Here is a 57,671-nt window from a genome sequence, read left to right on the forward strand (position 1 = left end):
CGATCCTTTTGTCGGGCGGGTTTTTCTGCGCGGCGGCGGTGGTGGTTCAGCAGCTTTCGCAATCAGCGCCACCATGCGCTCGCGCGCATCCTGACGGTTGCGTTCCTGTGTACGAAAGCGATTTGCTTCAATCAGAATCTCGCCGTCTTTGGTTGCCCGCTGACCAGCCAGCGCGATAAGCCTTGCCAGAACTTCCTCCGGCAAACCTGCTTTCACAGCATAGAAGCGCAGTTGAACGGCGGTGGAGACCTTATTGACATTCTGCCCACCGGGACCTGCCGAGCGAATAAAATTCTCTTCCAGATCGCTCTCGTCGATCCAGATTCGGTTGTTGATCTTTATGCGGCTACGGCTTTCTTCCATGACAAATTGGTAGCCTAAACTTTGATTCTCTGGAAGAACCATAAAAAAGCCCCGCATGGTGAGCGGGGCCTTCAAATATGGGACCGCTACCCTTACTCCGCTGCAACCGGCGTGTGTGGGGCAGCGGCTTTAATATCGCTGTCTACATGGCTTTCGAACTTGTCGAAGTTACGGATGAACATGGCGACAAGTTTGTTCGCTTGCGCATCATAACCCGCCTTGTCTGCCCATGTTGAGCGCGGATCGAGGATCGCATTGTCAACGCCATTTACAGAAACAGGCACCGCAAAACCAAAATTCGGGTCTGTACGGAATTCAGCGCTTTTTAGTGAGCCGTCTAGAGCGGCGGACAAAAGTGCGCGCGTTGCTTTGATCGGCATGCGCTTGCCAACGCCATAGGCACCGCCTGTCCAACCGGTATTTACCAGCCAACAATCAACATTGTGGTCAGCGATCAGTTGACGGAGCAAATTGCCATATTCCGAAGGATGCCGAGGCATGAATGGCGCACCGAAGCAGGTAGAGAATGTCGCCTCCGGCTCGGTAACGCCACGCTCGGTGCCCGCAACCTTGGCGGTGTATCCGGAAAGGAAATGATACATTGCCTGGGCGGGTGTCAGCTTGGCAATTGGCGGCATGACGCCAAAAGCATCGGCTGTAAGCATGATGATATTCTTTGGATGGCTCGCCTTGCCGGTTTTCGATGCATTGGGAATGAAATCGAGCGGATAGGCGCAGCGCGTGTTCTCCGTCAACGAACCATCATTGAAGTCGGGCTGACGCTTGTTGTCCAGAACGACATTTTCCAGAACAGTGCCAAAACGCTGTGTCGTTGCGAAAATTTCCGGTTCGGCTTCCGCGGAGAGGCGAATGGTCTTGGCGTAGCAGCCACCTTCGAAGTTGAAAACGCCGTGCTCACCCCAGCCGTGCTCGTCATCGCCAATCAGGGTGCGGGTGGGGTCAGCCGAAAGTGTTGTCTTGCCGGTGCCGGAAAGGCCAAAGAATACGGCGGTGTCGCCATCAGGACCTTCATTGGCAGAGCAATGCATAGGCATGACGCCTTTACCCGGTAGAATATAGTTGAGCGCCGTGAAGACTGACTTTTTCATTTCACCGGCATAGGCCGAGCCGCCGATCAGAACGATAAGTCGATTGAGGTCGACGGCGATGACCGTCTCTGTCCGCGTGCCATGCCGCGCCGGGTCAGCGCGGAAAGAGGGCAGATCAATAATGGTCATTTGCGGAACAAAATCGGCCAAAGCCTCGCGTTCCGGACGAATGAGAAGATTGCGGATAAACAGGGAGTGCCAAGCAAACTCGGTGATCACGCGCGTATTAAGCTTGTAATCTTCGTCAGCGCCGCCGACGAGATCCTGAACAAAGAGTTCCTTGCCCTTTGCCTGCTCCATGAAGTCCGCATAAAGCAATTCGAACGCCTCAGGCGACATTGCCGAATTGTTGTCCCACCAGACATTACCCTCCGTGGAGGCATCGCGAACGACGAATTTGTCCTTGGGAGAGCGGCCCGTATGCTGGCCGGTGCGGGCGACGAGTGCGCCTTGCGCCGTCAAGACAGCTTCGCCGCGGCGCAATGTTTCCTCATAGAGTTCAGCAGTTCCAAGATTATAATAGGCCGCCGAAACGCCCTTTAAACCTGAGTTGCCGAGCGCGATTGCCGCGTTGTGGATGCCGATCTCTCTAATCATCTGTCCGCCATTGTTTAAGAAGGTGCATGGGTCAAACTTTTGGTTAATCTCACTCTACATGTTCAATGTAAAATGCGACATGAATTGGTCAAAAGCAGAAAAATCAAATAGTTTCAAACGTTTAATCGATTTAAAGATTTTAATTTTTTTTAAATCGGTTTAGTTGCGAAGGAGAACGCCCGCCTTATTTACCTGCAAAAAACACCTGTAAAAGTGATTGGATGACAAGGTTTGCGATCTGTGCCACATTTTGTACCTAATTTGTCCGGCACAAGCGCACAGGTTTGTAGCACACAGGAAGGCAGGGCATGAGGGAAGTACCCGCAATGCAGACTATTGCGCTCGTTGATGACGATCGCAACATTCTGACATCCGTATCCATCGCACTGGAGTCGGAAGGCTATCGCGTAGAGACCTATACAGATGGTGCTTCGGCATTGGATGGCCTGACTGCACGTCCACCCAACCTCGCGATCTTCGATATCAAGATGCCGCGCATGGATGGCATGGAACTTTTGCGCCGCCTTCGTCAGAAATCGGATCTGCCCGTTATCTTTCTCACATCGAAAGACGATGAGATCGATGAGCTGTTCGGTTTGAAGATGGGCGCGGATGATTTTATCACCAAGCCGTTTTCACAACGCCTGCTCGTCGAGCGTGTGAAGGCAGTTTTGCGCCGGGTCGCCGCACGTGAAAATACCGCCAAGCCAGGCAGCGTACAGGCCAAGTCGCTTGAGCGTGGCCAATTGGTCATGGATCAGGAGCGCCATACCTGCACATGGATGGGTGAGCCGGTAACCCTGACAGTCACCGAATTCCTCATTCTGCATTCCTTGGCGCAGCGCCCCGGCGTTGTAAAAAGCCGCGATGCTTTGATGGATGCTGCTTATGATGAGCAGGTCTATGTTGACGACCGTACAATCGATAGTCACATCAAGCGCCTGCGCAAGAAGTTCAAGGTCGTTGACGACGACTTCGATATGATTGAAACGCTTTATGGCGTTGGTTATCGCTTCCGCGAAACCTGATTTGCGGGCAAGCCTGCTTTCAAAGCCGACCAATCGGCTGTAAAATTCGGTTGTCTCAACGTGATATGAGTGCGATGAGACAACCCGTTCCTGATGTTTTGAGGCAAAGATGGTAGCCGAACTGCGAGGCGGCAATATTACGCGCAAGAGCGCCGTCATGCGCCGGAAGCGCTCGGTTGCCTTGCGTCGGCTGTTCAAGCCGCTCAATCGCGTCTTTGGAAATTATCTCTTCTCAAGTCTGACACGGCGCATTCTTTTCCTGAATCTCGCAGGTTTGGCCGTGCTGCTCTCCGGCATCATGTATCTCAATCAATTTCGCGACGGGTTGATTGATGCACGCGTCGAAAGCTTGATGACGCAGGGCGAGATCATCGCTGGTGCAATTGCCTCATCGGCCACTGTGGATACAAATTCCATTGCGATTGATCCGGAAAAACTGCTGGAGCTCCAGGCAGGGCAAAGCATCACGCCTTCCCCTGACGTTCTCGATAATCTCGATTTTCCCATCAATCCCGAACGCGTGGCTCCTGTCCTGCGCCGGCTGATTTCTCCCACACGCACCCGTGCTCGCATTTATGACCGGGATTCGAATCTCCTGCTCGATTCTCGTCATCTTTATTCACGCGGGCAGGTGCTCCGTTATGACCTCCCACCCATTGATGGGGAAGAGCCCAGTTTTTTCGAGCGTCTTACCAATCGCATGACACGGCTTTTGCGTCGAAGCGATTTGCCGATCTACCAGGAATTGCCCGGCGGTAATGGCTCGTCCTATCCGGAAATCGTTAAAGCCCTGACGGGACAACCGGCAACTGTCGTGCGCATGACGGAAAAAGGCGAGCAGATCGTATCGGTTGCCGTACCGATCCAGCGTTTTCGTGCTGTGCTCGGTGTTTTGCTCCTGTCGACCGAAGGCGGTGACATTGATAAGATCGTCCAAGGTGAACGCTATGCAATTATCCGTGTATTCACGGTTGCAGCGCTGGTCATGGCCATTCTTTCCCTGTTTCTGGCTTCGACAATTGCCAATCCGTTGCGTCGGCTTGCTGCGGCCGCGGATCGCGTTCGCCATGGTGTGAAAAATCGCGAGGAAATCCCGGATTTTTCCGAAAGACAGGATGAAATCGGGCATCTTTCGACCTCAATTCGTGACATGACAAATGCGCTCTACGCGCGAATTGAATCCATCGAAAGCTTTGCTGCCGATGTCAGCCACGAGTTGAAGAATCCGCTCACATCCCTGCGTAGTGCTGTTGAAACCTTGCCATTGGCCAAGAATGATGATTCCCGCAAACGGTTGATGGATGTCATTCAGCACGACGTGCGCCGTCTTGATCGCTTGATCACGGACATTTCCGATGCATCACGGCTTGATGCAGAACTTGCCCGTGAAGATTCCGAGCATGTGGATCTCAAATTCCTGTTGGGCAATCTGGTGGTAGCCGCGCGCGAGGTTCGGCGGAACAAGAAAGATACACGTATCGAGTTCGTCGTGGACAAGCTGCCAAATAACCGAAAAGGGTTTTTTGTCGTTGGCCATGATTTGCGGCTTGGGCAGGTGGTCTCAAATCTTATTGAAAATGCCCGCTCGTTTGTTCCCATTGAAAATGGCGTCATCACAGTCACGCTCCAGCATTTGGGCGACCGAATCCGCATCCTGGTTGAAGACAATGGCCCCGGTATTCGCGTCGAGCAGATAGACCGCATTTTTGAGCGCTTCTATACGGATCGACCAGCGGGTGAGGCCTTTGGACAAAACTCAGGACTTGGTCTTTCGATCAGCCGCCAGATCATCGAAGCCCATGGCGGCACGTTGAATGCCGAAAATATCATTGATCCGAAAAATCCGGAAAATTACCTTGGCGCACGGTTCATAGCCATTTTGCCGGTCGAGGCATAATCGGATGTCCGAACTGATTCATGCCACTGCTGTCGTGATTGGTGATCGGGGTATCATAATTATCGGGGCTTCGGGTTCCGGCAAATCGTCTCTCGCCCATGCTCTTTTGCAAAGAGCCTTTGCCGAGGGCCGCTATGCAACATTGGTCAGTGATGATCAATGTCTGGTGCGAGCCGTTTCCGGACGATTGATTTGCTCGCCTCCCGATACGCTACGCGGTGGAATGGAAGTGCGCGGCTCAGGACTGCACGCATTTGCCTATGAACCGCACGCGGTGATTCACCTTATGGTACGTCTGGTCGAGCCCGCGCAGGTTGTGCGATTACATGAAAACACCCATATACAACTGCAAGGTGTCGCAATTGCGGATTTGGACCTACCTGCGGGTGAAGTTGAATCCGCCTGCCGTTCGGTTGAAGCATGGTTATTCAAGCCAGAGTGGAAAAATAAGCTGGTGGATTCAGCGGGTTAACGAGTTATCCTGCGATAAAGTGACTGACTGCCATGTGGATGACATTTTCTGCTTGCCTTCGTGATTCGTCCTGCCAGAATGCGACACCTGCCAAACGGGGCATTTTAGAGCGCAGAAAAAGCCTACTCTTGAACGGGCTGGCGCGACAGGAGCAGTTTCAGAATGATCGGACTCGTGCTTGTGACGCACGGAAGACTGGCCGAAGAGTTTCATCATGCGGTTGAGCATGTGGTCGGGCAGCAGGAATATCTGGAGACCGTCTCGATCGGTGCAGATGATGATATGGAGCAGCGCCGGCGGGACATCGTTGATGCTGTCGCTCGCGCTGACAATGGCTCAGGCGTCATTATCCTCACCGACATGTTTGGCGGAACACCTTCCAATCTTGCAATTTCGGTAATGGAAGCTGGACGTGTGGAAGTTATCGCCGGCGTTAATCTTCCAATGCTGATCAAGCTTTCCAGTGTTCGGCTTACCAACGACATGGCTGCCTCCTTGAAGGAAAGTCAGGATGCCGGACGCAAGTACATTAATGTTGCCAGCCAAGTGCTGACAGCCAAATAGAGGTAGTAAATGCGTCTGACTGCCGAAACGACTGGCACATTTAATGCGGAAAACGCGCTCGTTGAATTGTTCGAGATCGTCAACAGGCGTGGCTTGCATGCGCGTGCTTCTGCGAAGTTCGTCCAACTGGTTGACGGATATGATGCTCATGTGCGTGTCGAAAAAGATGGAATGACCGTCGGCGGCACCTCAATCATGGGATTGATGATGCTGGCAGCTTCGCCCGGTTGCTGCATCAAAGTCAGCGCCTCTGGTCGCCAGGCTTCCGAAGTCATGAAAGCGCTTGGCGTTTTGATTGCGGATAAATTTGGTGAAGAAGCCTGAGCCTCGATCGCTGAGAGATCACTTTTCCTGATTCCCAAGCCCGATACGAGGTTTCGATGCGTCTGCGCGATTGCTATAATTTCCATGATTTCAGAGCCTTGGCCAAGCGGCGTCTGCCCGGCCCCATCTTCGACTATATCGATGGAGCGGCTGATGATGAGGTTACGCTGCGCCGCAACGCTGCAAGTTTTGAAAATTGCGACCTTCTCCCAAGCGTTCTTCGCGGCGTTGAATCCGTCGATATGTCGGTAACGATTATGGGACAGAAATTGGCCCTGCCATTCTATTTGTCTCCAACAGCCTTGCAGCGTCTCTTCCATCATCGCGGCGAACATGCCGTGGCCAATGTCGCTTCCAAATATGGCACAATGTTTGGTGTTTCCTCGCTTGGAACTGTCGATCTTGAGCAGTTGCGCAAGCAGCATAGCGGCCCGCAGGTCTATCAATTCTATTTTCACAAGGATCGCGGGCTCAACCACGCCATGATGGAGCGCGCCAAGGGTGCGGGCGTTGAAGTGATGATGCTGACCGTCGATAGTATTACCGGCGGAAACCGCGAACGTGACAAGCGGACCGGTTTTTCCATTCCTTTCAAACTCAATCTGGCAGGAATGCTGCAATTCGCCATCAAGCCGATGTGGGCGTTGAACTATCTTTCACATGAAAAGTTCAGGCTGCCGCAGCTTGAAGGGCATGTGCAGATGGAAAGCGGAGCCATGTCGATCAGCAAATATTTCACGGAGATGCTCGATCCGTCCTTGGATTGGGATGATGTGGAAAAAATGGTCAAGCTCTGGTCGGGGCAGTTTTGTCTTAAGGGCATCATGTCGGTGGCCGATGCAAAAAGAGCAGTTGATATCGGCTGCACGGGTATCATCCTTTCAAATCACGGTGGCCGCCAGCTGGATGGATCGCGCGCTGCCTTTGATCAGCTGGCCGAAATTGTCGATGCTGTCGGCGACAAGATTGACGTGATCATGGATGGCGGCGTTCAGCGGGGAACGCATGTCTTGAAGGCGCTTTCCCTAGGCGCAAAGGCGGTGGGTGTCGGCCGGTATTATTTGTTTCCGCTCGCTGCCGCTGGACAGGAAGGGGTCGATCGCGCTGTCGATCTCTTGAGAATAGAGGTTGAAAGAGGCATGAAGCTTATGGGCTGCACCTCCATTGATCAGCTTTCCCGCGAGAACCTGCGCTTCCGGTAAAATCAAAATCATCAACAGAAATGGCGCAGTTGCTTGATGCCGCATATGCACGCATAAGGATTTCTTTATATCCCATTGTGTGCGGATGGCATATCTGCTAGTCAAGCGCATCTCCGGCGGTCTGAAAAACTGGGCCTTGCCGATCCAAATAACAAAGACGGAGCTGAAAAAAGATGGCCGATAAGCAGGATTACGTAGTCAAGGACCTTGAGCTGGCCGCGTGGGGCCGCAAGGAAATGGACATTGCTGAAACCGAAATGCCAGGTCTGATGGCCAGCCGTGAAGAATTCGGCAAGTCGCAGCCGCTCAAAGGCGCGCGCATCACCGGCTCACTGCACATGACCATTCAGACAGCGGTTCTGATCGAGACTTTGCAGGAGCTGGGTGCAAAAGTACGCTGGGCATCATGCAATATTTTCTCTACCCAGGACCATGCTGCAGCAGCCATTGCCGCAACCGGCACGCCGGTATTTGCGATTAAAGGCGAGTCGCTCGAAGAATATTGGACCTATACGGATCAGATTTTCCAGTGGCCGGATGGTCAGCCGTCCAACATGATTCTCGATGATGGCGGCGACGCCACAATGTATATTCTAATCGGCGCGCGCGCCGAAGCTGGCGAAGATGTTCTTTCGAAGCCGGAAAGCGAAGAAGAGGAAATCCTCTTCGCGCAGATCAAGAAGCGCATGAAGGAAACTCCGGGCTTCTTCACCAAGCAGCGCGATGCGATCAAGGGTGTTACCGAAGAAACCACAACGGGCGTTAACCGTCTCTATCAGTTGCAAAAGAAGGGCCTGCTGCCTTTCCCCGCAATCAACGTCAATGACAGTGTTACCAAGTCGAAATTCGACAATAAATATGGCTGCAAGGAATCGCTGGTTGACGGTATTCGCCGCGCAACCGACGTCATGATGGCCGGTAAGGTCGCTGTTGTTTGCGGTTACGGCGATGTCGGCAAAGGCTCGGCCCAGTCGCTGCTGGGTGCCGGTGCTCGTGTCAAGGTAACTGAAGTCGATCCGATCTGTGCTTTGCAGGCAGCCATGGATGGTTTTGAAGTCGTCACGCTGGAAGACGCAGCACCAACGGCTGATATTATCATCACCACGACCGGCAATAAGGATGTCATCACCATCGACCATATGCGTCAGATGAAAGACATGGTCATTGTCGGCAATATTGGACACTTTGACAACGAGATCCAGGTTTCGGCCCTGCGCAATCTCAAATGGAACAACATCAAGCCGCAAGTCGACATGATTTCGTTCCCAGACGGCAAGCGTCTTTTGCTTCTGTCCGAAGGCCGCCTGCTGAATTTGGGCAACGCAACAGGCCATCCAAGCTTCGTTATGTCAGCCTCCTTCACCAATCAGGTTCTGGCCCAGATTGAGCTTTATAGCCGTGGTGATCAGTACAAGAATGAAGTCTACGTCCTGCCGAAACATCTCGACGAAAAGGTTGCGCGCTTGCATCTCGACAAGCTCGGAGCGAAATTGTCGGTTCTTTCGGAAGAACAAGCTGCCTATATCGGGGTGACTCCAAAGGGTCCATTCAAGTCTGACCACTACAGATATTGATATAGCTAGAATATACCTACAATATATAGAAGCCGGAGAATTGACAAATTCTCCGGCTTTCTTTTTTGCGCATAGTTCTTCCCGTCGATTCCCTCAAGGTTTATTGTAGTGATTCGGGATGACGTTGCTCTTGATGGGCCAAATGGTGATAAACCGGATGGAAAAGAGGATCGTCATTCGTCTGGATGGGGCTGCGACGGTTGACATGAGAATTAAAGGTGATGTTCGCAGTGAAGATGCAGCACACAAACGATCCGTGCTGAGCAGGCTGCAAACCCGGGCATTGAGCGCAGTTTCCGCGCTGCCAATCATTTTGACTGCCTCCTTCTCTGCTCACGCTGAAGATATGCTTGGCCTGATCGATACTCCCTTCGGGATGAAAGTCGGCACGTTTGAAGTCGTTCAGTTCGCAATGTTTCTTGGTGCCATGGGTGCTGCCCTGCTCTCCGCGGGCTGGCTCATTCGGGAGCGTAGCCGCATTGCCCATGAGAACCGCCATTTGCGCGACAAGGTTGCCGATCTGAATGTCACGGTTCAGCGCAACGAAGCCCTGCTCAATCTTAAGGATCAGCGCGTTATAGTTTGGGAGGGAAGCTCGTCGACTCCCGTGCTCATCGGCAGTCTGCCGCCTGAAATAGGCGTGCCCGAAAGCCGCTCGCTCTTTCTGGCCTTTGGCCGCTGGTTGCGGGTTGAATCCGTCACGCTTCTGGACCGGTCAGTATCGGCGCTGCGCGAGAAAGCCCGTCCTTTCGACATAGCCATCGAGACCTCGAAAGGCACGCCGCTGGAGGTGCAGGGCCGCACTTCTGGCGGATATGCTATCGTGCGCTTCATCAATCCAGGCGAAGTTCGTGCCGCTCAAGCCATGCTTAAAGCCGAAAACTATCATTTGAGCGAAGCTGTCGCGACGCTGCGTGGTCTGCTGGATGCAATCGATATGCCAGCCTGGAGCCGTAGCAGTGAAGGTCAGTTGAATTGGGTTAATCTGGCCTATGCAAAGGCGGTCGACGAGCGCGACCCCAATAGCGCGGTTCGCGATGGTCGCGAGCTTTTCGGTGTTCAGGCGCGCGAACGCATAGAGCGCGACAAGACACTGAACCGTAAATTCCACGATCAACTCTCGACCGTAGTTGGCGGCGACAGGCACGTATTCAGCGTTACCGATATTGCCGCAAGCAATGGATCTGCCGGTATGGCAATCGATATCAGCGAAGCTGAGTTGATCCGGGAGGAATTTAAACGGACTGTTCTCAATCATTCGGATACGTTGGATCAGCTGAATTCGGCTGTCGCAATGTTTGATGCCAACCGAAAGTTGCAATTCTTCAATCAGGCATTCGCCAAATTGTGGGGTCTCGAGACACCATTCCTTGAGAGCAATCCTGACAATGCCATGTTGCTCGACCGTTTCCGCAGCGATGGCATATTGCCCGAGCAGCCGGATTGGCGGCGCTGGAAGGAACAGGTTCTTTCCGCCTATCATTCTATCGAATCGCAGGAATATGTCTGGCACCTGACCGATGGCCGCACATTGCGGGTTATCGTCAATCCCCAGCCGAAGGGCGGCGTTACCTGGGTGTTCGAGAACCTGACTGAAAAGCTTGAACTCGAAAGCCGTTATAACACGCTGATCAAAGTGCAAGGCCAGACGCTGGACTACCTTGCTGAAGGTGTTGCGGTGTTTGGGTCAGACGGAAAAGTACGTCTTGCCAATCCTGCTTTTGCCTTCCTGTGGTCGCTGAAGAGCGAACAGGTAGCGGAAGGCACGCATATTTCCGCAATCCGGCGGGTGTGCGAACCTGTATCGGACGCGGATAATTGGGAATCCTTTGTAACGACAGTCACTGGTTTTGATGATGAGCGCCGCTCGCTCTCCGGTCATATAGAGCTGACAACGGGTAAAATATTGTCTTATGCAACGGCGCCACTGCCCAATGGCCAGACAATGCTCACCTTCGTCGATGTGACGGATTCTGTTCAGGTTGAGCGTGCACTGAAAGAAAAGAACGAAGCGCTGGAGCGTACTGACGAACTGAAGAATGATTTTGTCCAGCATGTCTCTTATGAACTGCGTTCGCCGCTGACCAATATTATGGGCTTTACCGAGCTTCTCCAAACGCCCATGACCGGACCGTTGAACGACCGTCAACGGGACTATCTTGATCATATCGGCACTTCTTCATCAGTGCTTTTGACCATCGTGAATGACATTCTTGATCTGGCCACTGTGGATGCGGGGATCATGGAGCTCGATATCAGCGATGTTTCCGTCACCGATGCCGTCACTGTTGCATCGGAGAAAGTCGCCGACCGGCTCAAGGAACATAATATTCTGCTCGATACGCGTATTGAGACAGGCACAGGTTCGTTCCGTGCCGATGCAGCCCGTATCAAACAGGTGCTGTCCAATCTTTTGAGCAATGCGGCAAACTATGCTCCGGAAGGCAGCACGATTACGCTCAAGTGCTGGCGCGAACAGACGGAAATGGTGTTCAGTGTCATGGATAATGGCCCCGGAATGCCGGATTATGTGCTCGACAGCATTTTCAAGCGCTTCCAGCCTTACCCGAATGGCGGGCGCAAACGCGGTGCGGGGCTGGGCCTGTCCATCGTGAAGGGCTTTGTCGAATTGCATGGTGGAACAGTTGATATAGACAGTTCTGCAGGCAAGGGCACGCTGGTTACCTGTCGATTCCCGCTGGAGGCGCGTACCTTCAGCCTCGCTGCCGAATAGTCTGAATGCCCCCGCTTTCTGTAGAACTTGCGAACGCTGAAGATACGGCACGCTTGGGCCAAGATGTTGGTCTGTCCCTACGCAAAGGGGATCTCATTGCTTTGAGCGGCGATCTTGGTGCGGGCAAATCGACATTTGCCCGTGGTTTAATCCGTACGATCGCTGATGATGCGGATTATGATGTACCAAGCCCGACTTTTACTATCGTGCAATCCTATCCCGAATTGCGGCTGCCCATTAGCCATGTCGACCTGTACCGTCTTTCGACTGCCGATGAGATTGACGAGTTGGGGCTCGACGAGGCGCTGCTTGATGGAATTGTACTGGTCGAATGGCCCGAACGCGCTGACGGGTTTTTGCCGCCGGTCAGCTTGAGCATCACGTTGCAGGATCATGGAAGTGGCCGCAAAGCCTTCATCGAGGGCCCCCTTGATGTTCTGGCGCGATTGGAACGTTCTCTGGCCATCCGCTCGTTTCTGGCAAGATCGGGTTTAGCGCATGCTGAACGGCATTATCTTCTCGGCGATGCATCCGCCCGGGGCTATGAGACCTTGTCGACGGGCAGCGGAACCCCGCTCATCCTGATGAACTCACCCTATAATCCGGGCGGTCCAATCCTGCGCGATGGCAAAACCTACATGCAGATTGCGCATCTTTCCCAGTCAGTGAATGCTTTCGTGGCCTTGGATCGTCTCCTGGCGTCCAAAGGCTTCAATGTCCCGCATATCAACGCCGAAGATTTGGAGCATGGTTTTCTCGTCATCGAAAATCTCGGCAGTGATGGTATTCTTGATAAGGATGGAGCGCCCATCTTCGAGCGCTATGAGGCTGCTGTGCGCTTGCTGGCCAAACTCCATCAATTCATATGGCCGCAGGATATCCCCGTAGGAAATGGAGCTACGCATCGTCTGCATCATTTCGACCGGGATGCGATGATGATTGAAGTTGAGCTTTTGTCGGACTGGTATGTGCCGCGCATGAACGGAACAGTGATAAGTCCCAATTTGAAGAGCAGTTATATCGCTGCATGGGATAATGTATTTAGCCAGCTTAGTAATGCCGAGCAATCCCTGCTCCTGCGCGATGTTCACTCACCCAACATCCTTTGGCAGGCTCATAGATCAGGTATTGAACGCGTTGGCCTGATTGATTTTCAGGATGCGATGCTCGGTCCTTCGGCCTATGATGTCGCATCTCTCATCATGGATGCGCGCGTGACGATTGAGCCCGACATGCAGGATTTGTTGCTTGCGGCCTATATTGAAGAGCGTCGCGCGGGAAGCACAGCTTTTGATGAGACCGGTTTCAAAAAAGCCTTTGCCATTATGGCGGCGCAGCGCAATGCAAAGATTCTTGGCATATTCGTTCGGCTCGATGAGCGCGACGGCAAACCATTTTATTTGAGGCATCTTCCGCGTATTCAAACTTATCTGGAGCGGGTTATTGATCATCCGGCTCTGGCGCCAGTCAAGGATTGGTGCGAAAAGAATGGAATACTCGCCCAAAGGATTAAGGCATGACACCGCATACAGCTATGGTTCTCGCTGCCGGTTTGGGAAAACGCATGGCACCGATAACCGATACAATACCAAAACCTTTGGTAAAGGTAGCCGGCAAATCATTGATCGATTGGGGGCTGGATTCGCTTGCCGGCGCTGGCGTGCGACGCGCCGTGGTCAATGTGCATTATCTTGCCGACCAGCTTGAAACGCATCTGATGGAGCGCACAGCGCCATTGATCGAAATCTCCAATGAAAGAGAGCAGTTGCTCGACTCTGCGGGGGGTATCATCAAAGCCCTGCCGCAAATTGGCTCTGAACCATTCTATGTTTTGAATGCCGATACTTTCTGGACCGATAGCGACAAACCCAATCTTGTCCTGCTTGCCGAAGGGTGGAATGATGCGAGCATGGATATTCTCTTGATGATTGCCCATATGGATCAGGCTGTTGGACGCGAAGGTGGTGGCGATTTCAGCATGAGCAATACCGGGCAATTGCGCCGTTTGAAGCCGGGTGAGACATCGCCCTATATTTATGCCGGAGCGGCGATCATCCATCCGCGCATTTTCGCGAATGCTCCATCGGGTAAAGTATCATTGAACCGATATTTCGATGAAGCGATTGCAGCTGACAGGCTCTTTGGACTGCCGATGGATGGCATTTGGCTGACAGTCGGCACGCCGGATGCAATAGAAGAGGCAGATGCCGCTATTGCCAAGCAGGGGATTCATGGCTGAGCGCCAGAATCCGAATATTTTCTCCATAGCGCCGGGTACGCCTTTTCTTCCGGCGCTTGTGGATGCGCTGCAATCGGGAGCCTTGATTCCGGGTTATCCTGCAAACCCCAATGATCCAATGGCGCTGGCCCATGCTACAATCTATGTGCCGACCCGTCGTGCAGCGCGAACGCTGCGTTCGCTACTTGTCGAGAAAAGCCCGGTTAAATCAGCGATCCTGCCAGTAATCCGAGCATTGGGCGATGTCGATGAAGATGCAGCCATGTTCGACATGGGTTCCGATGCCTTCTTCGACCTTCTGCCGGCAATAGGCAGTGTCGAGAGACTTTTGCTTTTAGCGCGACTGGTCCGGCCTTGGCGCGAACGCCTGCCAGAACATGTGCGTGCCTTGTTTGGAAATGAGGAAATTGCCATTCCGGCAACGACCGCCGATGCGATCTGGCTTGCCCGCGATCTTGCCGGACTCATGGATCAGGTTGAGACTGAAGCTGCCGGATGGTCAACGCTTTCCAATATTGTTTCTGAAGAACTGCCGAATTGGTGGCAGGTCACTCTCGATTTTCTAAACATCGTCACAAGCCTTTGGCCCGATATTCTGGCTGAACGCAGACGTTCCAACCCCGCTGCCCACCGTAACCGCCTGATCGAGCTTGAAGCCGAAAGGCTCCTGCGCAAGGCGTCGCAGGGTCCTGTCATTGCGGCGGGCTCTACTGGATCCATACCTGCAACGGCAAAGCTCTTGGCTGCTATTGCTTCATTGCCCATGGGCGCCCTGGTCCTTCCAGGGCTTGATCGCGATATGGATGCCGTCAGTTGGGATGTTTTGGCAAGCACTGCAGACAATCCTTCGATTTTTGGTCACCCGCAATATGGACTGCGCAAACTGCTCGGTGAACTGGGTGTGCTGCGTCAGGATGTGATTGTGCTGGGCGGCGTCACTCCAGAAAAACGCCAACGCGAAAACCTTTTGGCCGAGGCGATGCGCCCCGCCGACACGAGTGAGGCGTGGGCGCAAATTAACCGGAACAGCAGTCAGTTTTCCGCCGCCGTTGCCTCCATTGCCTTGATTGAAGCCTCAAATGAGCGCGAGGAAGCGCTGAGCATCGCAGTGGCCTTGCGCGATTCCATAGAACAACCGGGCAAGACCGCAGCTCTGATCACCGCCGATCGCGATCTTGCCCGCCGTGTGTCAACGGAACTCGCGCGGTTCAATATAGCCGCTGATGATTCCGGTGGACATGCCATGCGCGAAACGCAACCTGCGGCTTTGATGCGACTGGTCCTGGATATTGTTTTCAATCCCGGGGATCCGGTTGCGTTACTGGCTTTGCTAAAACATCCACTGACGCGGCTTGGCCTTGATCGTGTCAGGGTTCGCCAGGCTGCAGAAACTATTGAACTGGTTGCGCTGCGTGGTGGTACAGGGCGAGCCACCCTATCGGATTTCCAGCAACATTTCGAAAGACGCCTTGCCGAAACAGGATCTACGCCATTTGAACCGGCCTGGCTTCGCCAGATCAGCGCTGCAAGAATTGAGTCCGCGCATATCGTCTGCAAGGCGCTTAGCGGTGCGATGGAACCCTTGATTCATTTTGTTGGAGTCACGGAATCTGTACAGCTGCCGCAGATCATTCAGGCGGTTGTTGCCAGTCTGGAAAATCTGGTGCGGGATGATCAGGGAGATATTGCTGCACTTTATAGTGGAGCGGCCGGTGAACAATTCGCCGCCTTCCTGCGCAATCTGATCTCGGCGGATTCGCAGCTCGATTTTTCTGTCGGCGAATTCCCCGCAATGATGGAAGCTTTGATTGCGGGAGAGGTTGTAAAACCAAAAGCGGGCGCGCATCCGCGCCTGTTTATCTGGGGCGCACTGGAAGCGCGATTGCAAACGGTCGATACGATGATTATCGGCGGACTGAATGAGGGCTCATGGCCGGGTAAAACGCGCAATGATCCGTTCATGTCACGGCCGATGAAATCCATTATAAATCTTGATCCGCCGGAGCGGCGCACCGGCCTTGCCGCGCACGATTTTCAGATGGCGCTGGGAATGGACCAGGTCATTCTTACACGTGCACAGCGCTCAGCAAATGCGCCAACGGTTGCTTCGCGCTGGTTGCAAAGGCTGGAGACGGTTCTTGGCAATGACGCTACCGGAGAGCTGCGCAGGCGTGGGGCAAAATATCTTGGATGGGCGCGGGAAATCGACCACGCGCCGGATGAGGATTTTGTCAAACGACCGGAACCGAAGCCGCCTTTAACAGCCCGCCCCAAGCACTTCTCAGTTACAGAAATAGAGACGCTCCGGCGCGATCCCTATGCCATCTTTGCCAAGCGCATTTTGCGGTTGCGGCCCATTGAGCCATTGATCCGTGATCCTGACGTGGCTGAGCGCGGTTCGCTCTTTCACAATATCCTCGCGCATTTCACGGAACAGGGCATTGATCCTCTTGATGCGAATGCCGCCAAACGTCTTCTGGAAATAGGCAGGCAGTATTTTGACGACATCGCGCTACCGGAAGAAATCGATGCAGTCTGGTGGCCCAGGTTCCAATCGCTGGTGCCGGAATATCTGAACTGGGAGCGGCTACGAGACCATCTGATTTCCGAACGTCATCCCGAAATTGCTTCCAAAAAGATTGTCGTCGAAGCAACTGGCGTCACACTTTCAGGCCGGGCAGACCGAGTGGATTTGCGCCGCGACGGTACGGTTGACATCATTGACTACAAGACCGGATCAACACCATCCAAGCGGCAGGCCCATGTTCTTTTGTCGCCGCAGCTAGCGCTGGAAGCCGCATTGCTGGCACGGGGTGCGTTTCATGAGGTTGGGGCACGCAAAGCTGCCGATCTTCTTTATGTGCGGTTACGGCCAAATGGAAAAGTTGATCCGGAATCCATTTTAAGAATCGGCACGGCTGCCAATGGAAGTGAAAAAACTGCGCCGGAGTTGGGCGAATTGTCGTGGCTGCGTCTCAATGAATTGCTGACGGCCTATGGTGATCCGCATAAGGGCTATCTGTCCCGTGCTCTGCCATTCAGGGAAAGTGATTTGACCGGCGATTATGACCATCTGGCCCGCGTTTTGGAGTGGTCGGCTGGTGGCGCTGAAGAGGGAGGGGAGGGCGAATGAGAAAGCCTCGAACCATCCCGCCGGAAACCACGCGCAACCAGAGCAGGGCAGCAAATCCAAAGGACTCTGTCTGGGTGTCGGCAAATGCGGGCTCCGGCAAAACCTATGTCTTGACGGACCGTGTCATCCGCTTGCTGCTGGATGGCACCGACCCGTCGAAAATCCTGTGCCTGACCTATACGAAAGCTGCTGCGGCGGTGATGCAAAACCGTGTCTTTGCACGCCTTTCCGATTGGGCAACCATGGATGGCGACGCACTGGCAAAAATCATTGAGGACATTGACGGTGCACGGCCCGGACCAAAGCGGCTGGCTCAGGCGCGCCGCTTGTTTGCGCGGGCGCTTGAGACCCCCGGCGGCCTCAAGATACAAACCATTCACGCCTTTTGCGAAGCCATTCTGCATCAGTTTCCGTTAGAGGCGAATATTGCCGGTCATTTCGAACTGATGGACGACATGATGCAGGTTGCGCTTATTGGCGAAGCGCGGCGGCAGGTGCTGCAAGCAGCGCGTCTTGATCATAATGTCGAGCTTGCTTCAGCCTTTGCGGATGTGCTTGACGCTGCCGGGGAGTTCGGCCTGCAACAGCTTCTTGATGAGGCGGTCACCAAGCGCAATGATCTTACCCGCTTTATTCGAGAAGTCGGGCAAGACGACCTGCGCAGGACGGCGTTCTACTCCCATTTCGGATTTACCGGCACTGAAACAGAAGACGATATCCTTTCGGCACTGTGGCCGGTTCAGGAATTTGACCGGGAAATGCTGCGTTCGATCCTCGACATTCAAAAGAGTGCCGCACGAGCGCAGGAATTTGCGATGATCCTGCTCGACGCCAAGTTTGGGCCGGAGTCTGACCAACGCGAAGAGGCATTGCGAACCGCGTTTATCAAGGCAACAGGAGAGCCCAAAAGTGGCGCCTATATCGGCACAAAGGGCGTAACAGAACGCTTTCCGGATTTCATCGAGCGATTCGACCGCGCTGCACAGCGCGTGTTCGAGGGTTTGGATAAATTAAAGCAATTGCGCCTTCTCCGGCTGACTTTTTCAGCCTTGGTGGTGGTCGATGACCTTATCGGCCGCTATGAGCACATGAAAAGAAATCGCGGGCTTCTCGATTTTGACGATCTCATTGTCAGGACCGTGGCATTGCTTGCGCGGCAGGATGCAGGGCCTTGGGTGCAATATAAGCTCGACAAGGGAATTGACCATATTCTCGTCGACGAAGCGCAGGATACCAGCCCAAACCAGTGGAACGTGATAAGGCTTCTCAGCGAGGAATTCTTTACCGGCAATACCGCACGCAATGTGCGGCGCACCCTTTTTGCAGTCGGCGACGAAAAGCAATCGATTTACTCGTTTCAAGGTGCGATTCCAGAGGATTTTGCCAGACACGGCAAGGCGACGGAGCAAAAAACCGGCCAAGCTGAACTGACCTTTGAACGCGTTAATCTCAACTTCTCGTTCCGCTCTGCACCGGACGTTCTGTCTGCAGTGGACAAGGTGTTCGAGCGGCCGGAAGCCCATCGCGGCTTTGGTGTCGATCATGGCCCTACAGTTCATACGGCAATCCGCGACCATGATCCGGGTGAAGTGCAGATCTGGGATATGCTGACACCGGAAACAACACCGGAAGAGGATGACTGGCGAACACCAGTTGATAGTTTGCCAGCACCACCCGTGCGTCTTGCGGAGCAAATTGCCCGAACCATTGAGCACTGGTTGAAGAATGGTGAAATCATTGAAGGGCAGAACCGGCGCCTTGAAGCACGCGATATCATGGTGCTGGTACGCAAGCGTGACCAGTTCATGCCGGCTTTGTCGCGCGAATTAAAGAAGCGCCATGTTCCGGTCGCCGGTGCAGACCGTCTGAAATTGACGGATCACATCGCAGTCCAGGATCTCATGGCGCTCGGGCGGTTCATGCTTTTGCCATCCGATGATCTGTCCTTGGCGGCACTCCTCAAAAGCCCCCTGTTCAAGTGGGATGACGATCAGCTCTTTACGCTCGGTTATGAGCGGGCAGCTAATGAAACGCTTTATGAGCGGCTATTGGCGCAGGCAAAGGATGATCTGTTGCTGGCTCCGGTTGCCGCGCGTCTTCAGGAGTGGCGCAACCGTGCCGATACTGTACCAGTCTTCGAGTTTTATGCGGATATTCTTGGACGCGGCGGCGCGCGCCGTGAGCTTCTTGCACGTCTTGGCCATGAGGCGGGCGATGTTATCGATGAGTTCCAAAACTACGCAATCGCAACCGAAAAAACCGGTTTGCCGGGCTTGCAGGCATTTTTGGAAACGCTGGAAGCAGTAACGCCGGAAATCAAGCGGGAGCTGGATCAAAGCCGTAATGAAGTCCGCATCATGACGGTGCATGCTGCGAAGGGCCTTGAAGCCGCCGTGGTATTCCTCGTCGATTCCGGCAGTTCGGCTTCTTCAGGCGGGCGTATGTCCAATCTGCTTTCTTTCGATATGAGAGAATATAGCGGCTGGGAGGGCAAAGGGTTTTTGTTCGTACCCGGAAAGGCCTATGCGACTGCTTTCTCGGCGGGCCTTGTCGATAAGCTGAAGGTAAGGGCAGAAGAAGAATATCGCCGCCTGCTTTATGTCGGCATGACACGTGCTGAAGATAGACTCATCATTTGTGGCTATCGTGGATCGCGGCAGGCGCCGGACACATGGCATGGGTTGGTGGAAGCCGCCTTGGGCGAATTGAGCAAACCAATGCAACATCCTGTCGAATCCGTCACCGCCAAATTTTACAGGCTGACTGAACGGGCGACCATGGGACCTGTAGAACCTGAGCTTCCCCTTGAGCCAAGGGCCGTTCCCTTTCCTCCTACCTATCGCATACCGATGCCTCGGGAAGCGGGCTTGCCAAGGCCCCTTGCACCATCGGGCGTATCGGTGCTGATCGAGCCCGATGATGAGGCGCCGCTGGTCACAGGTTCGCCGGTGCTACTGACAGATGGAAAGAATCCCGCTTTCGCCATCCGCCGCGGCACGGTCATCCACGCGCTGTTGCAGACTTTGCCCGATATTCCGGACGAACAACGTGCGCAGGCGGCTCAGCGTTATCTCAGCCGCGCCGCTTATGATTGGGAACCGGAGGAGATCGAGAAGGCGCTTAACTCGGTCTTTGCTGTGCTGAATTCAGCCGATTTTGCGCCGGTCTTCGCGCCAGGTTCATTGGCGGAAGTCGCAATCATGGGAACGCTGCATATTCGCGGTAAGGATCATGCGGTTTCCGGCGTTATTGACAGGCTTGCTGTGAGCGAAAGCCGGGTTGTAATTGTCGACTACAAGACTAACCGTCCTCCGCCGCAAAATCTGTCGACGGTTCCAGATGCCTATATCGCTCAGCTTGCCCTTTACCGGAAGCTGCTTGAGCCGCTTTATCCCGGCAAGACAGTAGAAGCGGCTTTGCTTTTCACCGAAGGTCCCCATCTTATCGACATCCCGGTGGACGCCATGCAGATTGCTCTTGAGCGAATGGCTTGAAACTGGACAGGATTGTTCCCGTCTTGGAATTGGCAAGAAAGCTGCTATATTGATTTTGGAGTGTGGGGTGAGCTTTGCCCACCCCACTTCCCTATGATGTTACGAATGAAACCCGGATTGTCAGTGTCCAGCTGGTCCGGGTTTTTCGTACCTCAAAGGTAATAGACATTGGCAGATACCACATATCTATTGCTCCAAGTTTGAGGGCATATGGCCGTATGCCTCAGCCAGGGAGGCCATCTCCCTGGTGCACTGGCTGGATCCGTGCTGCTGCTTCGCCCTCAAACTGCTTGACGAAATACGATTGAAGTAGTGCTTTGAGCAACAAACGCAGGGTTGAAAGCCGTCAGGTGACAGATTGCACTGAATCGTGACATGAGTCGGCTTGACTAGGCACAGCAGACTCACCACATGATGGGCAACACATTCACAAGGTTAAGGAACAGCTTCATGGCTACCACCGTCAAAATTGACACCAGCAATTTCCAGTCCGATGTAATTCAGGCCGGTCAGCCTGTCGTTGTGGATTTTTGGGCAGAATGGTGTGGCCCTTGCAAGATGATTGCACCGGCGCTTGAAGAAATCGCTGCGGAAATGGATGGCAAAGTTACAATCGCCAAAGTTAATATTGATGAGAACCCTGAATTGGCTGCCCAGTTTGGCGTGCGCTCGATTCCGACTTTGCTGATGTTCAAGGATGGTGAGCTCGCTGCCAATCTGGTTGGCGCTGCTCCAAAGAGCAAGCTTTCCGACTGGATCAAAAACTCGGCTGCTTGATCAGTTCTGATATTCATCGAAAAGCCCGCTGTAAAGCGGGCTTTTTGTTATTGGAAGTTACTGCGGCGGCGTTCCGTTTTCTGAAAGCACGTCGCCAGCCAGATAGAGCGATCCGCCAATCAATATCCGTGGAGCGGGCTCGGACTTGTCCCAGCTATCGCGCAGGATTTTCAAGGCGTTTTCCACCGAATAAACAGGCTCGGCGGAAAGTCCGGCTTCTTGCGCTGCCAGAGCGAGTTCCTCATGGGGAATGCCTGCATCGCTTGATCTGATCGGCACCGTGTAAACATGCCGCGCCATGCCCGTAAAAGCCTCAAAATACCCTACAGGGTCCTTGGTATTGATCATTCCGGTAATCAAAAATAGCGGACGCTGGCTGCGATCCTCCAACGTGGCAATTGCCTCAGCGATCACCATGCCAGCTCCGGGATTATGCCCGCCATCGAGCCAGATTTCTGAGCCGGGCACTGCCATATCGACCAGGTTGCCCTTGGTCAGGCGCTGCATCCGGGCGGGCCATTCAACTGTACCCATCGCTGTTTCAACGGCGTGGTCGGGAATGGTAAAGCCCGCAGTCCTGACCGCCTGAATCGCTGCGGCGGCATTTGCCAATTGATGGCGGCCGGGCAGGTTGGGCAGAGGCAGATCCATCAAGCCTATATTGTCCTGATAGACCATGCGTCCGCGCTCTTCGAAACTCAGGAAATCCTGACCATAGACACTATAAGGGCAATCACGGCGCTCGGCAGTCTCGATCAACACTGTGCGTGCCGCATCATGTTCCTGTGCGCCGATAATAACCGGACAACCCGCCTTGATGATACCGGCCTTTTCGGCGGCAATCAGCTCAACTCGATCTCCGAGATAGGACTGATGATCGAGCGAAATCGGCATGATAACGCTGACGGCAGGCTCTGGAATGACGTTGGTTGCATCGAAACGTCCCCCAAGCCCAACCTCAAGGAGGACGGCATCGGCGGGGTGCTCGGCGAAAAGGACAAAAGTCACGGCGGTCAGAATTTCGAAGACCGTAATCTGCTGCCCTGCATTGGCATCAGCCACACGCCGAACCGCCTCGAACAGCGTATCGTCATCGACAATCTTGCCCTTTCCGGGCGCACCAAGGCGATAACGCTCATGCCAACGCACAAGATGCGGGGACGTATGAACATGGACCGTATAGCCCGCCGCTTCCAGCAATGCGCGGGAAAAGGCGGTGGCAGAGCCTTTGCCATTTGTGCCAGCCACATGAATGACCGGCGGCAGGTTCAAATGGGGATTACCGAGCGTATCCAGAAGCCGGGTAATCCTGCCCAGCGAAAGGTCAAAACCTTTAGGATGCAGTCCGAGAAGCCGCTCTATTTCCTGTGACGCGCGTGATGACATCAAAATGCGGTTTCCAATAAACCGAAACCCGTCAAGATTGCGCTTCAGCTATTGCCGGAACTGCTGGCGTTTCCGCTTCCGGCTCAACAACTTTCTCCGTTGCCGGTTCGCCCATCAACATCTTCAAAAGTCGTGCGATTGTCGTTTTCAGCTCCGTGCGCGGAACAACCATATCAACCATGCCATGCGTCTTGAGATATTCTGCACGCTGAAAGCCTTCTGGCAGTTTTTCACGAACAGTCTGCTCGATGACGCGCTGTCCGGCAAATCCGATGAGCGCACCAGGCTCGGCAATGTGAATATCGCCAAGCATGGCGTAGGAAGCAGTAACGCCGCCTGTCGTGGGGTTGGTAAGAACAACAATATAGGGCAGACCTGCTTCTTTCAGCATTTCCACCGCTACTGTCGTGCGCGGCAATTGCATCAGCGAAAGAATGCCTTCCTGCATGCGCGCGCCGCCAGATGCAGCGAAGAGAACGAGCGGCTTCTTCTGGGCGATAGCAGTTTCGAAGCCTTTGATAATGGCTTCACCGGCTGCCATGCCGAGCGAGCCGCCAATAAAGTTGAAGTCGTGGATGGTTACGACAACAGGCAGGCCTTCAATCGTGCCAAGCGCATTGATGATTGTATCTTCCTGTCCGGTCTTGGAGCGGTGCTCCTTCAGGCGGTCGACATAGCGTTTCTCATCGCGGAATTTCAGCGGATCGGTCGCAACCTTCGGCTGTTCCAATGTTTCGTAAACGCCATTGTCGAAGAAGAACTTCAGACGATCCTTGGCTGGAATACGCATGTGGTGGCCGGACGATGGCACAACCCACTGGTTCTTTTCCAGATCCGTATGAAAGACCATTTCGCCGGACTCGGGATCTTTGATCCAGAGGTTTTCCGGCATTTCACGACGTCCAAGCATCGAATTGATTTTCGGCCGGACGTAGTTCGTGATCCAGTTCATGATCGGTCCTGTTTTTTATCTATCGGAATGTTGATTTAAGACTTCTATTCGGCTGCTGCAAGTCGCACTGCGCGTACGCCGCTCGACAGGCCCTGAACCATCGTCGCTACAGCTTCGGCAGGATCGGCTACCAGCGAACCATCCGGATTAATCGTATTGGCCACCGCGTTTATGATTGCGGTACCGACCACAACGCCGTCAGCGGAAGCCCCCATGACCTTGGCCTGCTCGGCAGTCTTGACGCCGAAACCAACCACGACAGGCAAATCCGTGTGCTGTTTGATCCGGTGAACGGCTGCGGCAATCCTTGTCGTGTCCGGCAAAGCTGAACCGGTAATGCCATTCATCGAAACGTAGTAAACGAAGCCGGATGTATTCTGCAAAACCTTTGGCAGGCGCTTTTCATCAGTCGTGGGTGTGGCAAGACGGATGAAATTGATACCGGCCTTGATTGCAGGAATGCAAAGCTCTTCATCCATTTCCGGTGGAAGGTCAACGATGATGAGACCATCAATGCCCGAGGCAACCGCATCTTTCAGAAAGCGGTCAACGCCATAAATATAGATCGGGTTGTAGTAACCCATCATGACGATTGGCGTCGTATTATCCGTTTCCCGGAACTGCGCCGCCAGATCAAGCGTCTTAGTCAACGACATGCCCTTTTTAAGGGCGCGAAGACCGGCAGCCTGAATGGCTGGACCGTCGGCCATCGGATCGGAGAAAGGCACGCCAAGCTCAATAATGTCTGAGCCGGAACCGGGCAAGGCCTTCATGATCCTGAGTGAGGTTTCAAAGTCCGGATCGCCACCCATGAAATAGGTGACCAGTGCCGGACGGCCTTCAGCCTTCAAAGCCGCGAATTTTGCATCGATACGTGTCGCCATTGTCAGATATCCATTCCAAGCAATTGGCCGACAGTATGCACGTCCTTGTCGCCGCGGCCTGAAAGATTGACGATCATGATCTTGTCCTGCGCCATTTTGGGCGCAATTTTCACCGCATGGGCAATCGCATGCGCCGATTCCAGCGCAGGAATAATGCCTTCCGTGCGCGTTGTCAGCGTGAAAGCGTCCAGCGCTTCATCATCGAGGATAGGCACATAGGAGACACGGCCCGTGTCGCGCAGCCATGAGTGCTCGGGACCGACGCCGGGATAATCAAGACCGGCGGAAACCGAATGGCCATCGAGAATCTGGCCATCGGCATTTTGCAGCAAATAGGTGCGATTGCCATGTAGCACGCCCGGGCGGCCAGCGCTCATCGAAGCGCAGTGCTCTTCGCCGTCCAGTCCACGGCCTCCTGCTTCAATACCGATGATCTCGACACCTTTGTCGTCAAGGAATGGATGGAACAACCCGATTGCGTTGGAACCACCGCCAACAGCAGCGATAATCGTGTCGGGAAGACGGCCTTCACGCTCCAGGATCTGCTCGCGCGCTTCCGATCCGATGACAGACTGGAAGTCGCGCACAAGTTCTGGATAAGGATGCGGACCCGCCGCAGTGCCGATCAGGTAATATGTGTCATCGACATTCGAAACCCAGTCGCGCAGCGCTTCATTCATCGCATCTTTCAGCGTGCCGTGGCCCGATGAGACGGGCTTCACTTCAGCGCCGAGCAGTTTCATGCGGAAGACATTCGGCTTTTGGCGCTCAACATCGGTCGCGCCCATATAAACAACGCAAGGCAGGCCAAAGCGCGCAGAAACCGTAGCCGAAGCGACACCGTGCTGGCCAGCACCAGTCTCCGCGATGATGCGGGTCTTGCCCATGCGCTTGGCCAGAAGAATCTGGCCGAGGCAATTATTGATCTTGTGGCTGCCCGTATGGTTCAGGTCTTCGCGCTTGAAGTAAATCTTGGCACCGCCATCAAGACCCTGATCTTTGGCAAGCTGACGGACATGTTTGGTCAAACCCTCCGCATAATAGAGCTTTGAAGGCCGTCCGGCATAATGGGTGGAGAGTTCCTGCAGCTCCGCCTTAAAGGAAGGGTCGTTCTTCGCATCATCATAGGCCTGCTGGAGTTCAAGAATGAGCGGCATCAAGGTTTCGGCAACAAATCGTCCGCCGAATATACCGAACATGCCCTCTTCATCGGGGCCTGTTTTAAATGAATTGGGTTCCGCCACCTTGTCCACCACCATACTCCCTGTCATACCGCATTCACGCTTTGAGCGGCGCGTACCGCCTGAAAAAACTCTTTGATCAGGCTAACATCTTTAACGCCCGGAGCGGACTCCACACCCGATGAAATATCAATACCGCGCGCATTCGTCGCTTGCAGCGCCGCGCCAATATTAGCCGCGTTCAGCCCGCCGGAAAGCATGTATGGAACCTGCCCGTCAAGCGCGCTGAGCAGCTGCCAGTCAAAAGAAACACCATTTCCGCCCGGAAGCTCAGATCCCTTGGGCGGCTTGGCATCAAAAAGAAACATATCGGCCACGCCATCATAAGGTTTGATCTGGTCAAGATCATCGCGCTCGCGTAAGGCAAAAGCCTTGATTACAGGCAGCCCGAAACGCGCCTTCACCTGGGCAACACGCTCTACAGTTTCGTGCCCGTGCAATTGCAGGAAATCCGGTTTCATCGCAGCAACAATCGCATCAAGCGTTGCATCATCGGCGTCAACAGTCACGGCAACTGCCTTTGCCCTGCCAATGGCTGCTTTTCGCAGCCTTCCTGCTTCAACCGGATCGATATTGCGCGGGCTTTTTGCAAAGAAAATAAAGCCAATATGCGATGCGCCACCATCCAGCGCTGCAGCAACTGCATCGTCGGTTTTCAATCCGCATATTTTGATATCAAGGTTCATAGGGCGCAACTCGCATGAAAATGCGTCAAAGTCGAGGATTTTGGTGCAAAACGCCTTTGCAGCCACCAATTATAGATGGTTGTCGTAACCGGCTTTAACAAGAAAATCGAACGCATCCGCGACATGCGCCGGGATGGATTGCGTAATTTGATAGCCCTTGGCGGGATAATCGATCAGGCGCTTCACGTCGCCCACCATTTCATTGATGAAATTGTCCAGGGGATAGGCATTGGTAGGCTGCTGCTCGAATGAAGTCGGCGGCGCCGTTACCATCGCCTCGACATTCGGCCATTGCGCCCGAACCGTTGCAAAAGCGCGGCGCTGCGTCTGCGGTTTTGTAACGATGATAATGCGCTTGGTAGCATCGCCCGCCATGTCGCGGGCATAGCGGATATTTTCCCCGATATTGGTTGCATTGGGCTCGATCAGTATTGCTTTGCCGGAAACACCAAGCTCCTCGGCGCGCGCGGCAAAGGCTTCTGCCTCCGATGTCGGGTAAAGCCGACCCGTCCAATTGCCTGATTTTCCGGTAAACAAAATCCGGTTGGCCAAACCTTGATGCAATAGCTTTGCGCAATGATCCGCAACACGCAGATCATAACTGCCAAGCCCGATAATCAAATCTGCCGGGGAAAGCTCATCATAGACAAGGTGAAAATCCCAAAGCACGCGGCTTGCCTCAAGCATGGCGGGTGAAACAACAGCAGACATCAGGTGAAATCGATCGCCTGCAGAGAGCCGCCATTGCGCTTCAGCCAAGCCTTGCAGCGTTCGGTATCGGGGCAAAGCTCGCTGCACAGCTTCCAGAATTTCGGGCCGTGATTCATTTCTTTCAAATGCGCCACTTCATGCGCGACCAGATAGTCGATAATTGGCGGCGGAGCCATCATGATACGCCAGGAAAACGCCAGCGTGCCATCGGATGTGCACGAGCCCCAGCGACTTTTTGTGTCCTTGATGCGGATGACTTTGGCACGCCGCCCAACCGTTGCCGTGTGCCGTGCCACAAGAATTTCGAGATCGCGCTTGGCTTCACGCTTGAGAAAGTCGCCAACACGCCGAGCGAGATGAGGTCTGTCGCCATAAACGATGAGGCGTGGGCCTTCAGCACCGTTTTCCTGCCGCACAGTTCCACGCGCCGCCGGCTCGTGAACGATAAGATGCGGCACACCGCGCACGGGTATTTTTACGCCGGGCCGCACCTTGGGCTGATCCGGCATTTTGGCAATACGCGTTTCAATCCAGCCCTCATGGCGCACAAGAAACTTGTCGATGTCGCGTGATGGAACGCCGGGAGGCACGGTGATGCGTAAACCCTTGCCACCCGCATCAATGCGCAGGGTCAGCCGTGTCGCCCGTGCATTTTCCACCACGCGCAAGGGCAAAATTCGGCCCGCAACTTCATAGCTCCGCTCGGCCCTCAGTGTGGCTGATTTCTTGACCGGTTTGGGAGGTGAAGCCCGAAAGAAGGATAGGATCATGATGATGATATTAAATGATTCGGTGGCAAAATCATCGTGCGTGCTTCGACAAGCAAAAGCGGCGACGAAAAAATTTCCGCCGCCGCTTTTTGGATTTTAACAAAGCGGATTATTGCTGGTCTTCATTCACATCCGGCACGGTGCCAGATGGCTTTTTGGAGACTGCGTTACGTTCTGCCATGAAGCGATCGAATTCTTCGCGATCCTTGGCGCGACGAAGCTCATTGGCATAGTCTTCAAATTCCGCGCGCATTTCGTCAAGCTTGCGGCGCTCTTCCTCAAGACGTTCCAATTCCTTGTCACGCCATTCGTCGAAAGCAGCATTGCCTGTGCCAAAGGGAGCGCGGCCAAAATGTGCCGAACGCTTGTTGCGGCGAAACGCACCGCAGAAACTGTCAGTCTTGCGATTTACATCCTGCTTGAAACCCTCAAGGCGATCGCCCCAGAGAATATAGGCGAGCATGGCAAAACCCAGCGGCCAGAATAACATGAACCCGATAATCATCAGAGCGATGGTCGCGGGAGTCCAGCCCGGCCGGATCAAAGCAGCATTGTTCATATTGAGCCCTTCCTTCTTAAGAACCCCGACCCCAATTGGTCGATTATGAACGACATGGGAAAAACTTTGCGGCTTTTCAAGAAAACGTGATTTCAATTACTCTAAGAGTTTGAAATCAGGCCCGTTTCTTTGCGTGCTCCAGTCCGGCAACGAGTAGTCCTGCCACCAAAGCCCAAAATGCAGCACCAATACCGGCAATGGCAATGCCGGATGCAGTCACGGCAAAAGTGACAATTGCCGCCAGTCTCTCATCTTCGATTTTCAACGACAGAGTCAGCGCGTTAACGAATGCGCCAATGAGGGCAAGACCAGCCACAAGCGCAATCAAGGGCGCCGGAAGAACCGCGAAAAGCGCAACCAGCGAGGCCCCGAAAATTGCAAATACAAGATAGCTTAATGCATAAAATGGCCCGGTCAGCCAGCGTTTGGCCGGGTCGGGATGAGCATCCGGCCCGGTGCATATCGCGGCGGAAATTGCCGCCATGTTGCTGGTGTGCGCTCCAAAGGGTGCGGTGAGCAGCGATACGAGCCCTGTCACCTGCAGTGCGGCCGCTGTAGGCGGCTCGTAACCTGCAGCACGCATTACCGCAAATCCCGGCAGATTCTGCGAGGCCATTGTCACAAGGTAGAGTGGCAAGGCGAGGCCGATCATCGCCTGCATATCAAATACCGGCATGATAAGCGTGAGCGTGGATAGTTCAATCGCCGGAACGCTGGCCACGCGCCCGCTGAGAAAAGCAAAAATCACGCCGCCGAAAAGAACCGCAAGCACCGCCATGGCCGGGTTGAAAAGCCTGATGACGAAAAACAGCAAAATGAGCGGCAAGACGAACAAGGGATCAATAGGGATGGTGCGGGCGGCTCCCGTCAGAAAGGCAAAGAGCACGCCCGCCAGCATTCCGGAAGCGATCGATGCAGGGATCTTCGATACAAAGGTGGATATGGGCTTGATTAGCCCCGTAAGAATAATGGCGATCGCCGTAACGATAAATGCACCAACGGCTTGCGGCATGGTAAAGCCGATTGAGCTGCCGATCAGTGCAAGGCCCGGCGTCGACCACGCGCTGATGATCGGCATTTTATAGCGCCAGCTCAGATAGCCCGTGGCCGCAACCATGGCGAGGCAGTTTGCCGTAACCCAGCTTGCTGTTTCGGCTTGGGTAGCGCCCAGGGCGTTGGCTGCCGCAATGACAAGAGCCAAAGTTCCGCCAAATCCGACGACGGCAGCAACGACAGCGGAGGCGATGACGGAAAAGCGCATGGCGGACCTGATTATTGAACAGAGGGAGTGGGCTGGATACTGCCAGCCATTGAAGACACGGTACGACCCAAAAGTTCAAGGTCCTGTGGTCGCGAAAGCCGGTGATCTCCATCGCGGATAAGCGTAATCGTTACATCATCGACGGGAAGATGGTCTACGAGCTTCATTGCGTGGCTATAAGGCACATCTTCATCCTGCATGCCCTGAAGTATGTGCACCGGGCAATCGGTCTGGATAACGCCTTTCAAGACCTGATTGATCCTGCCATCTTCAAGCAAGGCCTTTGTGTAGATATAGGATTGGTCCGAATATTCGGATGGCTCTTCCATATAACCGCGGTCGGCAATCTGGCGGCGCTGGTCATTGGTCAGTTTTGGCTCCACCAGTTCTGACGTGAAATCCGGTGCCGGTGCAATCAGCACCAGACCGGCAATGCGGCCGCCTTCTCCGAGCCTTTGCAATTCTGCGAGCAGACGCAGGGCAATCCAGCCGCCCATGGAGGAGCCGACGATAATTTGCGGGCCCGATGAGAACTGCCGGAAAACTGCAAGGCTTTGTTCAAGCCAGAGCGAGATGGTTCCGTCGCGAAATTCGCCGCCCGATTCCCCATGGCCGGAATAATCGTGGCGCAGGAAAGCATGCCCGTGTTCCGTGGCCCATTCGTCCAGAAAATTTGCTTTGCTACCGAGCATGTCCGAGCGATATCCGCCCAGCCAGACTATGCCAGGATTGGCTCCGGCACGCTTTCGCAGGGCAATATTGATTCCGTTCAGCTCAAGAAACTCGGGCGGGGATTGTGTCATGGGCGGGACTCACTCTCGATATTCTTCTTCTTGCATGGGAAAACAGAACGATAAAGCCTGCCCCATTGCATAAAACTGAAATATTCCTATCTCTAATTTGAGTGATTTATCCTGAAAATAGTAACATTGGTGCCTGCCAGCACAGCATAAGCATTGCGGCGAAGGCCGTGTGATGCTATTTGCGGGTCCGAAATAATTCAAGGAGACTACTGCCATTCGCCGACCCTTTAGAGCCCAGGTGGTCCAGAAAGATGGACCACGTTCCAATCGTGATATCCGGGTACCCCAGGTACAGCTCATTGATGCCGAAGGTGAAAACCACGGTATCGTAACGATTCAGGCAGCGTTGGCGATGGCCGACGAGGCGGGACTCGACCTTGTCGAGATCGTGCCAAATGCTGAGCCGCCGGTCTGCAAGATCGTTGATCTTGGCAAGCTGAAATACCAGGGCCAGAAAAAGGCTGCGGAAGCTCGCAAGAAGCAGAAGACAGTTGAAATCAAAGAAATCAAGATGCGCCCGAACATCGACACGCATGATTATGACGTGAAAATGCGCGCGATTAAGCGTTTCTTTGAAGAAGGCGATAAGGTCAAGGTAACACTGCGTTTCCGCGGCCGTGAAATGGCCCACCAGGAACTCGGCATGCGTCTCCTCGACAAGGTCAAGGAAGACACCGTGGAGATTTCCAAAGTGGAAGCCGAGCCCAAGCTTGAAGGCCGCCAGATGATGATGGTTCTGGCACCTCGCTAAAATCGATCTACTGCCTTTGAAAAGCCGCCTTCGGGCGGCTTTTTCCGTTCATGGCATAATGCCTGGCAAATGGATGACATCCCCATGGCATTGAATTCCCCGAAAGACATGTCGCGTTTTCAGCGGCGCAGACGTTTGGTTGTTGCGGGCATCACTGCACTTGTCCTCATGGCTCTTTTGACAATCCGTTCGGCATGGCTGGATGATTGGGCGCATGAATATATCGAGGATATCGGCGTGGGCATGATCGTCCTGTCAATTCTCGGGCGAATGTGGTGCACGCTCTATATTGGCGGGCGCAAGAGCGCTGAAATTGTGCGGCTCGGCCCCTATTCGATCAGCCGGAACCCGCTTTATGTGTTTTCTGCGCTGGGCGCTGCGGGTATCGGCATGATGACCGGTAGTCTGATCGTGGGGGTGGCTCTTTCCCTCATCTGTTATGCGGCCTTCCACTTTGTCATTCTTGCCGAGGAAGGCTACCTTGAGCGGAATTTTGGCGAGACCTACATATCCTATAAACGCGCTGTGCCGCGATTTTTCCCGAATCTATCCATTTATAGGGAAAGTGAATTATTGAGCGTCAGGGCATCCATGCTGTATAAGACGCTGGCTGACGGGCTGGTATTTTTTGTGTCATACCCCTTGTTGGAATTTGTTGAATATCTGCAATCGACCCATGTTTTGCCGGTTTTGTTGCGGCTTTATTGATAAATTCAGCAGCGCTGCACGATTCAACAGTTGCGCTTTTGGTGTCTTCTGGTAAGAAGCACCCGTTCAAACCGCCCGGCAGGGCATGCCGTGGCGGTTTTACATGCTTTCAGGCTTTGGTCGGCCTGAAGTCAATCAAGAGGTGGTTGTTTCTTTGAAATGACGCAAGCCTCAATAAATCAGGAGTAGCAAAATGCCCAAGATGAAGACCAAATCTGCTGCCAAGAAACGGTTCAAGATTACCGGAACTGGCAAAATCAAAGCCGCCGCCGCTGGCAAACGCCATGGCATGATCAAACGTTCGAACAAATTCATTCGTGACGCTCGCGGAACCATGGTTCTTGCTGATGCCGATGCGAAAATCGTGAAGAAGTTCCTGCCTAACGGTCTCTGATCCGGGCAACGTTATCCATCCTAAGTTAAGGAGATCATATCATGGCACGTGTAAAACGGGGCGTTACGTCCCACGCCAAGCATAAAAAAGTTCTGAAGCAGGCCGAGGGTTTCCGCGGTCGCCGCAAGAATACAATCAAGACCGCCAAGGCTGCTGTCGATCGTTCGAAGCAATATGCCTATCGCGATCGCAAGAACAAGAAGCGCACATTCCGCGCTCTCTGGACACAGCGCATCAACGCAGCTGTGCGTGAGCATGGTTTGACATATAGCCGCTTCATCGATGGTCTGACAAAGTCGGGCATCGAAGTTGACCGTAAGGTTCTTTCGGATCTCGCGATCCACGAGCCTGAAGCATTCGGTGCAATCGTGGCTTCTGCCAAGAAGGCGCTCGAATATCTTAAAGATACCACACCGAACGCTTTTGAAGGCGCTGTCCGCTAAGTCCAGCCGCCGCTCCCAAAGCATTCGAAAATTTAAGTTTGGGAAACCCGCGCTGGCTCGGCTGGCGCGGGTTTTTCGATTTTTAACGCCGCTCTGTTCTGCAAGGAAAAAGCGGCATCCGACATGTCACTGTAGAATAACAGGTGAAAAGCCATGGATGAGCTTACACAATTGGAAAGCGCCCTTGCCGCGCAGATCGATGCTGCCAACGATGAAGCCGCGATTGAGGCCGTTCGCGTAGCGGCGCTGGGCAAAAAGGGGTCTATCTCCGAAAAGCTGAAATCGCTTGGTTCCATGTCGCCGGAAGAGCGCCAGAGCCAAGGCCCGGCAATCAACGGCTTGAAGAATCGCATTACTGAAGCACTTAGCGCTCGCAAGACGATGCTCAAGGATGCTGCAATAACCGAGCGTCTTGCCAGGGAAAAGCTTGATGTGACGCTTCCCTTGCGAGCTTCTCCAGCAGAGCGCGGTCGTATTCATCCGATCAGTCAGGTCATTGACGAAATCACGGCGATCTTCGCCGATATGGGTTTCGCTATTGCCGAAGGTCCGGATATCGAGACCGATCACTATAATTTCACGGCGCTCAATTTTCCCGAAGGGCATCCGGCTCGCGAAATGCACGATACGTTTTTCTTCAATCCAGATGAGAAGAATGACCGGCGTGTGCTGCGTACCCACACGAGCCCTGTGCAGATCCGTACCATGGAAGCGCAGAAGCCGCCGATCCGCATTGTCATTCCGGGCAAGACATACCGGATGGATTCCGATGCCACCCACTCGCCCATGTTCCATCAGGTCGAGGGGCTGGTCATCGACAAGACGGCCAATGTTGCCAATATGAAATGGGTGCTTGAAGAATTTTGCAAAACCTTCTTCGAGGTCCCATCCTTGAAGATGCGGTTCCGTCCGTCCTATTTCCCTTTCACCGAGCCATCGCTGGAAGTGGATATCCAGTGCGACCGCTCCGGCAAGGAAGTGAAGTTCGGTGAAGGCAATGACTGGATGGAGATTCTCGGCTGCGGCATGGTGCATCCAAATGTACTGCGTCATGGCGGGTTGGACCCGGATGAGTATCAGGGCTTTGCCTGGGGCATGGGCATTGATCGCATTGCCATGCTCAAATATGGCATGCCCGATCTTCGCGCCTTCTTCGATGCCGATGTACGCTGGCTGTCGCATTACGGCTTCCGTCCGCTCGACATGCCAACCCTGTTTGGAGGTCTGAGCGCTTAAGGCGCGGCAGAACCGACCGAGATATCGGGCCTAGCCCGAATAATATTGAGAAACGAGTGAAATCATGAAATTCACACTCTCCTGGCTGAAAGATCATCTTGAGACGCAAGCCTCGCTGGATGAAATCGTCGAAACCCTGACCATGATCGGTCTTGAGGTCGAGTCTCTCGACGACAAGGCAGCGCTTAAGCCATTTGTCATCGCCAAGGTTCTGACGGCTTCACGGCACCCGGATGCGGACAAGCTGCAGGTGCTCACCGTTGATACGGGCGATGGCAAGCCGCTTCAGGTTGTATGCGGTGCACCCAACGCGCGTGCCGGATTGATTGGAGCCTTTGCAGCGCCGGGCGCCTATGTGCCGGGTATCGATATCACGCTTTCGGTCGGCAAGATCAGGGGCGTGGAGAGCCATGGTATGATGTGCTCCGAGCGTGAGCTGGAAATGTCCGATGAACATAATGGCATTATTGATCTGCCTGCTGATGCCCCTGTCGGCACGAGCTTTGCCGCCTATGCTGGCCTTGATGATCCGGTCATCGAGATTAACCTGACACCGAACCGCCCGGATTGTACCAGTGTCTATGGCATCGCCCGCGATCTGGCTGCCGCTGGTCTTGGCACGCTGAAAACACCTGCGATTGAACCTGTAAAAGGCACAGGCGCGCCGCAGGTCGAGGTAGCTCTCGATCTTAAAGGCGAAGACTATCTGTGCCCGGGCTTTGCATGGCGCACCGTCAAGGGTGTCAAGAATGGCACAAGCCCGAAATGGTTGCAGCAACGTCTTATCGCTATTGGCTTGCGTCCCATCAATGCGCTGGTTGACATCACCAATTACGTCACGTTCGACCGTGGCCGCCCGCTGCATGTTTTCGATGCGGATAAGGTCAAGGGCCAGCTGACGGTCCGCCGCGCCCGCGACGGTGAAACGATCCTTGGTCTCAATGGCAAGGATTATACTTTGAGCCCGGAGAATGTCGTTATCGCTGACGACAACGGGGTAGAATCCATTGCTGGCGTCATGGGCGGCGAGCACTCCGGTTGTGACGAAAACACGGTCAATGTCGTCATTGAGTCCGCGCTATGGGACGCGATGAACGTTGCTCGCACGGGCCGCACGCTCGGTATTATCACCGATGCCCGCTATCGCTTTGAGCGCGGTGTTGATCCTGAGCAGATGATCCCGGGTGTTGAACTTGCTGCGCAACTGGTTCTTGAGTTCTGCGGTGGCACGCCGTCTGAAACCAAGGTTGTGGGCTACAAGGGCCACACTCCTAAGACGGTCAAGTTCCCCGCATCTGAAGTCAAGCGCCTGACTGGTATCGACGTGCCGACCAAGACCAGTCTCGATATCTTGTCCCGCCTGGGTTTCGTGCCTCAGGGTACAGGCGAATTGGTTGATGTCGTGGTGCCGTCATGGCGCCCGGATGTGGATGGCAAGGCCGATCTGGTTGAAGAAGTCATGCGTATTCACGGTATCAATCTGATTGAGCCGCAGCCGCTGGTCAGCCACGCCGCAGTCAATGGCAAGATTTTAACGACTTTGCAGATCCGCACGCGCAATGCCAAGCGAGCACTCGCGTCGCGCGGTATGATGGAAGCTGTCACATGGTCATTCATTTCGGAAAGCGCTGCTAAAGCCTTTGGTGGCGGAAAGCCGGAGCTTAAATTGAGCAATCCGATTGCCGCCGATATGTCCGACATGCGTCCTTCCTTGTTACCCGGCCTGCTTGCCGCTGCTCAACGCAATGCGGATCGCGGTTTCAACGATCTCGCATTGTTCGAGGTTTCCGGCACTTATGAAGGCAATGCTCCGGATGACCAGCGCCGCGTTGCGGCAGGTGTTCGTCGTGGCACGGCTCGTTTCGAGGGAACTGGTCGCCACTGGTCAGGCAATGCTTCGCCCGTTGGCGTATTCGATGCCAAGGCCGATGCCATTGCGGTTCTGGAGGCATGCGGTGCACCCGTCGACAAGTTGCAGATCGAGGCAGGCGGTCCAGCATGGTATCATCCAGGTCGGTCCGGCACGATCAAGCTCGGTCCAAAAGTGATTCTTGGCACATTCGGCGAATTCCACCCGAAAACTCTGGAAACACTGGATGTCGGCGGCAATCTTTGCGGCTTCGAAATCTTCATTGATGCGATACCGGAGCCGAAGCAGAAAGCCACCCGGACGAAACCGGCGCTCAACCTTTCCGACTTGCAGCTTCTACGGCGCGATTTTGCTTTCGTCGTCGACAAATCTGTCGAAGCTGGCACCATTGTCCGTGCGGCATTGAGCAGCGACAAGAAGTTGATTGTCGGCGTGCAGGTATTTGATCTGTTCGAGGGCGCTTCGCTGGGCGAGGACAAGAAGTCCGTGGCTATTGAAGTGGCGATCCAACCACAGGAGCGCACCTTGAACGATGAGGATCTCGACGCGCTGACCAAGCGCGTGGTCGAAAGCGTTGCCAAGCAGACAGGCGGCGTATTGCGCGGGTAAGCCTTGCTCCCCATCGGGGGAGAGAAATTGTGAGAGAGGGGGCAAATCACCCCCCTCTCTTACCCTGCTGATACTATTTCTGGATCACCTTCCAGTTCTTGTAGAATATCGAGTTGCTGCCTTTCAGGATCACACCCATGAATGTGACGATCGCGGCAAAAAAACCCGGCATGTATGACGGGCGCAATATATCGACAAATAGGCAATAGCGCGTCTGATTGGTCTGGTTGACGGATTGATGCATCAACGTGTCATCAAAAATAAACAGCTTGTCATCCTTCCAATAGCTGGTGGTATCGCCGCACCAGATATAGGCAGTCCGGTCATTCATATCGTTGATATTGTAAAGCACGCGGATTGTTGCCCGGATCGGGCCGAAATGCTTTGAAGTCGAGTTCTTCTTGTTGAACACAGAAACGCCAATCGTCTTCACGAAGTCATAATGCTCATAAAATGAAGGGACATTGGCAAAGCTTGGCTGGTCTTTGCCATACCATTTGAAGAAGAACATGCTGCGGCCTTGCTGTTCTGCCCGCTGCTGCAATTGTCCTATAATGTTTTCCTTCTGTGTCGCGGTGATCAGGCGCTTCACTTCCGCCTGATAGGCTGGCGGAAGATCCTGCAATTTGTAAACGCCCTTGTTCCTGTAGGGCAAAGAAAGAATATCGAGCAGGATGTTCAAGGGCGATAGCAGCCAGGTGAACAGTCCATTGCCAAAGAAATATTGTTCGACGACCTGGAGTTTCAGGTTCTTGTTACGGGCCAGATCATAGAGACCGCAGGCGAGATAGAAAAATTCGAGATAAGGAATGAAGAAGGCGAGAAAGGTGAGAATTACGATTCCGGCAATCCAGCGCCGAAGTGACTTTCTGGTGGATTTTTCCATGATATTCCAGCTTTTGAAGGCCCGACCATCGATGAATATACAGGGGTGGCTGGCGTGTGTTGGGGACAAACAGGACAATAAATTTTTGTATATTGCGCGCTGACTCCAAAGCGAAACAGAACAGCGGCGGCGAATATGAGTGCGGCCGGTTTCTGGCAAGACTAAGGCAGACGAGCGGCTGGTTCGCTCATCTGCCTTAGGCAATTCAGGCCGCTCGCAAATGCTTCAATCCGTTCCATTCGATCAGGGCAAAGACAGCAACCACGGCAGTAACGGCAACAGCTGCGACCACACCCAGCGGCGTAAAGGCAGAGGGCATCAGCACGAGGATCGCCGGGACGCAGATGACCCATAGCAAGTCCGCTATAAAGACAAAGCCGACGAAAGGTCGCGACCGGGTTTTCCACTGAGCTATCATGCCAACGTCAGCGGCGAAAAGCAGAAGCGCAATGCCAAGTCCCAGGACCAGCCAGCTTGGTGCGCCGGGCATGAGATATTGCGTGGCAAGCTCGGAAAATACGGCAAGTCCAAGTCCGGTTACGCCGGTCAAAACGGCATTGGTCATCATGCCATCTTTCAGATTGATCTGTATCATGTCGCTCTCCTTTGTTGCGTTGATGAGGCAAGCATGTCAATTTGACGTAAGCAAAACAATTACCTTGGAGGTAATGGATATCCCAGCGGGCCTAAGTCAGGTTTGCCAAAAGGAGAATGGCATGGAGTTCGGCGATCATCTGAAGCAATGGCGCTCGCACAGGCACCTGAGCCAGATGGACCTTGCCCTTGAGGCGGGCATTTCCTCCCGGCACTTGTCATTTCTTGAAACCGGACGTTCCCGGCCCTCGGAAGGCATGATCATCCGCATTTGCGAAGCGCTTGACCTGCCTTACAGAATACAGAACGAGCTCTTCAGTGCTGCCGGTTTCGCGCCGCGTTATTTCTCGGCGGAGCGGGATGGACTGGCAGGATTGCCTGTTCTGGTCCGCGACACGCTGCATCTGATACTGACAAAACATGAACCATGGCCCGCCGTCGCTTTTGATGCCGACCACGATATTCTTGCTGCCAATGCGGGGTTTGCTGCTTTGGCGGGTGCGCTCGGCATATCGGTCGCGCCGGGAATAAACATTCTGGCGCTCGTGCTTGAGCCGGGTCCTGTACGGCAGGCAATGACCAACTGGCCGGAAGTTGCCCTGCTCTTCCTGAAAAGAGCGCGGAATGAAGCCCGTCTTTATGGGCCGAAAAGCGGTTTGGCGCAGCGCTTGGCGGTCTATGAAAATGATACGGAGATTTCCGCTTTATTACGCAACGATGAAGGCGAGAGAAATCCACCGCCAATTATCACAGCCCGATTACGGCTTGGCGATACGGAGACAAATTGGATCACGACGCTTACGTCATTCGGTTCAGCGCAAGAGGTTTTGACGGAGGGAATTTTCATCGAGCAGTATTTTCCTGCCGATGATGCAACGCGCGCAATTGCTGATAGTACGGGCCGCTGATCGTTCAGCGCATTGTCAGCTTGCCGGTGCAGATACACGCCTGAAACCAGGAGTGAGTTGATGCATGTTTTGCTATTCGTGCTGGCCGTTACCACGGTGCTTGGAAGTATGATTGGCGCAATCCAGACAGGGGCCCAATTTTGGCAAGGTGGTTTGATCGGCGTGTTCGGCCTGTCTGCCATTGAGCTGTTCTACATCATCATGTCGGTCATTTATCCCAGCCTTGCCTCAAACCCGGTGTTGGCAACTATCGTGTTTCTTGTCGCTGTTGAATTTGCAGCGTCCCATGTGGTTTTAAACAGGAAGCAGACCGCCGGAGTGGCTGGTGGCGCATTGATGCTCACAACCATTTCCGGTGTGTTTCTCGCGGTATAGACAGGTCTTCAAATCGCGCTACCTATTGCCGGACTTGATTGTGACACAAGGTTCGGAAAAGCTTAGCTGCAAATGCTAGAGCAAGGATCTTGGCGACATGCGTATCCGCGAATTGCAGGAAATTCGGTATGACGAAAGGACAGCGACATTAAAGTTCTCTGGTCTGAATCCGTTCAAGAAACACAGAAGCGTCAGGGTTGTCATTGACGATCCCGAAATGTTTCTCAACGCCATAAAGAAGGCGCTTGTCGATCCGGACGGCAACAGTATTCCGCTTGATCCGACAGAGATTCAAAAATAAGCAGGGGCGCTGATTGCCCAGCGCCCCGCATTTGTCGTTTAGCCGTTCACCAAGGCCAATGCAGCTTCCGTGTAGCGACTCCCGGCCACCTGATCCGGCGTTAAAGCACCGCCGATGCGGATCAGCTCAGCTTCTGTCAGCTTGATGTCGGCGGCGGCAGTGTTTTCCTCCAGGTGCTTGATCTTGCGGGCACCGGGAATAGGCACGATGAAGTCGCCCTGATGGAGCACCCAGGCAAGCGCCAATTGCGCTGCTGTCACGCCCTTATCGGCAGCCAGCCCCTTCAATGTTGCGATCAGTGCGGCATTGGCGTTCATGTTTTCCGTTTGAAAACGCGGCAATGTCTTGCGCCAATCGTCAGCGCCAAGTTCGTCAGGCTTGTTGATCGTCCCGGTCAGGAGGCCACGGCCAAGCGGGCTGTAAGGCACAAAGCCGATTCCGAGCTCACGGCAAACTGCAAATACTTCGTCTTCCGGCTCGCGGCTCCATAGGGAGTATTCGCTTTGGACCGCAGCAATGGGATGCACCTTGTGGGCGCGGCGGATCGTGGCGGCGCTTGCTTCCGATAGGCCCAGCGCCTTCACCTTACCCTGCTGGACCAGTTCGGCCATGGCTCCGACTGTTTCCTCAATAGGAACATTGGGATCCACCCGATGTTGGTAGAACAGGTCAATCTGTTCAATACCCAGTCGTCCGAGCGAGGACTCGGCAACAGCCTTCAAATGTTCCGGTCGGCTATCGACGCCTATCATGCGGGCGGCGCCTTCACCCTCATCGGCAATCTTGAATCCGAATTTGGTGGCGATCAAAACCTCGTCGCGGCGGCCCTTGAAAGCCTTGCCAAGCAGAATTTCATTGTCGAACGGACCATATACCTCGGCAGTATCGAAGAATGTAACGCCGATATCGATAGCGCGGTGAAGGGTGCGGATCGCATCCGCTTCGTCCTGTCCGCCATAGGCAAATGTCATGCCCATGCAGCCGAGACCGACCGCTGATACGTTAAGATTGGTTCCAAGTTTACGCTGTTCCATCACTTATCTCCTTTTACGCAATTCCTGACGGAAAACCGCTTCGCTGAAATTGCCTGGTGTGGTGAAGCAAACATAGGTCGTAAATTGCTGTTCGATAATTCGCTTAAAATTTCACAGCTTGTTCTATATTATAGATCAATGGATCGTTCTCATTTGCCCCAACTTGCCATTTTCACCACAGTCGCCGCCTGCGGTGGTTTTCGCGGTGCCGCCAAGGAGCTTCGCATTGCGCCTTCGGCGGTCAGTCATGCCATAGCCGCGCTGGAGCAATCGCTGGGGGTTCGATTATTGACCCGTACCACGCGCAGCGTCGCCCTGACGGATGAAGGGGCGATGCTGCTGAAGCGCTTGAAGCCTGCCCTTGGTGAGATCGACCTGGCGCTGGGTGCAGTTAAAGAAGCCAATAATCGTGTGGCAGGCAATCTGCGGCTCAGCGTACCGCCTTTCGCCGCGCATTGGCTGCTGGGTCCGAGGCTCGCGGATTTCAGCCAGACCTATCCCGGAATCACGCTGGAATTGCGGGTGGAGGAACAATTCAATGATATCGTTGCCGCTGGCATGGATGCGGGCATGCGGCTTGGAGAGAGCCTGGAATCGGATATGATCGCTGTGCGCATGAGCGATACGATTTCTGGAAGTGTCGTTGCTACGCCGGACTATTTCAAACGCAATCCGGTGCCGTTACACCCGAGAGACTTGCTCAATCATCGCTGTATCCGCCGCCGGTTTTCGAGCGGCCAAGTCTATCGCTGGGAGTTTGAAAAAGGCGTGGAAGAAATCGTCCTTGATGTCGATGGCCCGCTTATTCTGGGTGATGACACGCTGGTTCTTGAAGCAGTGCTTGGCGGCGTGGGCATTGCTTTTCTTTTGGAGCATATGGTGCCCAAAGCAATTGCCGACGGGCGGCTGCAACGCGTTTTGGAGGATTGGTGCACGCCATTTCCCGGCGTCTATCTTTATTACCCCAGCCGCAGGCAAATGCGTCCGGCACTGCGCGCATTTATCGATTTCTTCAAATATACCGGTTGAGCGGTCTTTCCTTCCGTAACCGAAATACAATAGGGTGCTGACCGCCTATCGGGCCGGTCATAGAAGGAGTTTGCATGTTTCGCTGGGGTATTCTGTCTACTGCCAAAATTGGCGTCACCGTGGTTATTCCCGCCATTTGCGATGCGGAAAATTCGGTTCTATCGGCCGTTGCCAGCCGTGACTTGTCGAAAGCACGCGCGGTGGCGGATCGTTTTGGCGCTCCCCATGCATTCGGCTCCTACGAGGAAATGCTCGCCTCCAAGGATATTGACGGCGTCTATATTCCCTTGCCGACCTCGCAGCATGTCGAATGGTCGTTGAAGGCAGCCGAAGCTGGAAAGCATGTCCTGTGCGAAAAGCCGATTTCGCTGCATGCCGATCAGATCGCCGCCTTGCAGCATGCCCGCGATACGCATGGCGTCTTGATTTCAGAAGCCTTCATGGTCACCTATCATCCGCAATGGCTGAAAGTTCGTGAGTTGGTGCAGGGTGGAGCCATCGGAACCTTGCGTCAGGTTCAGGCAGCGTTCACCTATTTCAACAAGGATGCGGGCAATATGCGCAATCAGCTATCGCTGGGTGGCGGTGCCTTGCCCGATATTGGCGTCTATCCGACTGTTGTCACGCGTTTCGTCACCGGCAAGGAGCCGCTTCGGGTGAGCGCCACAGTCGAGCGCGACCCGGATTTCGGCACGGACCGCTATGCCAGCGTCCGTGCTGATTTTGATGGTTTTGAACTGGGTTTCTATGTCGGGACCCAGCTTGCGTCGCGCCAGTCCATCGTTTTTCATGGCGACAAGGGCTATATCGAGGTTCTGGCGCCGTTCAACACAGGCAAGTATGACCACGCAAAGGTTTGGCTGCATAACGCGGCACATGACGGTGCGCAGGAATTCAACTTTGGTGGCGTCAACCACTACAGGTTGCAGGTCGAGGCATTTGCCCGCGAGGCCCAAGACGAGAAGGCCGGTGTGTTTTCGCTGGAAGATTCGGTACGGAATCAAAAGCTCATTGATGCCGTTTATCGCTCCGACAAGAGCGGCAAGTGGGAAACCGTCTGACGACTCTTATAAGTATCCGCATAAAACGGGCTGAAAACCCCATTTTATGTGTCTTTTTGGGCTATTAAGGGTGTAAATTGCACTGCTTCTTACTTGCATGGCAATTTACCCCTTCTTATATAGCCCTCAACACTGTAAGGAACTGCCCGCCCCGGCAGCCCTGATTTTGTTAAACCCTAGGGGCTGCCCGTATGGAATGCTCGGCAGAGGTCCCGGCAGCCTGCTGAATGGAGAAGAGTAATGGCTAAAGTTATCGGTATTGATCTGGGTACGACCAATTCCTGCGTTTCCGTTATGGACGGCAAGAGCGCGAAGGTCATCGAAAATGCAGAAGGTGCACGTACAACGCCTTCGATCATCGCTTTTACGGATAGTGATGAGCGCCTTGCTGGCCAGCCGGCCAAGCGTCAGGCTGTAACAAATCCGGAAGGAACCGTTTTTGCGGTCAAGCGCCTTATCGGCCGCCGCTACGAAGACCCGACTGTTGCCAAGGACAAGAAGCTTGTTCCTTATGAAATCGTCAAAGGCGATAATGGCGACGCTTGGGTAGAAGTGCACAAGAAGAAGTATTCGCCTTCGCAGATCTCCGCAATGATCCTGCAGAAGATGAAGGAAACAGCTGAAGCCTATCTGGGCGAAAAGGTTGAAAAGGCCGTTATCACCGTTCCGGCTTACTTTAACGATGCCCAGCGTCAGGCCACCAAGGATGCCGGTAAGATTGCCGGTCTTGAAGTTCTGCGTATCATCAACGAACCGACTGCTGCTGCTCTGGCCTATGGCCTCGACAAGAAGGAAGGCAAGACCATTGCCGTCTACGATCTTGGCGGTGGTACATTCGACGTATCCGTTCTGGAAATCGGCGATGGTGTCTTCGAAGTTAAGTCCACCAATGGCGATACATTCCTTGGCGGTGAAGATTTCGACATGCGTCTGGTCGAGTATTTTGCAGCCGAGTTCAAGAAAGAACAGGGCATCGACCTGAAGAACGACAAGCTTGCTTTGCAGCGCCTCAAGGAAGCTGCCGAAAAGGCCAAGATCGAGCTTTCCTCGTCGCAGCAGACTGAAATCAACCTGCCATTCATTACGGCAGATGCTTCGGGTCCAAAGCACTTGACCATGAAGCTGTCGCGCTCGAAGTTCGAAAGCCTCGTTGACGATCTGGTCCAGCGCACGGTTGAGCCATGCAAGGCCGCGCTCAAGGATGCAGGCCTCAAGGCTGGCGAAATCGATGAAGTGGTTCTCGTCGGCGGTATGACCCGCATGCCGAAGATCCAGGAAATCGTCAAAGCCTTCTTCGGCAAGGAACCACACAAGGGTGTGAATCCGGACGAAGTCGTGGCCATGGGTGCTGCCATTCAGGCTGGCGTTCTGCAGGGCGACGTCAAGGACGTTCTTTTGCTCGACGTAACGCCATTGTCACTCGGCATCGAAACGCTTGGCGGCGTGTTCACACGTCTGATCGAACGCAACACCACGATCCCCACCAAGAAGTCGCAGACTTTCTCCACGGCTGAAGACAATCAGTCCGCCGTGACGATCCGCGTCTTCCAGGGCGAGCGTGAAATGGCTGCTGACAACAAGTCGCTTGGCCAGTTCGATCTCGTTGGTATTCCGCCAGCACCACGCGGCATTCCACAGATCGAAGTCGGTTTCGACATTGATGCCAATGGTATTGTCAACGTTTCGGCCAAGGACAAGGGCACTGGCAAGGAACATCAGATCCGTATTCAGGCATCGGGCGGTCTTTCCGACGCCGATATCGAGAAGATGGTCAAGGACGCCGAGGCCAATGCAGAGAGCGACAAGAAGCGCCGCGAGGCCGTTGAGTCGAAGAACCAGGCTGAAGCTCTGATCCATTCGACTGAAAAGTCGCTGAAGGATTATGGCGATAAGGTTTCGGCTGAAGACAAGGGCTCCATTGAGACCGCCCTTGCCGAGCTGAAGACTGCTGTCGAAGGCGATGACGCTGAAGACATCAAGGCCAAGACGCAAGTTCTTGCCGAAGTTTCGATGAAACTTGGTCAGGCCATGTATGAAGCCTCACAGGCTGCGGAAGCTGGCGAAGGTGCTGAAGCCGATGCGACTGCAAAGGCAGATGATGATGTTGTCGATGCCGATTTCGAAGAGATCGACGAAGACGGCAAGAAGAAGTCTGCCTGATCCTAACGCCCAGCGTTTAACGAAAAGCCCGGCCATTGAGCCGGGCTTTTTGTTTGCTCGGCGGTCAAGCTGGAACGGCCTTCGAAGTTCAAGAAAAATTTGGTCGTTCGATTTGCCGCGTTATTGATTGGCTGGCTTGGCGCAGATTGTTGCCACATAAACGCTTTAAACGGCAAATATGCGCCATTTGATTAGAATCAATGTAAGTTAACTATGGCATTTACGGGCGTGAGCACCTAAATACCGCTCTTGAACGAGCTTCTGCGGAAGTTCTGGCGATCCCATGGAACGAGTATTTGGATGAAGGCTGACTATTACGAAACCCTCGGCGTAGGCAAAGGCGCTGATGAGAAAGAGCTGAAGAGCGCTTTCCGTAAACTGGCAATGCAATTCCACCCTGACAAGAATCCGGGCGATGCCAATGCCGAGCACAAGTTCAAGGAAATCGGCGAAGCCTATGAAACGCTGAAAGATCCGCAAAAGCGCGCGGCCTATGATCGCTTCGGTCACGCTGCCTTTGAAAATGGCGGCATGGGCGGCGGTGGTTTCGGTGGCGGCGGTAGCGGTGGCTTTGCCGACATATTTGAAGACATTTTTGGCGAGATGATGGGCGGCGGACGCCAGCGCCGTTCCGGTGGCCGCGAGCGTGGTGCGGACCTGCGCTACAATATGGAAATCACGCTTGAAGAAGCCTATGCAGGCAAGACGGCGCAAATCCATGTCCCGACATCGATTACTTGCGACGAATGCTCCGGCAGTGGTGCCAAGCCCGGCACGCAACCGGTCACATGCGGCACCTGTAGCGGTTCCGGCCGCGTGCGTGCAGCTCAGGGTTTCTTTTCCATTGAACGCACCTGCCCGACCTGTCATGGCCGCGGCCAGATCATCAAGGACCCTTGCCCGAAATGCAGCGGCCAGGGACGTATCACCGAAGAGCGTTCTCTCTCGGTCAATATTCCAGCCGGCATTGAAGATGGAACACGCATTCGCCTCACGGGTGAGGGCGAGGCAGGACTTCGCGGCGGCCCCTCAGGCGATCTTTATATTTTCCTCTCGCTGAAGCCACATGAATTCTTCCAGCGCGATGGTGCCGATCTTTATTGCAAAGTCCCGATCTCGATGACTACAGCCGCGCTTGGCGGACAGTTCGAGGTGGCGACACTGGATGGCACCCAGACGCGCGTCAAGATTCCAGATGGTACGCAAAACGCCAAGCAGTTCCGCCTGAAAGGCAAAGGCATGCCGGTTCTACGGCAACCCGCCATGGGCGATCTCTATATTCAGATCGCAATTGAAACCCCGCAAAACCTCAACAAGAAGCAGCGCGAATTGCTGGAAGAATTCGAACGCGTTTCTTCGCAGGACAATAGCCCGCAATCGACAGGCTTCTTTTCCCGCATGAAGGATTTCTTTGAGGGGTTGAGCGAGTAATTTATTGAGTTTTTCGCAAGTTGCAGCCTTGCATCTATCGTCGGTTGCGTCATAAATTGTTCTTGCTGCGACGGAGGAATGGCATGTCACGACCACTGGGCAAGAAGTTTGCCGAAAAATTCGGCGAGGAAATTCGCTTCTTCAAGGGTTGGATGCACGGGCCGAAGGCTGTCGGGTCAATTTTGCCGACAAGTTCTGTCACGGCTCGCCGCATGGCAAGTGTCATCAATCCGCATTCCGGCCTTCCTGTGCTGGAGTTGGGGCCGGGCACGGGCGTTATCACCAAAGCCATTTTGAAGCGCGGTGTAGAGCCATCCGACCTTTACTGCGTTGAATATTCAGCGGATTTTGCTGAACATTTGCGAGAAGATTTTCCTGGTGTGAACATTATCGAAGGCGATGCTTTCGATCTGGATACGACCCTTGGCGACAAGCGTGACCAGAAGTTTGATTCGGTCATTTCGGCGGTGCCCTTGTTGAACTTCCCCGTCGGCGACCGCGTTAAAATCATCGAAGATCTGTTGCGCCGTATCCCCCATGGCCGCCCGGTTGTTCAGATTACCTATGGCCCCATGTCGCCTGTTCCTGCTGGACGCGGTAATTACAAGGTCGAACATCTCGACTTCATTATCCGCAATGTGCCGCCAGCCCGGCTTTGGGTGTATCGGCGCGCCGATTAGGTTCTTTCCTGTTGGCCGTTTCTGTGCGATTGGAATACGATCAACAGAAAAGGTGATTTGTCATGACGAATGCGGCTTTGCGCGAGCGCCTGATCGTGGGCCTTGATGTGCCTACGGTTGAAGTGGCCAATGAGGTTGTCGGCGAACTTGGCGATATGGTGACCTTCTATAAAATCGGCTATCAGCTGGTATTTGCCGGGGGATTGGATTTTGCATCTGACCTGGTCCGGTCGGGCAAAAAAGTCTTTCTGGATATGAAGCTTCTCGATATCGACAATACTGTCGCCAAGGGCGTCGAGAATATTGTTAAAATGGGCGTGTCGATGCTCACCCTGCATGCTTATCCGAAGGCCATGAGGGCAGCGGTCGAAGCAGCACACGGATCGGATCTGTGCTTGCTCGGTGTCACTGTTCTGACTTCGATGGATGGGCAAGACCTCATTGAGGCCGGTTACGCCGACAGTCCCGAAGCTCTTGTTCTAAAGCGCGCAAAACAGGCCGCCGACGCCGGCATGGGCGGCATTGTGTGCTCTGCCGCCGAAGCATCGGGCGTACGCGAGATTGTCGGACCTAAACTCAATATTGTGACACCGGGTATCCGCCCGGCAGGTGCGGATGTTGGAGACCAAAAACGGGTAATGACACCTGCGGATGCGCTTCGTGGCGGGGCAACACATCTTGTGGTCGGGCGTCCGATTATTGCCGCGCAAGATCGGCGTTCAGCGGCTGAATCGATATTGAGCGAAATGGCAAACGGATTTGCGCCAGCATAAGCTCGATTAGGATGGGATGTGATTCTCAAATCGAGCCAATGGCTGGAAATGAGAGCACGGTCTCAAGCTGTAAGAGTAACCAATTGCAAAAGGTAGAGGGACTATGGCCAAGGGATATTGGATAGCACGTGTCGACGTTCGGGATGCTGAACGGTACAAGGATTACGTCTCGACGGCAAAACCGGCCTTTGAAAAGTTTGGCGCCAATTTCCTGGCACGGGGCGGTCCATTTCACACATTGGAAGGGCAAGCCCGTGGCCGCAATGTCGTGATCGAGTTTCCGTCGGTCCAAGCAGCATTGGATTGTTACAATTCGCCGGAATATCAGGCGGCTAAAGCAATTCGGCAAAGCGTAGCTGATGCTGAAATGCTGATTGTCGAGGGCGCTTGAAACTTTAGCTAATAATTTCAATGGTTTCTGGCCATGCCGGGCTAAGGCATTTTTATCCGGCCTTAGCCGTTTGTTGCATTGCAATATTACCAAAACCGGATAGGCTCACTGATCAATCAAGAACTTTTTCACCTGTGAGTGAGATGCTCTTTAGGTTGCAGTTGTGCTGATGGATCGGACGGTGGAATGTTTTACCAGCTTTATGAACTCAACCATGCGGCGCTTCAGCCCTATCGCGCTCTGGCTGACGCTACCAAGTTGTTTTACGACAACCCGTTGAATCCATTGTCACAAACGGTTTTAGGGCGTTCGATTACTGCTGGCTGCGAGCTGTTTGAGCGCGCCACGAGAGCCTATGCAAAACCAAAGTTCAACCTTCCGACGACTGTCGTTGATGGCGTTGAAACGGAAATTCGCGAGAAAACGGTCTGGTCAAAGCCATTCTGCAACGTGGTTCATTTCAAGCGCTCATTGTCGGCAAAACGGGCTGCCGATCCCAAGATCTTGATCGTGGCTCCCATGTCCGGGCACTATGCGACTTTGCTGCGCGGCACAGTCGAGGCCTTGCTGCCGGATGCCGAGGTTTACATTACCGATTGGGTCGACGCGCGCACTGTTCCTTTGAGCGATGGTTCTTTCGATCTTGACGACTATATCGATTATGTCATCGAAATACTTCATGCATTGGGCGAGGATACCCACGTTGTCGCGGTCTGCCAGCCCTCTGTGCCCGTGCTTGCTGCCGTGGCAGTCATGGAAGCCAATGGCGATCGGTTTGCCCCGTCGAGCATGACGCTGATGGGCGGGCCAATTGATACCCGCAAGAATCCGACAGCGGTGAACAAGCTTGCCGAAGAAAAGGGCATCGACTGGTTCCGCGAAAATGTAATCATGTCTGTTCCATGGCCGCATGCCGGTTTCATGCGCGATGTATATCCAGGGTTTTTACAGCTTTCCGGGTTCATGAGCATGAATCTCGACCGGCATATTACTGCCCACAAGGAATTTTTTGTGCATCTAGTCAAGGAAGATGGCGATTCCGCAGACAAGCACCGGGAGTTCTACGATGAATATCTTGCGGTTATGGATCTGACAGCCGAGTTTTATTTGCAGACTGTGGATACGGTTTTTGTGCGCCAGGCTTTACCAAAAGGGGAGATGACGCATCGCGGCCTGCCGGTTGACCCATCTGCGATTCGCAATGTGGCGCTTCTGACTGTTGAGGGAGAGAACGACGATATTTCGGGTGTGGGTCAGACAAAGGCCGCGCAAACGCTATGCGTCAATATCCCTGAAGACATGCGGCTACATTATCTACAGCCCAAGGTTGGCCACTACGGTGTTTTCAATGGGTCGAGATTCCGCGCTGAAATCGCGCCGCGGATCGTCAAATTCGTCAATGACCACGCACAGGCAAAACGTCAATCAAATGTAACACCCATCTCGCGACGCGCTTGATACGAGCGGAAACGTCGGGCGGGTTAGAGATTAGTTTGCCGACTTACAAAGCGCCCGGGCGCTCTGGCAAAATTAGCCGCATCAATCCAAATAGTCCATAAGATAAGGGCCGCTTGATCAGCGGCCCTTTCTCATTTCCATTACAGATTGAAGTCGTTTGCCGACCAGTCATGGTCCGTATTATTGACCTCAATGATAAGGTCGGCAATTCCGTCGCCGTCACTATCAGCCTCGATATGCAGATATTGCGTATCGCTTGCCTGTTCCGGCACCACGATCCGCAATTCGCCTGCCGCACCGGAGAAGTCGCTTTCGCCAATGAAATGGTAAGGCTGGTTGCCAGCGGTATTTGTATCCGCATCGAGACGGCTCAGATCGATCTTGTCACCGTCAGTTGCGCTGAAGTCGGTAATGTGGGCAGTCCGCCCGAACGTCTCGAAGATAAACGTGTCTGCTCCAGACCCACCGCTCAGCCAATTATTGCCGTCGCCACCATTAAGAATGTCATTGCCTTCGCCGCCGTTCAAGCGGTCATCGCCCGCACTGCCATTCAGGACATCGTCGCCTGAGCCGCCACGAAGGAAATCATCGCCTTCGCCGCCTAACAACGTGTCATTGCCATCGCCGCCATCAATCCAATCCGTGCCGGCTCCACCATTGAGCTGATCATCGCCGCCATCGCCGCTGATCCTGTCATCGCTGGAGCCACCAAATACCTTGTCATCGCCATCGCCAGCATTGACCCAGTTTGCAGCACCGCTGGTGTGGATCTCGTCATCACCAGCCCCGGCATCAATCCAATTGGTTCCTTCGCCGCCGTCAATTGCGTCATTGCCGGTGCCGCCACTGATGCGGTCGTCGCCGTCGCCGCCATTCAGAACGTCATCGCCAGCGCCGCCGATCAGTGTATCGTCGCCAGCATCGCCGCGAATATGATCATCGCCCAGACCGCCATTGAGATAGTCATTTCCCGTACCGCCGTCGAGCCAGTCATTACCGGCACCGCCGAGCAATTGGTCGTCGCCTTCGTCGCCACTAAGCCGGTCATCGCCATTGCCGCCGTCGAGAACATCATTGCCAGCGCCGCCATAGGCGTAATCTTCGCCTTCGCCGCCGAGCAGCTTGTCGTCGCCTGTTCCGCCGTCCAGCCAGTCATTGCCGGCACCGCCGACCAATGTGTCATTGCCGGCGCCGCCGCCAAGGCCGTCATCCCCGTCGAGGCCAGCCAGAACATTATCTCCGGCATCGCCGGAAATGACATCGTTGAAACCGGAACCCACAACGTTTTCGAAACCGACGGCAAGCCGGTCACCTTCCGCATCGCCATGCCAACCGCCAAGCGTGCCCGAACCGTCAAGTCCGCCCAGACGTACCATGACTCCTTCTTTCGAACCGGCATAACCCAGCGTGTCGATACCCTCATTGCCGAACAGCAAATCGGTTCCGCTTCCACCTTCGATATATTCGTTGCCGCTGCCACCAAAAATTGTGTCGTCGCCATTATTGCCGACAATGACCTCGTCGAGACCATTTTCCGGATGAATATTCAAAAGGTCGAGCAGGGATTGATTGAGCGCCATGGCAGTCCTCGATTGGAGAGTTTAACTCAGATAAGCTTGGATATATTTTGAATATGAACTACAAATTTAGTTCTATTCCAACCCAAATTTTTATGACAAAGTATGTTTGAAATATAGCTTCAATATATTTCAAAAGTTGAATTAAAATATATTTGGAATTTCGCTTATCTTTCAACGAACGCAGGTTTGAGTAACGAAGGGTACGCCGCCCTGTGCCGCCAATTGCCTCCGAAAAAAAGTTTCGCCATGGCCGCCGAAATTCATGGGGGCTCTGTGAATTTTGTTTCCTGGAAAATTGAAAAGAAAGCTTTGTCTCCTGCGTGATTTGACCGTATCGGTTGGAAACTTCGCAATGTTTGCCGATTTTTCCCCAAAAACTGGCAAATTTTGCTGAATATTCTCTATCGCAGCGTGTGTTTTAGTTGTGATCGGTTGATAATTCACCGTGAGCTCAGCCTTTTGACCCGGAATGTTTCCGCTGTTTCATCTTGACACATTGCAAGCCAGCGCGACGCGACTAATATATTAATTGACCAATTGGAGAGTTACATGGACACCCTCACCGCACCGCGGCATTTGCGCCTGCATGCCAGCGACAATGTCGTCGTTGCTGTCGACACGTTTCAGGTCGGGCAACGCATTGAAAATGTTACCGTAACGGATCGCGTGCCGCGCGGCCACAAACTCGCTTCGCGGTTGATTGCCAAGGGTGAGCCGGTTCGCAAATTTGGCCAGATCATTGGTTCTGCTTCCAAGCAGATCGAGCCAGGCCAATGGGTGCATGAACATAATCTCGACTACAGCGATTTCGCGCGCGAACCTGATGCGGCTCACGCGACCTCCGTGCATGGCGTACTGCCAATCGGCCAACGTGCTGTTTTTGAAGGGTTTCGCCGCGCCAATGGGCGTGCCGGAACGCGCAATTATATCGGCGTTTTGACCTCCGTGAACTGCTCCGCTTCGGTTGCCCGGTTCATCGCTGAGGCAGTGCAAAAGTCCGGTATTCTTGACGAATATCCGATGGTTGACGGCATAATTCCGCTGGTTCATGGCGGTGGATGCGCGCTTGATGTGAAGGGTGAGGGTTACGAGGTTTTGAAGCGTACCCAGTGGGGCTATGCGACCAATCCCAATATCGCCGCAGTGCTCATGGTCGGCCTTGGATGCGAGGGCTTCCAGATCGGACGCTGGAAAGAAGCCTATAATATTGTCGAAAGCGACACATTCCGCAGCCTGACAATTCAGGAGGTGGGCGGCACGCGTAAGACCATGGAAGCGGGTGTCGCTGCCGTGCGTGACATGCTGCCGACAGCGGCAAATGTGAAGCGCGAAACCATTCCCGCATCGGAACTCATGCTCGCCTTGCAATGCGGCGGCTCGGACGGTTATTCCGGCATTACCGCCAATCCGGCGTTGGGCGCGGCCGTTGATCTTCTGGTGCAGCAGGGTGGCACCGCCATTCTTTCCGAAACGCCGGAGATTTATGGTGCAGAACACCTGTTGATTGAGCGCGCTTCAAACCCTGAAGCGGTCGAACGCCTGCAATCGGTCATCGCTTGGTGGGAAGATTACACGGCGCGTAACCGCATGGAAATGAACAATAATCCTTCACCCGGCAATAAGGCGGGCGGATTGACCACCATCCTTGAGAAGTCGCTTGGCGCGGTGGCAAAGTCTGGCACAACGCCGCTCGAAGCGGTCTATGGCTATGCGGAACCTGTTACGGCGCGCGGTCTGGTTTTCATGGATACGCCCGGCTACGATCCGGTTTCCGCGACGGGCCAGGTGGCAGGCGGTGCCAATATTCTTGCCTTCACCACGGGCCGTGGTTCTGCCTATGGCTGCAAGCCCACACCGTCCATTAAGCTCGCTACCAATACCCCGATGTATACGCAGATGATCGAGGATATGGATATCAATTGCGGTGACGTCCTCGACGGTGTCTCCATCGAAGACAAGGGACGCGAAATATTCGAGCATATCCTGAAGATCGCTTCAGGTGAGCGCAGTAAATCCGAGGCTCTGGGCTATGGCGATGCGGAATTCGTGCCATGGCAAATCGGGGCCACAATGTAAGGTCTCTCCAAAGAAATGAGTTAAATCAAGGGAGCCGGGGCTCCCTTTTTTATGGAATTCCCGACTTAGGCGAATATTGAGGCCGGGTTGCTTTTCCTCCGATTAATATACTAATATGATTATTCTTGTTTTGGGAGAAATAAGAATAATCGGTCATTTCTGGGAGGAAAATAATGATCCGAATTAATCGCAGACAAGCAATCGGGGGATTGGCTGGCATTGCCGGAATAACTGCAATGCCGCGCTTTTCTTTTGCGCAATCACTACCTCTGCCATCGTCACCTGTCGCGCTGAACATCATCGATGTAGCTGGAAATCTGCAGCTGACACAGGCGGCAATCGAGAAGTTTGCCAAGGAAAATCCAGCACTTATATCGAAAGTGATTTTCTCGCGCGCCCCTTCACCGGAGCTTCCGGCCAAGCTCAAGGCGCAGCAGACTGCCAACCGGGTCGATATTGATCTGGTGCTGACAGGCCCCGGCGCTATGTCAGATGGCATTACACAAGGTCTTTGGATCGATGTCTGGACGAAATACCCGGACCTCTTGCCGAAAGCAGATGAAATCTATCATGAGAAGGCACTCATGATGCAGAAGAATTTCGGCCAAAATGAAGGCGTGGCTGTCGTCTACTCACCCTCCGGACCATTGTTTGAATATGCGCCGGATCGCGTCAAAACAGTGCCGAAGAATGCGGAGGAATTGCTCGCTTGGGTCAAGGCGAATCCTGGCCGTTTTTGTTACGCGCGCCCGGTTAATTCGGGACCTGGATGGACCTTCTTGATGGCCATGCCCTATATTCTCGGCGATAAAAACCCCAGCGATCCCATCAATGGCTGGGAAAAGACATGGGCATATTTGAAAGAACTCGATCAGGGCATTGATTATTACCCACCCGGCACCACCGCGACCATGAAGGAGTTTGCTGAAGGCACGCGTGATATGATCGTGTCCACCTTCGGTTGGGACATTAATCCGCGCGTCCTTGGCGTAGTACCCAAGGAAGCAGAAACCTTTGCGCTTGATGGCACCCATTGGGTTCCGGACACCCAGTTCATGTGTATTCCGCGCGGGGTTGGTGATGACAAGGTTGCCGTGCTGCTCAAGCTCATGTCCTACATGCTCGAACCGGCGCAGCAGGCCTATACCTATGACAAGGGCTATTTCTATCCCGGTCCGGCAGTAAAGGACGTTCCGCTCAATATGGCGCCGCAGGAAAGCCAGGATGTCATCGCCGAGTTTGGGCGCCCAATCTATGAAGATTTGATCGCGAAATATCCGGTGGAGGCTCCCTTGAAGCCGCAATTGCTTGTTGCAGCTTTTGAAAAATGGGACCGTGAAGTCGGTGCCAATAAGATGAACAAGTAGCAGGTAAAGTCATGCGGTTTGCCGTCATTGGCATTGATCATCGTCATATCTACCATATGATCAATGGTCTGATTGAAGCCGGCGCTGAGTGCGCCGGTTTCGTTTCGCAAACATCAGACGGGAAAATTCTCGAAGGCATTGCCGAGCGTTTTCCCGACCTGAAATCCGTACCCGATGGCCGGGTTTTTATCGATGATCCATCGATTGATATAATTGTTACAGCGGCAGTGCCAAGTGAGCGCGCAGCAATTGCCATTGCAGCCATGAAGACTGGCAAGGACGTGATGTCGGACAAGCCGGGGATCACCGATTACGCACAGCTTGCAGAGATCGAAAAGGTCGTAGCGGAAACGGGACGCATATTCTCCATCTGCTTTTCGGAGCGTTTCGTTGTTCCAGCAACCGGAGTGGCGCAGAAGCTGATTGATGAGGGCTCCATCGGTCGTGTAATCCAGACTATCGGTCTTGGACCCCATAGGCTGAACCGCCCCATTCGGCCTGACTGGTTCTTTGATCCTGCATTTTACGGCGGCATTCTGGTCGATATTGCTTCGCACCAGATCGATCAGTTTCTGACCTATACAGGGTCTGACACTGCGGAGATCATATCCAGCGCAATTGGCCATTTTGGTGCCGACGATATTCCGGCGTTTCAGGATTTTGGCGAAGTGTTACTGCGCAGCGATCAGGCAACCGGCTATGTTCGCGTGGATTGGTTCACCGCCGATGGGCTTTCCACCTGGGGCGACGGCAGGCTGATCATTCTTGGCACAGAAGGCACGATCGAGCTGCGTAAATATGTCGATATTGCCGGTCGCGACGGGACGGACCACGTGTTCCTCGTGAACAGCAAGGGCACAAAACATATGGATGCCAGCCGGGAACCGATCACTTACTTCAGGACCGTTCTGACGGATGTGCGCGAGCGCAGTGAAACCACGATGAAGCAAAGCCACGTCTTTACCGTGAGCAGGCTGGCGCTTGACGCACAAAAACGCGCGACCATCCTCGCGCACCGCCCCGCGTTTCGACCGCAGGAGAACAAGCAATGAAAAAGCCCGGCCTTGCAGTCATCGGCCTTGGGCCCGCGGCGCTGCCCCATGCGAAAAGCCTTGTCGACCTTCAGGACAAGGTGGATGTGATATGGGCGGTCAGCAGGACAAAAGAGCGGACGGAAGAGTTTTCGAAGAGTTTTCCTTTTCCGGTGACCAACGATGTTGATGCTGCCATCGCAGATCCTGCGGTGGACATTGTGCTGGTGTTGACACCAGCCAATGCCCACCTTGAAATCGCCGAGAAGAGTTTTGCCGCTGGCAAACATGTGCTTCTGGAAAAACCGTTGGACATTACGTTGCAACGTGCGGAGCAGATTGTTTCACGCGGCCGTGCCAGCGGGCTGACATTCGGTGTTGTATTGCAGCACAGGTTCAGGCCCGCCAGCCTCAGGCTACGCCAAGCGCTGGAAGACAAGAGTCTGGGTGATGTGCAGGCAACGTCGCTACGCGTACCCTGGTGGCGTCCGCAGAGTTATTATGATGAAGGTGGAAGGGGAACCTTCGCTCGCGATGGGGGAGGTGTGCTGCTATCGCAGGCAATCCACGCATTGGATTTGTTCCGTTCGCTTCTTCCCATCAGCACTATTGTGGCTTCCCAGGTACGAACGACCGCGCTGCATCGCATGGAATCGGAAGATCATGTTACAGCCTTAATGACCCTGGCCAATGGCGCGCCTGCATCTCTTTTGGCCACGACAGCCGCCTTTCCGGGTTTTCCGGAAACGCTGGAAATCACCGGATCGCTTGGTTCGGCTCATCTTGCGGGCGGCGCCTTGAAGCTTTCCTGGTTGGATGGACACGAGGAAATTATCGAGGCGGAAGGCAAGTCCGGCAGTGGGGCGAATATCATGGATTTCCCCCATGATGCGCATCGGGCGCTCATTGCGGATTTTCTGGCCGCAGTCGCCGAAAAACGGGACCCAATAGTGACAGGGGAAGAAGCTCTGGCGACCCAAAAATTTATCGCGGATATCATCCGGGCGGATCCATCCAATTTCCAGCCAGTTTGAGCAGCTTTGAAATGAAAACCCGCCGGAATGATTCCGGCGGGTTTTGCATGTGCAGATCAGGCCGTTGTCTGTTGTGTCTTTGCCCGAGCCACGATCTGTGTCGGGTTGACGAAACGCAGTGCGATGAGCAACCAGACCAGCGTGGTGACCATATAGACAACCGCCATCGCGTCGATCGACTGCACGGCACGAACGCCGGATGCAAATACCGAGTAGTAAAGGGCGACCACAAGCGTCTGGCTGGTTGGTCCGGCGGTCAGGAAGGTCAGCTCAAACATGGCCACCGTGCGCACCAGTACCAATAGCAGCGCTGCAAGTATGCCGGGCAGGAGCATTGGCAGCAGCACATATCGGAACAATTGGAATGTGCCGGCTCCAAACACCCGTGCGGCAGCTTCAACCTTCGGATCGATCTGCTCTATGAAGGGGATCATCACCAGAATAACGAAGGGCACTGTCGGCACCAGATTGGCAAGAACCACACCCCAGAAAGTGCCGCCTACGCCCGCTTGATAGAGCACCGTGGCCAGTGGAATACCAAAGGTAATCGGCGGCACGAGCAGCGGCAAAAGAAACAGGAGCATGATCAGTTTCTTGCCAGGAAAGTTGCGGCGCGCCAAAGCATAGGCAGCCGTAACGCCGAGCAGGCCCGAAAGCGCTACCACCGTGAAGACAATCTGGAATGTAACGATCAGCACGTCGCTAAGCTGGAATTCCGACCATGCGGTGAA

At 54.0% G+C, this 57,671-nt stretch carries 51 protein-coding genes (2 of these 51 only partly in view); 34 read left to right on the top strand and 17 right to left on the bottom strand.

Going from position 1 to position 57,671, the window contains the following annotated elements; translation table 11 throughout:
* Together arfB and V9K95_RS07190 are read right to left on the bottom strand one after the other, a co-directional pair.
* Positions 1-363 carry the 5' portion of an alternative ribosome rescue aminoacyl-tRNA hydrolase ArfB gene (arfB, locus tag V9K95_RS07185; protein WP_336440318.1) on the bottom strand. The gene continues 75 nt to the left of window position 1, outside the view, so the window shows 363 of its 438 coding nt (coding positions 1-363); the start codon lies at positions 361-363; the stop codon falls past the left edge of the window.
* Between the two features lie 92 nt (positions 364-455).
* Positions 456-2,066, bottom strand: a complete 1,611-nt coding sequence (locus V9K95_RS07190) for a phosphoenolpyruvate carboxykinase (protein WP_336440496.1) — start codon at positions 2,064-2,066, stop codon at positions 456-458.
* A gap of 311 nt (positions 2,067-2,377) precedes the next feature.
* Between V9K95_RS07190 and V9K95_RS07195 the strand changes: the two genes are divergently transcribed.
* From V9K95_RS07195 to trxA, 13 genes are all read left to right on the top strand, one after another.
* Entirely contained in the window at positions 2,378-3,097 is a 720-nt protein-coding gene (locus V9K95_RS07195; protein ID WP_162802600.1) for a response regulator transcription factor, read from the top strand.
* Between the two features lie 109 nt (positions 3,098-3,206).
* Positions 3,207-4,994 carry a sensor histidine kinase gene (locus V9K95_RS07200; protein ID WP_115054522.1) on the top strand — a complete coding sequence of 596 codons (1,788 nt, stop codon included), beginning with the start codon at positions 3,207-3,209 and terminating at the stop codon, positions 4,992-4,994.
* A 4-nt stretch (positions 4,995-4,998) separates the two neighbouring features.
* The gene (locus V9K95_RS07205; protein ID WP_336440317.1) at positions 4,999-5,466 is read left to right on the top strand and encodes an HPr kinase/phosphorylase; all 468 of its coding nucleotides are present in this window, start codon (positions 4,999-5,001) and stop codon (positions 5,464-5,466) included.
* A gap of 162 nt (positions 5,467-5,628) precedes the next feature.
* Positions 5,629-6,030, top strand: a complete 402-nt coding sequence (locus V9K95_RS07210) for a PTS sugar transporter subunit IIA (RefSeq protein ID WP_115054524.1) — start codon at positions 5,629-5,631, stop codon at positions 6,028-6,030.
* Positions 6,031-6,039: 9 nt separating this feature from the next.
* Positions 6,040-6,354 carry an HPr family phosphocarrier protein gene (locus tag V9K95_RS07215; protein WP_115054525.1) on the top strand — a complete coding sequence of 105 codons (315 nt, stop codon included), beginning with the start codon at positions 6,040-6,042 and terminating at the stop codon, positions 6,352-6,354.
* Positions 6,355-6,410: 56 nt separating this feature from the next.
* Positions 6,411-7,556 carry an alpha-hydroxy-acid oxidizing protein gene (locus V9K95_RS07220; protein WP_115054526.1) on the top strand — a complete coding sequence of 382 codons (1,146 nt, stop codon included), beginning with the start codon at positions 6,411-6,413 and terminating at the stop codon, positions 7,554-7,556.
* Positions 7,557-7,729: 173 nt separating this feature from the next.
* Complete coding sequence (gene ahcY / locus V9K95_RS07225; protein WP_336440316.1) at positions 7,730-9,130, top strand: adenosylhomocysteinase; 1,401 nt, start codon at positions 7,730-7,732, stop codon at positions 9,128-9,130.
* 205 nt (positions 9,131-9,335) lie between these two features.
* Positions 9,336-11,864 carry an ATP-binding protein gene (locus V9K95_RS07230; RefSeq protein WP_442958543.1) on the top strand — a complete coding sequence of 843 codons (2,529 nt, stop codon included), beginning with the start codon at positions 9,336-9,338 and terminating at the stop codon, positions 11,862-11,864.
* Between the two features lie 5 nt (positions 11,865-11,869).
* Positions 11,870-13,384, top strand: a complete 1,515-nt coding sequence (gene tsaE / locus V9K95_RS07235) for a tRNA (adenosine(37)-N6)-threonylcarbamoyltransferase complex ATPase subunit type 1 TsaE (RefSeq protein WP_336440314.1) — start codon at positions 11,870-11,872, stop codon at positions 13,382-13,384.
* On the top strand, positions 13,381-14,103 hold the full coding sequence (locus tag V9K95_RS07240) for a nucleotidyltransferase family protein (protein ID WP_115054529.1): 723 nt from the start codon (positions 13,381-13,383) through the stop codon (positions 14,101-14,103). Before tsaE ends, V9K95_RS07240 begins: the two co-directional genes overlap by 4 nt.
* Positions 14,096-17,236, top strand: coding sequence for a double-strand break repair protein AddB (gene addB, locus V9K95_RS07245; protein ID WP_336440313.1), 3,141 nt, complete (start codon positions 14,096-14,098; stop codon positions 17,234-17,236). Before V9K95_RS07240 ends, addB begins: the two co-directional genes overlap by 8 nt.
* Positions 17,233-20,730, top strand: a complete 3,498-nt coding sequence (gene addA / locus V9K95_RS07250) for a double-strand break repair helicase AddA (RefSeq protein ID WP_336440312.1) — start codon at positions 17,233-17,235, stop codon at positions 20,728-20,730. The genes addB and addA overlap by 4 nt, the downstream gene beginning before the upstream one ends.
* Before the next feature lie 450 nt (positions 20,731-21,180).
* Complete coding sequence (trxA, locus tag V9K95_RS07255) at positions 21,181-21,507, top strand: thioredoxin (RefSeq protein WP_115054532.1); 327 nt, start codon at positions 21,181-21,183, stop codon at positions 21,505-21,507.
* A 57-nt stretch (positions 21,508-21,564) separates the two neighbouring features.
* Here trxA and V9K95_RS07260 read toward each other — a convergent pair whose 3' ends face one another.
* From V9K95_RS07260 to V9K95_RS07305, 10 genes are all read right to left on the bottom strand, one after another.
* The gene (locus tag V9K95_RS07260; protein WP_336440311.1) at positions 21,565-22,893 is read right to left on the bottom strand and encodes a bifunctional folylpolyglutamate synthase/dihydrofolate synthase; all 1,329 of its coding nucleotides are present in this window, start codon (positions 22,891-22,893) and stop codon (positions 21,565-21,567) included.
* Positions 22,894-22,924: 31 nt separating this feature from the next.
* Positions 22,925-23,845 (bottom strand): acetyl-CoA carboxylase, carboxyltransferase subunit beta, encoded by a 921-nt coding sequence (accD, locus tag V9K95_RS07265; protein ID WP_115054534.1) that lies wholly within the window; start codon positions 23,843-23,845, stop codon positions 22,925-22,927.
* A 44-nt stretch (positions 23,846-23,889) separates the two neighbouring features.
* On the bottom strand, positions 23,890-24,729 hold the full coding sequence (trpA, locus tag V9K95_RS07270; RefSeq protein ID WP_115054535.1) for a tryptophan synthase subunit alpha: 840 nt from the start codon (positions 24,727-24,729) through the stop codon (positions 23,890-23,892).
* A 2-nt stretch (positions 24,730-24,731) separates the two neighbouring features.
* Entirely contained in the window at positions 24,732-26,000 is a 1,269-nt protein-coding gene (trpB, locus tag V9K95_RS07275; protein ID WP_370878747.1) for a tryptophan synthase subunit beta, read from the bottom strand.
* Positions 25,997-26,656 carry a phosphoribosylanthranilate isomerase gene (locus V9K95_RS07280; protein ID WP_307281574.1) on the bottom strand — a complete coding sequence of 220 codons (660 nt, stop codon included), beginning with the start codon at positions 26,654-26,656 and terminating at the stop codon, positions 25,997-25,999. Before V9K95_RS07280 ends, trpB begins: the two co-directional genes overlap by 4 nt.
* Before the next feature lie 69 nt (positions 26,657-26,725).
* A complete protein-coding gene (locus tag V9K95_RS07285; RefSeq protein ID WP_336440310.1) occupies positions 26,726-27,367 on the bottom strand; it encodes a YdcF family protein in 642 nt (213 codons plus the stop codon).
* Positions 27,367-28,137, bottom strand: coding sequence for a M48 family metallopeptidase (locus V9K95_RS07290; RefSeq protein ID WP_336440309.1), 771 nt, complete (start codon positions 28,135-28,137; stop codon positions 27,367-27,369). Before V9K95_RS07290 ends, V9K95_RS07285 begins: the two co-directional genes overlap by 1 nt.
* Positions 28,138-28,246: 109 nt before the next feature.
* Positions 28,247-28,696, bottom strand: a complete 450-nt coding sequence (locus tag V9K95_RS07295) for a DUF2852 domain-containing protein (protein WP_115054540.1) — start codon at positions 28,694-28,696, stop codon at positions 28,247-28,249.
* A 115-nt stretch (positions 28,697-28,811) separates the two neighbouring features.
* Entirely contained in the window at positions 28,812-29,957 is a 1,146-nt protein-coding gene (locus V9K95_RS07300; RefSeq protein ID WP_336440308.1) for a benzoate/H(+) symporter BenE family transporter, read from the bottom strand.
* Between the two features lie 11 nt (positions 29,958-29,968).
* On the bottom strand, positions 29,969-30,760 hold the full coding sequence (locus tag V9K95_RS07305) for an alpha/beta hydrolase (RefSeq protein ID WP_336440307.1): 792 nt from the start codon (positions 30,758-30,760) through the stop codon (positions 29,969-29,971).
* 214 nt (positions 30,761-30,974) lie between these two features.
* On the opposite strand from V9K95_RS07305, the gene infC reads away from it, so the two are divergent.
* The 6 genes from infC to pheT all read left to right on the top strand — a co-directional run bounded on the left by infC (position 30,975) and on the right by pheT (position 36,771).
* Positions 30,975-31,511, top strand: a complete 537-nt coding sequence (infC, locus tag V9K95_RS07310) for a translation initiation factor IF-3 (RefSeq protein ID WP_040855885.1) — start codon at positions 30,975-30,977, stop codon at positions 31,509-31,511.
* Between the two features lie 90 nt (positions 31,512-31,601).
* Entirely contained in the window at positions 31,602-32,219 is a 618-nt protein-coding gene (locus V9K95_RS07315; RefSeq protein ID WP_307286297.1) for a methyltransferase family protein, read from the top strand.
* 193 nt (positions 32,220-32,412) lie between these two features.
* A complete protein-coding gene (gene rpmI / locus V9K95_RS07320) occupies positions 32,413-32,613 on the top strand; it encodes a 50S ribosomal protein L35 (RefSeq protein WP_008127399.1) in 201 nt (66 codons plus the stop codon).
* A 41-nt stretch (positions 32,614-32,654) separates the two neighbouring features.
* Positions 32,655-33,056, top strand: coding sequence for a 50S ribosomal protein L20 (gene rplT / locus V9K95_RS07325; RefSeq protein WP_008127401.1), 402 nt, complete (start codon positions 32,655-32,657; stop codon positions 33,054-33,056).
* A gap of 153 nt (positions 33,057-33,209) precedes the next feature.
* Positions 33,210-34,292 (top strand): phenylalanine--tRNA ligase subunit alpha, encoded by a 1,083-nt coding sequence (pheS, locus tag V9K95_RS07330; protein WP_336440306.1) that lies wholly within the window; start codon positions 33,210-33,212, stop codon positions 34,290-34,292.
* A gap of 64 nt (positions 34,293-34,356) precedes the next feature.
* The gene (gene pheT / locus V9K95_RS07335) at positions 34,357-36,771 is read left to right on the top strand and encodes a phenylalanine--tRNA ligase subunit beta (protein WP_336440305.1); all 2,415 of its coding nucleotides are present in this window, start codon (positions 34,357-34,359) and stop codon (positions 36,769-36,771) included.
* Between the two features lie 73 nt (positions 36,772-36,844).
* On the opposite strand, the gene V9K95_RS07340 is transcribed toward pheT, so the two are convergent.
* Together V9K95_RS07340 and V9K95_RS07345 are read right to left on the bottom strand one after the other, a co-directional pair.
* Positions 36,845-37,657 (bottom strand): aspartyl/asparaginyl beta-hydroxylase domain-containing protein, encoded by an 813-nt coding sequence (locus V9K95_RS07340; protein ID WP_336440304.1) that lies wholly within the window; start codon positions 37,655-37,657, stop codon positions 36,845-36,847.
* A gap of 205 nt (positions 37,658-37,862) precedes the next feature.
* A complete protein-coding gene (locus V9K95_RS07345) occupies positions 37,863-38,252 on the bottom strand; it encodes a hypothetical protein (protein ID WP_336440303.1) in 390 nt (129 codons plus the stop codon).
* A gap of 121 nt (positions 38,253-38,373) precedes the next feature.
* On the opposite strand from V9K95_RS07345, the gene V9K95_RS07350 reads away from it, so the two are divergent.
* The 3 genes from V9K95_RS07350 (at position 38,374) to V9K95_RS07360 (ending at position 39,835) form a co-directional block, all read left to right on the top strand.
* Positions 38,374-39,159 carry a helix-turn-helix domain-containing protein gene (locus V9K95_RS07350; RefSeq protein ID WP_307281616.1) on the top strand — a complete coding sequence of 262 codons (786 nt, stop codon included), beginning with the start codon at positions 38,374-38,376 and terminating at the stop codon, positions 39,157-39,159.
* A 60-nt stretch (positions 39,160-39,219) separates the two neighbouring features.
* The gene (locus tag V9K95_RS07355; protein WP_336440302.1) at positions 39,220-39,534 is read left to right on the top strand and encodes a hypothetical protein; all 315 of its coding nucleotides are present in this window, start codon (positions 39,220-39,222) and stop codon (positions 39,532-39,534) included.
* Positions 39,535-39,631: 97 nt separating this feature from the next.
* Positions 39,632-39,835 (top strand): hypothetical protein, encoded by a 204-nt coding sequence (locus V9K95_RS07360; protein WP_307281622.1) that lies wholly within the window; start codon positions 39,632-39,634, stop codon positions 39,833-39,835.
* A 38-nt stretch (positions 39,836-39,873) separates the two neighbouring features.
* On the opposite strand, the gene V9K95_RS07365 is transcribed toward V9K95_RS07360, so the two are convergent.
* A complete protein-coding gene (locus tag V9K95_RS07365; protein ID WP_336440301.1) occupies positions 39,874-40,869 on the bottom strand; it encodes an aldo/keto reductase in 996 nt (331 codons plus the stop codon).
* Between the two features lie 138 nt (positions 40,870-41,007).
* On the opposite strand from V9K95_RS07365, the gene V9K95_RS07370 reads away from it, so the two are divergent.
* The 8 genes from V9K95_RS07370 to V9K95_RS07405 all read left to right on the top strand — a co-directional run bounded on the left by V9K95_RS07370 (position 41,008) and on the right by V9K95_RS07405 (position 49,852).
* Positions 41,008-41,898, top strand: coding sequence for a LysR family transcriptional regulator (locus tag V9K95_RS07370; protein WP_115054798.1), 891 nt, complete (start codon positions 41,008-41,010; stop codon positions 41,896-41,898).
* A 74-nt stretch (positions 41,899-41,972) separates the two neighbouring features.
* The gene (locus V9K95_RS07375) at positions 41,973-42,959 is read left to right on the top strand and encodes a Gfo/Idh/MocA family protein (protein ID WP_336440300.1); all 987 of its coding nucleotides are present in this window, start codon (positions 41,973-41,975) and stop codon (positions 42,957-42,959) included.
* 240 nt (positions 42,960-43,199) lie between these two features.
* Positions 43,200-45,119 carry a molecular chaperone DnaK gene (dnaK, locus tag V9K95_RS07380; RefSeq protein ID WP_115054552.1) on the top strand — a complete coding sequence of 640 codons (1,920 nt, stop codon included), beginning with the start codon at positions 43,200-43,202 and terminating at the stop codon, positions 45,117-45,119.
* Positions 45,120-45,419: 300 nt separating this feature from the next.
* Positions 45,420-46,550 carry a molecular chaperone DnaJ gene (dnaJ, locus tag V9K95_RS07385; protein ID WP_115054553.1) on the top strand — a complete coding sequence of 377 codons (1,131 nt, stop codon included), beginning with the start codon at positions 45,420-45,422 and terminating at the stop codon, positions 46,548-46,550.
* 83 nt (positions 46,551-46,633) lie between these two features.
* On the top strand, positions 46,634-47,230 hold the full coding sequence (gene pmtA / locus V9K95_RS07390) for a phospholipid N-methyltransferase PmtA (RefSeq protein ID WP_115054554.1): 597 nt from the start codon (positions 46,634-46,636) through the stop codon (positions 47,228-47,230).
* A gap of 62 nt (positions 47,231-47,292) precedes the next feature.
* Complete coding sequence (gene pyrF, locus V9K95_RS07395; protein WP_115054555.1) at positions 47,293-48,003, top strand: orotidine-5'-phosphate decarboxylase; 711 nt, start codon at positions 47,293-47,295, stop codon at positions 48,001-48,003.
* Positions 48,004-48,106: 103 nt separating this feature from the next.
* Positions 48,107-48,394 carry a DUF1330 domain-containing protein gene (locus V9K95_RS07400; RefSeq protein WP_115054556.1) on the top strand — a complete coding sequence of 96 codons (288 nt, stop codon included), beginning with the start codon at positions 48,107-48,109 and terminating at the stop codon, positions 48,392-48,394.
* A gap of 186 nt (positions 48,395-48,580) precedes the next feature.
* Positions 48,581-49,852, top strand: a complete 1,272-nt coding sequence (locus V9K95_RS07405; protein ID WP_336440299.1) for a polyhydroxyalkanoate depolymerase — start codon at positions 48,581-48,583, stop codon at positions 49,850-49,852.
* A gap of 140 nt (positions 49,853-49,992) precedes the next feature.
* On the opposite strand, the gene V9K95_RS07410 is transcribed toward V9K95_RS07405, so the two are convergent.
* Positions 49,993-51,432, bottom strand: coding sequence for a calcium-binding protein (locus V9K95_RS07410; protein ID WP_336440298.1), 1,440 nt, complete (start codon positions 51,430-51,432; stop codon positions 49,993-49,995).
* Between the two features lie 549 nt (positions 51,433-51,981).
* On the opposite strand from V9K95_RS07410, the gene V9K95_RS07415 reads away from it, so the two are divergent.
* The 4 genes from V9K95_RS07415 (at position 51,982) to V9K95_RS07430 (ending at position 56,940) form a co-directional block, all read left to right on the top strand.
* Entirely contained in the window at positions 51,982-53,508 is a 1,527-nt protein-coding gene (locus V9K95_RS07415; RefSeq protein ID WP_336440297.1) for a UxaA family hydrolase, read from the top strand.
* Positions 53,509-53,684: 176 nt separating this feature from the next.
* A complete protein-coding gene (locus V9K95_RS07420; RefSeq protein ID WP_336440494.1) occupies positions 53,685-54,875 on the top strand; it encodes an ABC transporter substrate-binding protein in 1,191 nt (396 codons plus the stop codon).
* 11 nt (positions 54,876-54,886) lie between these two features.
* Positions 54,887-55,927, top strand: a complete 1,041-nt coding sequence (locus V9K95_RS07425) for a Gfo/Idh/MocA family protein (protein ID WP_336440296.1) — start codon at positions 54,887-54,889, stop codon at positions 55,925-55,927.
* Positions 55,924-56,940 (top strand): Gfo/Idh/MocA family protein, encoded by a 1,017-nt coding sequence (locus V9K95_RS07430; RefSeq protein ID WP_336440295.1) that lies wholly within the window; start codon positions 55,924-55,926, stop codon positions 56,938-56,940. Before V9K95_RS07425 ends, V9K95_RS07430 begins: the two co-directional genes overlap by 4 nt.
* 56 nt (positions 56,941-56,996) lie before the next feature.
* On the opposite strand, the gene V9K95_RS07435 is transcribed toward V9K95_RS07430, so the two are convergent.
* Positions 56,997-57,671, bottom strand: the 3' portion of a protein-coding gene (locus V9K95_RS07435; protein ID WP_307281657.1) for an ABC transporter permease. The gene runs 171 nt beyond the window's last position; only the last 675 of its 846 coding nucleotides appear in the window; its start codon lies off the right edge, out of view; its stop codon occupies positions 56,997-56,999.

The organism is Phyllobacterium sp. CCNWLW183, from assembly GCF_037203775.1.
Lineage (GTDB): Bacteria > Pseudomonadota > Alphaproteobacteria > Rhizobiales > Rhizobiaceae > Phyllobacterium > Phyllobacterium ifriqiyense.

Coding starts and splice junctions, on each gene's coding strand:
- V9K95_RS07210 (WP_115054524.1), top strand. CDS start 5,629: ATGATCGGACTCGTGCTTGTGACGCACGGAAGACTGGCCGAAGAGTTT.
- V9K95_RS07410 (WP_336440298.1), bottom strand. CDS start 51,432: ATGGCGCTCAATCAATCCCTGCTCGACCTTTTGAATATTCATCCGGAA.
- V9K95_RS07400 (WP_115054556.1), top strand. CDS start 48,107: ATGGCCAAGGGATATTGGATAGCACGTGTCGACGTTCGGGATGCTGAA.
- V9K95_RS07230 (WP_442958543.1), top strand. CDS start 9,336: ATGAGAATTAAAGGTGATGTTCGCAGTGAAGATGCAGCACACAAACGA.
- V9K95_RS07375 (WP_336440300.1), top strand. CDS start 41,973: ATGTTTCGCTGGGGTATTCTGTCTACTGCCAAAATTGGCGTCACCGTG.
- V9K95_RS07280 (WP_307281574.1), bottom strand. CDS start 26,656: ATGAACCTTGATATCAAAATATGCGGATTGAAAACCGACGATGCAGTT.
- rpmI (WP_008127399.1), top strand. CDS start 32,413: ATGCCCAAGATGAAGACCAAATCTGCTGCCAAGAAACGGTTCAAGATT.
- pheT (WP_336440305.1), top strand. CDS start 34,357: ATGAAATTCACACTCTCCTGGCTGAAAGATCATCTTGAGACGCAAGCC.
- addB (WP_336440313.1), top strand. CDS start 14,096: ATGGCTGAGCGCCAGAATCCGAATATTTTCTCCATAGCGCCGGGTACG.
- V9K95_RS07305 (WP_336440307.1), bottom strand. CDS start 30,760: ATGACACAATCCCCGCCCGAGTTTCTTGAGCTGAACGGAATCAATATT.
- V9K95_RS07365 (WP_336440301.1), bottom strand. CDS start 40,869: ATGGAACAGCGTAAACTTGGAACCAATCTTAACGTATCAGCGGTCGGT.
- V9K95_RS07220 (WP_115054526.1), top strand. CDS start 6,411: ATGCGTCTGCGCGATTGCTATAATTTCCATGATTTCAGAGCCTTGGCC.
- dnaJ (WP_115054553.1), top strand. CDS start 45,420: ATGAAGGCTGACTATTACGAAACCCTCGGCGTAGGCAAAGGCGCTGAT.
- V9K95_RS07345 (WP_336440303.1), bottom strand. CDS start 38,252: ATGATACAGATCAATCTGAAAGATGGCATGATGACCAATGCCGTTTTG.
- trxA (WP_115054532.1), top strand. CDS start 21,181: ATGGCTACCACCGTCAAAATTGACACCAGCAATTTCCAGTCCGATGTA.
- pmtA (WP_115054554.1), top strand. CDS start 46,634: ATGTCACGACCACTGGGCAAGAAGTTTGCCGAAAAATTCGGCGAGGAA.
- V9K95_RS07290 (WP_336440309.1), bottom strand. CDS start 28,137: ATGATCCTATCCTTCTTTCGGGCTTCACCTCCCAAACCGGTCAAGAAA.
- V9K95_RS07295 (WP_115054540.1), bottom strand. CDS start 28,696: ATGAACAATGCTGCTTTGATCCGGCCGGGCTGGACTCCCGCGACCATC.
- V9K95_RS07200 (WP_115054522.1), top strand. CDS start 3,207: ATGGTAGCCGAACTGCGAGGCGGCAATATTACGCGCAAGAGCGCCGTC.
- V9K95_RS07285 (WP_336440310.1), bottom strand. CDS start 27,367: ATGTCTGCTGTTGTTTCACCCGCCATGCTTGAGGCAAGCCGCGTGCTT.
- V9K95_RS07215 (WP_115054525.1), top strand. CDS start 6,040: ATGCGTCTGACTGCCGAAACGACTGGCACATTTAATGCGGAAAACGCG.
- V9K95_RS07340 (WP_336440304.1), bottom strand. CDS start 37,657: ATGGAAAAATCCACCAGAAAGTCACTTCGGCGCTGGATTGCCGGAATC.
- accD (WP_115054534.1), bottom strand. CDS start 23,845: ATGAACTGGATCACGAACTACGTCCGGCCGAAAATCAATTCGATGCTT.
- rplT (WP_008127401.1), top strand. CDS start 32,655: ATGGCACGTGTAAAACGGGGCGTTACGTCCCACGCCAAGCATAAAAAA.
- V9K95_RS07300 (WP_336440308.1), bottom strand. CDS start 29,957: ATGCGCTTTTCCGTCATCGCCTCCGCTGTCGTTGCTGCCGTCGTCGGA.
- pyrF (WP_115054555.1), top strand. CDS start 47,293: ATGACGAATGCGGCTTTGCGCGAGCGCCTGATCGTGGGCCTTGATGTG.
- pheS (WP_336440306.1), top strand. CDS start 33,210: ATGGATGAGCTTACACAATTGGAAAGCGCCCTTGCCGCGCAGATCGAT.
- V9K95_RS07370 (WP_115054798.1), top strand. CDS start 41,008: ATGGATCGTTCTCATTTGCCCCAACTTGCCATTTTCACCACAGTCGCC.
- dnaK (WP_115054552.1), top strand. CDS start 43,200: ATGGCTAAAGTTATCGGTATTGATCTGGGTACGACCAATTCCTGCGTT.
- V9K95_RS07430 (WP_336440295.1), top strand. CDS start 55,924: ATGAAAAAGCCCGGCCTTGCAGTCATCGGCCTTGGGCCCGCGGCGCTG.
- V9K95_RS07355 (WP_336440302.1), top strand. CDS start 39,220: ATGCATGTTTTGCTATTCGTGCTGGCCGTTACCACGGTGCTTGGAAGT.
- V9K95_RS07405 (WP_336440299.1), top strand. CDS start 48,581: ATGTTTTACCAGCTTTATGAACTCAACCATGCGGCGCTTCAGCCCTAT.
- V9K95_RS07425 (WP_336440296.1), top strand. CDS start 54,887: ATGCGGTTTGCCGTCATTGGCATTGATCATCGTCATATCTACCATATG.
- addA (WP_336440312.1), top strand. CDS start 17,233: ATGAGAAAGCCTCGAACCATCCCGCCGGAAACCACGCGCAACCAGAGC.
- V9K95_RS07360 (WP_307281622.1), top strand. CDS start 39,632: ATGCGTATCCGCGAATTGCAGGAAATTCGGTATGACGAAAGGACAGCG.
- V9K95_RS07415 (WP_336440297.1), top strand. CDS start 51,982: ATGGACACCCTCACCGCACCGCGGCATTTGCGCCTGCATGCCAGCGAC.
- V9K95_RS07260 (WP_336440311.1), bottom strand. CDS start 22,893: ATGTCATCACGCGCGTCACAGGAAATAGAGCGGCTTCTCGGACTGCAT.
- ahcY (WP_336440316.1), top strand. CDS start 7,730: ATGGCCGATAAGCAGGATTACGTAGTCAAGGACCTTGAGCTGGCCGCG.
- trpB (WP_370878747.1), bottom strand. CDS start 26,000: ATGACAGGGAGTATGGTGGTGGACAAGGTGGCGGAACCCAATTCATTT.
- V9K95_RS07195 (WP_162802600.1), top strand. CDS start 2,378: ATGAGGGAAGTACCCGCAATGCAGACTATTGCGCTCGTTGATGACGAT.
- trpA (WP_115054535.1), bottom strand. CDS start 24,729: ATGGCGACACGTATCGATGCAAAATTCGCGGCTTTGAAGGCTGAAGGC.
- V9K95_RS07240 (WP_115054529.1), top strand. CDS start 13,381: ATGACACCGCATACAGCTATGGTTCTCGCTGCCGGTTTGGGAAAACGC.
- V9K95_RS07205 (WP_336440317.1), top strand. CDS start 4,999: ATGTCCGAACTGATTCATGCCACTGCTGTCGTGATTGGTGATCGGGGT.
- V9K95_RS07350 (WP_307281616.1), top strand. CDS start 38,374: ATGGAGTTCGGCGATCATCTGAAGCAATGGCGCTCGCACAGGCACCTG.
- tsaE (WP_336440314.1), top strand. CDS start 11,870: ATGCCCCCGCTTTCTGTAGAACTTGCGAACGCTGAAGATACGGCACGC.